This window comes from Halobaculum rubrum, from assembly GCF_019880225.1.
Taxonomy (GTDB): Archaea; Halobacteriota; Halobacteria; order Halobacteriales; family Haloferacaceae; genus Halobaculum; species Halobaculum rubrum.
Map to the genome: position 1 here is coordinate 1,335,199 of NZ_CP082284.1, position 56,021 is coordinate 1,391,219.

General features: G+C 68.9%; 53 protein-coding genes, 4 tRNA genes and 3 rRNA genes (2 of these 60 only partly in view). 30 read left to right on the forward strand and 30 right to left on the reverse strand.

Annotated features, from left to right (window positions below; genetic code table 11):
- Positions 1-199: the 3' end of a DUF4382 domain-containing protein gene (locus K6T25_RS07055; protein WP_225917834.1), read on the forward strand. The gene continues 380 nt to the left of window position 1, outside the view; only the last 199 of its 579 coding nucleotides appear in the window; its start codon lies beyond the left edge, outside the window; its stop codon occupies positions 197-199.
- A 19-nt stretch (positions 200-218) separates the two neighbouring features.
- Here K6T25_RS07055 and K6T25_RS07060 read toward each other — a convergent pair whose 3' ends face one another.
- Positions 219-401 carry a hypothetical protein gene (locus K6T25_RS07060; RefSeq protein ID WP_222917563.1) on the reverse strand — a complete coding sequence of 61 codons (183 nt, stop codon included), beginning with the start codon at positions 399-401 and terminating at the stop codon, positions 219-221.
- A 139-nt stretch (positions 402-540) separates the two neighbouring features.
- On the opposite strand from K6T25_RS07060, the gene K6T25_RS07065 reads away from it, so the two are divergent.
- The 4 genes from K6T25_RS07065 (at position 541) to K6T25_RS07080 (ending at position 4,735) form a co-directional block, all read left to right on the forward strand.
- Positions 541-1,938, forward strand: coding sequence for a signal recognition particle protein Srp54 (locus K6T25_RS07065; RefSeq protein ID WP_222917564.1), 1,398 nt, complete (start codon positions 541-543; stop codon positions 1,936-1,938).
- A gap of 152 nt (positions 1,939-2,090) precedes the next feature.
- A complete protein-coding gene (locus tag K6T25_RS07070) occupies positions 2,091-2,411 on the forward strand; it encodes a cupin domain-containing protein (RefSeq protein WP_222917566.1) in 321 nt (106 codons plus the stop codon).
- An 80-nt stretch (positions 2,412-2,491) separates the two neighbouring features.
- Entirely contained in the window at positions 2,492-3,835 is a 1,344-nt protein-coding gene (locus tag K6T25_RS07075) for an MFS transporter (protein WP_222917567.1), read from the forward strand.
- 66 nt (positions 3,836-3,901) lie between these two features.
- A complete protein-coding gene (locus tag K6T25_RS07080; protein WP_222917569.1) occupies positions 3,902-4,735 on the forward strand; it encodes an MBL fold metallo-hydrolase in 834 nt (277 codons plus the stop codon).
- 27 nt (positions 4,736-4,762) lie between these two features.
- Here the strand turns inward: K6T25_RS07080 and surE are convergent, their stop codons facing one another.
- Positions 4,763-5,710 carry a 5'/3'-nucleotidase SurE gene (surE, locus tag K6T25_RS07085; protein ID WP_222917571.1) on the reverse strand — a complete coding sequence of 316 codons (948 nt, stop codon included), beginning with the start codon at positions 5,708-5,710 and terminating at the stop codon, positions 4,763-4,765.
- 184 nt (positions 5,711-5,894) lie between these two features.
- On the opposite strand from surE, the gene K6T25_RS07090 reads away from it, so the two are divergent.
- Together K6T25_RS07090 and K6T25_RS07095 are read left to right on the forward strand one after the other, a co-directional pair.
- Positions 5,895-6,488, forward strand: coding sequence for a magnesium transporter (locus K6T25_RS07090; protein ID WP_222917920.1), 594 nt, complete (start codon positions 5,895-5,897; stop codon positions 6,486-6,488).
- On the forward strand, positions 6,489-7,046 hold the full coding sequence (locus K6T25_RS07095) for a magnesium transporter (protein WP_222917573.1): 558 nt from the start codon (positions 6,489-6,491) through the stop codon (positions 7,044-7,046).
- A 2-nt stretch (positions 7,047-7,048) separates the two neighbouring features.
- Here the strand turns inward: K6T25_RS07095 and K6T25_RS07100 are convergent, their stop codons facing one another.
- Both K6T25_RS07100 and K6T25_RS07105 read right to left on the reverse strand, forming a co-directional pair.
- Complete coding sequence (locus K6T25_RS07100) at positions 7,049-7,471, reverse strand: RNA-binding domain-containing protein (protein ID WP_222917575.1); 423 nt, start codon at positions 7,469-7,471, stop codon at positions 7,049-7,051.
- Positions 7,468-8,070 (reverse strand): AAA family ATPase, encoded by a 603-nt coding sequence (locus tag K6T25_RS07105; protein ID WP_222917577.1) that lies wholly within the window; start codon positions 8,068-8,070, stop codon positions 7,468-7,470. Before K6T25_RS07105 ends, K6T25_RS07100 begins: the two co-directional genes overlap by 4 nt.
- Before the next feature lie 130 nt (positions 8,071-8,200).
- On the opposite strand from K6T25_RS07105, the gene K6T25_RS07110 reads away from it, so the two are divergent.
- Positions 8,201-8,306, forward strand: a tRNA-Arg gene (locus tag K6T25_RS07110).
- A gap of 605 nt (positions 8,307-8,911) precedes the next feature.
- On the forward strand, positions 8,912-9,154 hold the full coding sequence (locus tag K6T25_RS07115; protein WP_425600879.1) for a hypothetical protein: 243 nt from the start codon (positions 8,912-8,914) through the stop codon (positions 9,152-9,154).
- A 140-nt stretch (positions 9,155-9,294) separates the two neighbouring features.
- Here the strand turns inward: K6T25_RS07115 and K6T25_RS07120 are convergent, their stop codons facing one another.
- From K6T25_RS07120 to K6T25_RS07150, 7 genes are all read right to left on the reverse strand, one after another.
- Positions 9,295-10,131, reverse strand: coding sequence for a hypothetical protein (locus K6T25_RS07120; protein WP_222917578.1), 837 nt, complete (start codon positions 10,129-10,131; stop codon positions 9,295-9,297).
- Between the two features lie 90 nt (positions 10,132-10,221).
- A tRNA-Cys gene (locus K6T25_RS07125) sits at positions 10,222-10,297 on the reverse strand.
- 161 nt (positions 10,298-10,458) lie between these two features.
- Positions 10,459-10,580 (reverse strand): 5S ribosomal RNA (gene rrf, locus K6T25_RS07130).
- A 109-nt stretch (positions 10,581-10,689) separates the two neighbouring features.
- Positions 10,690-13,621, reverse strand: a 23S ribosomal RNA gene (locus K6T25_RS07135).
- 211 nt (positions 13,622-13,832) lie between these two features.
- Positions 13,833-13,904, reverse strand: a tRNA-Ala gene (locus K6T25_RS07140).
- A 106-nt stretch (positions 13,905-14,010) separates the two neighbouring features.
- A 16S ribosomal RNA gene (locus K6T25_RS07145) occupies positions 14,011-15,482 on the reverse strand.
- The 16S, 23S and 5S rRNA genes sit together here with 2 tRNA genes alongside, the layout of an rRNA operon.
- A gap of 581 nt (positions 15,483-16,063) precedes the next feature.
- Entirely contained in the window at positions 16,064-16,372 is a 309-nt protein-coding gene (locus tag K6T25_RS07150) for a non-histone chromosomal MC1 family protein (RefSeq protein ID WP_222917579.1), read from the reverse strand.
- 325 nt (positions 16,373-16,697) lie between these two features.
- On the opposite strand from K6T25_RS07150, the gene K6T25_RS07155 reads away from it, so the two are divergent.
- On the forward strand, positions 16,698-16,895 hold the full coding sequence (locus K6T25_RS07155) for a hypothetical protein (protein ID WP_222917580.1): 198 nt from the start codon (positions 16,698-16,700) through the stop codon (positions 16,893-16,895).
- Between the two features lie 60 nt (positions 16,896-16,955).
- Positions 16,956-18,011 carry a quinone-dependent dihydroorotate dehydrogenase gene (locus K6T25_RS07160; RefSeq protein WP_222917581.1) on the forward strand — a complete coding sequence of 352 codons (1,056 nt, stop codon included), beginning with the start codon at positions 16,956-16,958 and terminating at the stop codon, positions 18,009-18,011.
- A 5-nt stretch (positions 18,012-18,016) separates the two neighbouring features.
- Here the strand turns inward: K6T25_RS07160 and K6T25_RS15665 are convergent, their stop codons facing one another.
- From K6T25_RS15665 to K6T25_RS07175, 4 genes are all read right to left on the reverse strand, one after another.
- Positions 18,017-18,148 carry a hypothetical protein gene (locus K6T25_RS15665; protein ID WP_275671160.1) on the reverse strand — a complete coding sequence of 44 codons (132 nt, stop codon included), beginning with the start codon at positions 18,146-18,148 and terminating at the stop codon, positions 18,017-18,019.
- Positions 18,127-18,288 (reverse strand): hypothetical protein, encoded by a 162-nt coding sequence (locus K6T25_RS07165; RefSeq protein WP_222917582.1) that lies wholly within the window; start codon positions 18,286-18,288, stop codon positions 18,127-18,129. Before K6T25_RS07165 ends, K6T25_RS15665 begins: the two co-directional genes overlap by 22 nt.
- Entirely contained in the window at positions 18,285-18,554 is a 270-nt protein-coding gene (locus tag K6T25_RS07170; RefSeq protein WP_222917583.1) for a hypothetical protein, read from the reverse strand. Before K6T25_RS07170 ends, K6T25_RS07165 begins: the two co-directional genes overlap by 4 nt.
- A gap of 84 nt (positions 18,555-18,638) precedes the next feature.
- Positions 18,639-21,338, reverse strand: coding sequence for a valine--tRNA ligase (locus K6T25_RS07175; protein ID WP_222917584.1), 2,700 nt, complete (start codon positions 21,336-21,338; stop codon positions 18,639-18,641).
- A gap of 165 nt (positions 21,339-21,503) precedes the next feature.
- Here K6T25_RS07175 and K6T25_RS07180 point away from each other — a divergent pair, with 165 nt between their 5' ends.
- Positions 21,504-22,208 (forward strand): SDR family NAD(P)-dependent oxidoreductase, encoded by a 705-nt coding sequence (locus tag K6T25_RS07180; protein WP_222917585.1) that lies wholly within the window; start codon positions 21,504-21,506, stop codon positions 22,206-22,208.
- A gap of 453 nt (positions 22,209-22,661) precedes the next feature.
- The gene (locus K6T25_RS07185; RefSeq protein ID WP_222917586.1) at positions 22,662-25,004 is read left to right on the forward strand and encodes a DEAD/DEAH box helicase; all 2,343 of its coding nucleotides are present in this window, start codon (positions 22,662-22,664) and stop codon (positions 25,002-25,004) included.
- On the opposite strand, the gene K6T25_RS07190 is transcribed toward K6T25_RS07185, so the two are convergent.
- Complete coding sequence (locus K6T25_RS07190; RefSeq protein ID WP_222917922.1) at positions 24,947-25,624, reverse strand: HAD family hydrolase; 678 nt, start codon at positions 25,622-25,624, stop codon at positions 24,947-24,949. The genes K6T25_RS07185 and K6T25_RS07190 overlap by 58 nt on opposite strands.
- 308 nt (positions 25,625-25,932) lie before the next feature.
- Here K6T25_RS07190 and K6T25_RS07195 point away from each other — a divergent pair, with 308 nt between their 5' ends.
- From K6T25_RS07195 to K6T25_RS07210, 4 genes are all read left to right on the forward strand, one after another.
- Positions 25,933-26,709: a topoisomerase DNA-binding C4 zinc finger domain-containing protein gene (locus K6T25_RS07195; RefSeq protein ID WP_222917587.1), complete on the forward strand. Its 777-nt coding sequence runs from the start codon at positions 25,933-25,935 to the stop codon at positions 26,707-26,709.
- A gap of 111 nt (positions 26,710-26,820) precedes the next feature.
- Positions 26,821-27,882 (forward strand): tRNA-intron lyase, encoded by a 1,062-nt coding sequence (gene endA / locus K6T25_RS07200; RefSeq protein ID WP_222917589.1) that lies wholly within the window; start codon positions 26,821-26,823, stop codon positions 27,880-27,882.
- Entirely contained in the window at positions 27,879-29,480 is a 1,602-nt protein-coding gene (locus K6T25_RS07205) for a tryptophan--tRNA ligase (protein ID WP_222917590.1), read from the forward strand. Before endA ends, K6T25_RS07205 begins: the two co-directional genes overlap by 4 nt.
- 254 nt (positions 29,481-29,734) lie before the next feature.
- Entirely contained in the window at positions 29,735-29,884 is a 150-nt protein-coding gene (locus K6T25_RS07210; protein ID WP_222917592.1) for a hypothetical protein, read from the forward strand.
- Between the two features lie 45 nt (positions 29,885-29,929).
- Here the strand turns inward: K6T25_RS07210 and K6T25_RS07215 are convergent, their stop codons facing one another.
- Positions 29,930-30,913 (reverse strand): ornithine cyclodeaminase family protein, encoded by a 984-nt coding sequence (locus tag K6T25_RS07215; protein WP_222917593.1) that lies wholly within the window; start codon positions 30,911-30,913, stop codon positions 29,930-29,932.
- A gap of 117 nt (positions 30,914-31,030) precedes the next feature.
- Between K6T25_RS07215 and K6T25_RS07220 the strand changes: the two genes are divergently transcribed.
- Positions 31,031-32,185 (forward strand): NAD(P)/FAD-dependent oxidoreductase, encoded by a 1,155-nt coding sequence (locus tag K6T25_RS07220; protein WP_222917594.1) that lies wholly within the window; start codon positions 31,031-31,033, stop codon positions 32,183-32,185.
- Positions 32,186-32,273: 88 nt separating this feature from the next.
- On the opposite strand, the gene K6T25_RS07225 is transcribed toward K6T25_RS07220, so the two are convergent.
- Positions 32,274-32,765 carry a DUF5518 domain-containing protein gene (locus K6T25_RS07225; RefSeq protein ID WP_222917596.1) on the reverse strand — a complete coding sequence of 164 codons (492 nt, stop codon included), beginning with the start codon at positions 32,763-32,765 and terminating at the stop codon, positions 32,274-32,276.
- Between the two features lie 348 nt (positions 32,766-33,113).
- Here K6T25_RS07225 and pheS point away from each other — a divergent pair, with 348 nt between their 5' ends.
- From pheS to K6T25_RS07240, 3 genes are all read left to right on the forward strand, one after another.
- Complete coding sequence (pheS, locus tag K6T25_RS07230; RefSeq protein WP_222917597.1) at positions 33,114-34,610, forward strand: phenylalanine--tRNA ligase subunit alpha; 1,497 nt, start codon at positions 33,114-33,116, stop codon at positions 34,608-34,610.
- The gene (gene pheT / locus K6T25_RS07235; RefSeq protein ID WP_222917598.1) at positions 34,610-36,451 is read left to right on the forward strand and encodes a phenylalanine--tRNA ligase subunit beta; all 1,842 of its coding nucleotides are present in this window, start codon (positions 34,610-34,612) and stop codon (positions 36,449-36,451) included. Before pheS ends, pheT begins: the two co-directional genes overlap by 1 nt.
- Before the next feature lie 173 nt (positions 36,452-36,624).
- Positions 36,625-37,071, forward strand: a complete 447-nt coding sequence (locus K6T25_RS07240; RefSeq protein WP_222917600.1) for a universal stress protein — start codon at positions 36,625-36,627, stop codon at positions 37,069-37,071.
- Between the two features lie 78 nt (positions 37,072-37,149).
- Here the strand turns inward: K6T25_RS07240 and K6T25_RS07245 are convergent, their stop codons facing one another.
- Complete coding sequence (locus K6T25_RS07245) at positions 37,150-37,710, reverse strand: GNAT family N-acetyltransferase (RefSeq protein ID WP_222917601.1); 561 nt, start codon at positions 37,708-37,710, stop codon at positions 37,150-37,152.
- Positions 37,707-38,075, reverse strand: a complete 369-nt coding sequence (locus K6T25_RS07250) for a universal stress protein (RefSeq protein WP_222917602.1) — start codon at positions 38,073-38,075, stop codon at positions 37,707-37,709. Before K6T25_RS07250 ends, K6T25_RS07245 begins: the two co-directional genes overlap by 4 nt.
- A 126-nt stretch (positions 38,076-38,201) precedes the next feature.
- Here K6T25_RS07250 and K6T25_RS07255 point away from each other — a divergent pair, with 126 nt between their 5' ends.
- From K6T25_RS07255 to cgi121, 3 genes are all read left to right on the forward strand, one after another.
- Positions 38,202-39,023, forward strand: coding sequence for a DUF5806 family protein (locus K6T25_RS07255; RefSeq protein WP_222917603.1), 822 nt, complete (start codon positions 38,202-38,204; stop codon positions 39,021-39,023).
- A 78-nt stretch (positions 39,024-39,101) separates the two neighbouring features.
- Positions 39,102-41,579 carry an ATP-dependent DNA helicase gene (locus tag K6T25_RS07260; RefSeq protein ID WP_222917604.1) on the forward strand — a complete coding sequence of 826 codons (2,478 nt, stop codon included), beginning with the start codon at positions 39,102-39,104 and terminating at the stop codon, positions 41,577-41,579.
- The gene (cgi121, locus tag K6T25_RS07265) at positions 41,576-42,085 is read left to right on the forward strand and encodes a KEOPS complex subunit Cgi121 (RefSeq protein ID WP_222917605.1); all 510 of its coding nucleotides are present in this window, start codon (positions 41,576-41,578) and stop codon (positions 42,083-42,085) included. The genes K6T25_RS07260 and cgi121 overlap by 4 nt, the downstream gene beginning before the upstream one ends.
- Before the next feature lie 35 nt (positions 42,086-42,120).
- On the opposite strand, the gene K6T25_RS07270 is transcribed toward cgi121, so the two are convergent.
- The 3 genes from K6T25_RS07270 to K6T25_RS07280 all read right to left on the reverse strand — a co-directional run bounded on the left by K6T25_RS07270 (position 42,121) and on the right by K6T25_RS07280 (position 44,692).
- The gene (locus K6T25_RS07270) at positions 42,121-43,074 is read right to left on the reverse strand and encodes a calcium/sodium antiporter (RefSeq protein ID WP_222917606.1); all 954 of its coding nucleotides are present in this window, start codon (positions 43,072-43,074) and stop codon (positions 42,121-42,123) included.
- Positions 43,075-43,104: 30 nt separating this feature from the next.
- Entirely contained in the window at positions 43,105-44,409 is a 1,305-nt protein-coding gene (locus K6T25_RS07275) for a hemolysin family protein (protein WP_222917607.1), read from the reverse strand.
- 209 nt (positions 44,410-44,618) lie between these two features.
- Positions 44,619-44,692: transfer RNA gene (locus K6T25_RS07280), tRNA-Gln, on the reverse strand.
- 170 nt (positions 44,693-44,862) lie between these two features.
- On the opposite strand from K6T25_RS07280, the gene K6T25_RS07285 reads away from it, so the two are divergent.
- From K6T25_RS07285 to K6T25_RS07295, 3 genes are read left to right on the forward strand one after another with little or no spacing between them, the layout of a single operon-like run.
- Positions 44,863-45,915, forward strand: coding sequence for an ABC transporter ATP-binding protein (locus tag K6T25_RS07285; RefSeq protein ID WP_222917608.1), 1,053 nt, complete (start codon positions 44,863-44,865; stop codon positions 45,913-45,915).
- Positions 45,908-46,693 (forward strand): ABC transporter permease subunit, encoded by a 786-nt coding sequence (locus tag K6T25_RS07290; protein ID WP_222917610.1) that lies wholly within the window; start codon positions 45,908-45,910, stop codon positions 46,691-46,693. The genes K6T25_RS07285 and K6T25_RS07290 overlap by 8 nt, the downstream gene beginning before the upstream one ends.
- Positions 46,690-47,559, forward strand: coding sequence for an ABC transporter permease subunit (locus K6T25_RS07295; protein ID WP_222917611.1), 870 nt, complete (start codon positions 46,690-46,692; stop codon positions 47,557-47,559). The genes K6T25_RS07290 and K6T25_RS07295 overlap by 4 nt, the downstream gene beginning before the upstream one ends.
- A gap of 37 nt (positions 47,560-47,596) precedes the next feature.
- On the opposite strand, the gene K6T25_RS07300 is transcribed toward K6T25_RS07295, so the two are convergent.
- From K6T25_RS07300 to K6T25_RS07325, 6 genes are all read right to left on the reverse strand, one after another.
- Complete coding sequence (locus K6T25_RS07300; protein WP_222917613.1) at positions 47,597-48,013, reverse strand: DUF8059 family membrane protein; 417 nt, start codon at positions 48,011-48,013, stop codon at positions 47,597-47,599.
- A gap of 114 nt (positions 48,014-48,127) precedes the next feature.
- Positions 48,128-48,535, reverse strand: a complete 408-nt coding sequence (locus K6T25_RS07305) for a DoxX family protein (protein ID WP_222917614.1) — start codon at positions 48,533-48,535, stop codon at positions 48,128-48,130.
- A 44-nt stretch (positions 48,536-48,579) separates the two neighbouring features.
- Positions 48,580-49,347 (reverse strand): TetR/AcrR family transcriptional regulator, encoded by a 768-nt coding sequence (locus K6T25_RS07310; protein ID WP_222917616.1) that lies wholly within the window; start codon positions 49,345-49,347, stop codon positions 48,580-48,582.
- A gap of 96 nt (positions 49,348-49,443) precedes the next feature.
- Positions 49,444-50,625, reverse strand: coding sequence for an ABC transporter permease (locus K6T25_RS07315; protein WP_222917617.1), 1,182 nt, complete (start codon positions 50,623-50,625; stop codon positions 49,444-49,446).
- Complete coding sequence (locus tag K6T25_RS07320) at positions 50,622-51,365, reverse strand: ABC transporter ATP-binding protein (protein ID WP_222917619.1); 744 nt, start codon at positions 51,363-51,365, stop codon at positions 50,622-50,624. The genes K6T25_RS07315 and K6T25_RS07320 overlap by 4 nt, the downstream gene beginning before the upstream one ends.
- Positions 51,365-52,558: a COG1361 family protein gene (locus K6T25_RS07325; protein WP_222917621.1), complete on the reverse strand. Its 1,194-nt coding sequence runs from the start codon at positions 52,556-52,558 to the stop codon at positions 51,365-51,367. Before K6T25_RS07325 ends, K6T25_RS07320 begins: the two co-directional genes overlap by 1 nt.
- Positions 52,559-52,700: 142 nt before the next feature.
- Here K6T25_RS07325 and K6T25_RS07330 point away from each other — a divergent pair, with 142 nt between their 5' ends.
- From K6T25_RS07330 to K6T25_RS07340, 3 genes are all read left to right on the forward strand, one after another.
- Positions 52,701-53,285 carry an IMP cyclohydrolase gene (locus K6T25_RS07330; RefSeq protein ID WP_222917623.1) on the forward strand — a complete coding sequence of 195 codons (585 nt, stop codon included), beginning with the start codon at positions 52,701-52,703 and terminating at the stop codon, positions 53,283-53,285.
- 136 nt (positions 53,286-53,421) lie between these two features.
- A complete protein-coding gene (locus K6T25_RS07335) occupies positions 53,422-54,114 on the forward strand; it encodes a metallophosphoesterase family protein (RefSeq protein ID WP_222917625.1) in 693 nt (230 codons plus the stop codon).
- 128 nt (positions 54,115-54,242) lie between these two features.
- Positions 54,243-55,856 (forward strand): zinc ribbon domain-containing protein, encoded by a 1,614-nt coding sequence (locus K6T25_RS07340; RefSeq protein WP_222917627.1) that lies wholly within the window; start codon positions 54,243-54,245, stop codon positions 55,854-55,856.
- A gap of 82 nt (positions 55,857-55,938) precedes the next feature.
- On the opposite strand, the gene K6T25_RS07345 is transcribed toward K6T25_RS07340, so the two are convergent.
- Positions 55,939-56,021, reverse strand: partial view of a DUF2391 domain-containing protein gene (locus K6T25_RS07345; protein WP_222917629.1) — the 3' portion only. The gene runs 358 nt beyond the window's last position; 83 of the gene's 441 nt are visible here — the last part of the coding sequence; its start codon lies beyond the right edge, outside the window — the gene reads right to left on this strand; it ends in the stop codon at positions 55,939-55,941.

Below are 56,021 nucleotides of genomic sequence, written 5' to 3' on the forward strand. Positions count from 1 at the left end.
GGCGGGCCTGAAGTTCCAGACGTTCGTCGTCGACGGCGAGGAGTCGGAGACGTTCGAGATCCGCAGCGAGGAGACCGCCTCCTTCACGGCGGACTTCACACCGGTCAAGCAGGGCGGCTCCGGGAGCTACGTGCTCAAGCCGGTCGCCGACGAGGTGATCGTCACCTACGAGGACGTCGAAGCGACGACCTCGGCGTAGACTGCGACTCGCGTCGTTTTCATATCACTCCCCCGACCAGCGTCGCCGCCAGCGCGACCAGCACGCCGGTGGACGCGACCCGAACCGTGCGGGCGGCGCGGCCCGAGCCCAGCGCGCCGATCCGCCCCGCGAGCGCGCGCGGGGGATGAGCGAGGCCGAGAGCGAAGCGAGTGAGCGCGCGCAGCGAGTCGCGGGAGCGCACAGCGGCGGGGGGTTTCAAGGCCGACGACGGTACCGCCGAATCCACGCCACTCACACTACCCGCGAACACCACCCGCGAACGAGCCACCGACGGACAAGGAAGCCTTTACCGCACGGACCGACTACCTCGATTAAGACCAATGGTACTCGACGACCTGGGGAGTTCTCTCCGGAGCACGATGGACTCGCTCCGCGGGAAGTCCCGTATCGACGAGGAGGACGTGCAGGCAGTCGTCAAGCAGATCCAGCGCTCGCTGCTTTCGGCCGACGTCGACGTCGACCTCGTGATGGAGCTGTCGGACAGCATCGAAACCCGCGCGCTGGAGGAGGAGCCCCCCGGCGGCACGACCGCACGCGACCACGTCCTCAAGATCGTCTACGAGGAGATGGTCGGCCTCATCGGCGAGTCGACCGAGATCCCGCTGGAGGAGCAGACGATCGTGCTCGCCGGCCTCCAGGGCTCGGGGAAGACCACCACCGCCGCCAAGATGGCGTGGTGGTTCTCGAAGAAGGGCCTCCGGCCGGCGGTCATCCAGACCGACACCTTCCGCCCCGGCGCCTACGACCAGGCCCAGCAGATGGCCGACAACGCCGAGGTGGAGTTCTACGGCGACCCCGACAACGACGACCCCGTCGACATCGCCCGGAAGGGACTGGAGGCGACCGAGGACGCCGACGTGCGGATCGTCGACACCGCAGGCCGCCACGCGCTGGAGGACGACCTCATCGACGAGATCGAGCGGATCGCCGACGCGGTCGACCCGGACCGATCGCTGCTCGTGCTCGACGCCGCGATCGGGCAGGGCGCCAAGGATCAGGCGCGGCAGTTCGAGGAGTCGATCGGCATCGACGGCGTCGTCATCACGAAGCTCGACGGGACCGCGAAGGGCGGCGGGGCGCTGACGGCCGTCAACGAGACCGGGTCGTCGATCGCGTTCCTCGGCGCCGGCGAGACGGTGCAGGACATCGAGCGCTTCGAGCCCGACGGCTTCATCTCGCGGCTGCTCGGGATGGGCGACCTCAAGCAGCTCTCCGAGCGCGTCGAGCGCGCGATGAGCGAGACCCAGGAGGAGGACGACTGGGACCCCGAGGACATGATGGAGGGGGAGTTCACCCTGAAGGACATGCGCAACCAGATGAAGGCGATGGACCGCATGGGCCCCCTCGATCAGGTGCTCGACATGATCCCCGGCATGGGCGGCGGCATCATGGACCAGCTCCCGGACGACGCGATGGACGTGACCCAAGACCGCATGCGGAGCTTCGAGATCGCGATGGACTCCATGACCGAGCGGGAGATGGAGAACCCCGAGATCATCAAAAGCGACCGGCTGGAGCGGATCTCCCGCGGCTCCGGCGTTCCCGAGGAACGTATCGAGGAGCTGCTCGAACAGCACAGCATGATGAAGCGGACGATGGACCAGTTCGGCAACATGGGCGACGGCGATATGCAGCGGATGATGAAAAAGATGCAACAGCAGGGCGGCGACGGAGGCGGCGGCATGGGCGGCATGGGCGGCATGGGTCCGTTCGGGTGAGGCCGAAGTAAGGTGAGGTGAGGTGAGGTGGGGGAGGCGCGGCGAAGCGGGGTTCGGTGCGGTCCCGAGCGAGCCCGACCGACGGCCCGCTCGATTCGTGCACGGCTGGAACCGCCGACAGTTACATGGGCGTTTCGCGGATTCGACCGACCGTGAGCTACACAACCGTCAACTATCACGACGTCGAACCGGCCGCGGGCGCGATGCACTTCCTGCGCGATCCGCTGGAGTGTGCCCACGTCGGCGTCACGGTCGTCGACTGCGACCCGGGCTGGACCGGAACGGAACACGACCACGCCGAGCGCGACCACGAGGAGGTGTACCTGCTCGTCGAGGGCGCCGCGACGGTCGCCGTCGACGGCGAGGAGATCGAGCTGGAGCCCGGCGACGCCGTCCGGATCCCGCCTGACGCGACCCGGCAGATCCGCAACGGCGACGCCGAGAGCACGCTGGTGCTCGCCGGCGCGCCGTAGCGCGGACGTCGTCTCCCGTGAACCGCCCGAACGACCGCTTTCGCTCGTCTTTTGACCCCGACAGCCGTCCCCCGAGGCGAATGGGAGCCGGAACCGCGACGAAGCGGAGCCTCCGCGCGCTCGCGGAGTACGACGTGCTCGCGCTCACGGCGCTCATCTGGTTCCTCGCGAAGTTCCTCCGGTACGCGTTTCCGCCGCTGTTTCCCGCCTTTCGGGACGCGCTCGGCGTCTCCAGTGCGGTCCTCGGCGTCGCGTTCACCGCGATGTTGACCGTCTACGCCGCGATGCAGTTCCCAAGCGGCGCCCTCGCCGACCGGATCGGGGCGCGGCGGGTGATCGTCGCCGGCGCGGTCGTCACCGGGGTCGGCGCGCTCGTGCTGGCGGTTCCCGTCCCCGAGCCGCTCGCGCTCGGCGTCATCGTCGTCGGGATGTTGCTCGTCGGGCTCGGCACGGGCGTCCACAAGACCGTCGCCGTCCGCCTGCTCTCGCGGCTGTACCCCGGCCGGACCGGCCGCGCGCTCGGGGTGCTCGACACGCTCGGCGCCTTCGGCGGCGTCGCCGCGCCCGCCGCCGTCGTCGCGGTCACCGGCGCGACGGTCGCCGGCGTCGCCGTCCCGTGGCTCGACTGGCACGCGCTGTTCCTCGCGGGGGCAGTCGCCGCCGGCGGCCTCGCGCTCCTGTTCGGTCGCAGCGCCCCCGACCCGGGAGCGGCCGACCGCGACGCCGCCGGCGACGGGGCGGACGACGGAAACACGGATGACACCGCTGACACCGACGACACCGCTGACGCAGCCGACACTGCGGACACCACAGACACCCACGGCGACGGCGTCGCCGCCGACGCCGGCGGGCTCCGCCGCTACGCGGCGCTGTTTCGCGAGCCGACCTTCGCCGTCTTCGTGCTCGCGACGGTCTGTTTCTCGTTCGCGTACAACGGCGCCGTCGCCTTCCTCCCGCTGTATCTCACCGACGCCGCCGGGCTCCCGGGAACGACGGCGTCGCTGTTGTACTCGGGGCTGTTCGTCGTCTCGCTCGTCCAGTTGGTCACGGGCGACCTCTCGGACCGCGTCGGGCAGCTCCCGGTGATCGCCGCGACGCTCGGGCTCGCGACCGCCGGGCTGCTCGCGCTGCTGTCGGTCTCGGGCGTCGTCGCCGTCGGCGCCGCGGTGGTGGCGTTCGGCCTCGGCTCCCACGGCTTTCGGCCCGTGCGGGGCGCGTACCTCGCGGCCGTCATCCCCGAGGCGTCCGCGGGCGGCGGGCTCGGCGTCGTCCGGACGCTGTTGATGGGCGCCGGCGCGTTCGCGCCCGCCGTCGTCGGCGGCGTCGCCGACGCGACCGGCTTCGGCGCGGCGTTCGGCGTGCTCGCGGCCGCGCTGGTGGCGTCGCTGGGGCTCACCGGGGTCGTCGCGGTCGTGGACCGGTGAGTGACGGTGTGGTAGTTCTCGACACACTGCCGAAACATCGGAGTGTCGCCCCCGCGTCGACCCCTCGTGCGCTGTACCCTGCTCGGCACGGGCGACGCGCTGGGCGTCCCCGTTCCCCTGTGCGACTGTGAGTTCTGCGCGGCGAGCGACCCGCGGCGACGGCCCGGCCTCCTGATCGAGGCGGCGGGGACGACCGTCCTCCTCGACGCCCCGCCCGACGTGACCCCCGCGCTGCACGGGGCGAACGTGACCGGCCTCGACGCCGTGTTCCTCACACACGGCCACTACGACCACGCGAGCGGGCTCTCGGAACTGAATCACACCCGCTACGAGCGCCACCTCCTGAACGGCGACGACCTCGGCCACGACCACCCGGTCGCCGACCCCTTCGAGGCGCACGTGCCCCGCAGCGTCCTCCAGAAGTACGCCACGGAGCGACCAGGTCTCGTCGAGCGCCTCGGGATGGAGGTCGTCCAGTCCGGAGATCGGGTGTCGGTCGGTCCCCTCTCGGTGACGCCGTTCGGGGTCGATCACGGGGATCCGCTGTTCCCGACGCTCGGCTACGTCGTCCGCGGCCCTCGGTCGGACCCCGGTCGGGGCGACGACGGGTCGGAAGGGGCGGTCGTCGGCTACGCGCCGGACCTGAACGCCGCACCCGACCCCGAGACCGTACCCGGCGACGGTCTCGATCTCCTGTTCGCCGAGGGGTCGGTCCTCGGTGCGGAACTTCACGCCGACGCCGCCGAGCTACGGGCCGGCCTCGATCGCCTCGACGCCGACCGGCGCGTCGCCACGAACGTCTCCGAGCACATGCTCCGGATGCACACCGAGGCGGTCGAGGAACGTGCTCGTGAGTACGGCTACGAGGTGTGGGCCGACGGCGACGCCACAACGTTGTGAGGCGAACCCGGCGCGTCCGGTGTCGACTCAGTCGTCGTCCGCGACCGCGGCCTCGCGCTCGTCGCGCCAGTCGCGGTTCACCGCGGCGACGAGGTCGTCCAGTCGCTCGGAGTGAACCGGCGTCTGCGGCACCCGGAGCGGGGAGACGCTCGCGTCGCCGTCGACGACGGCCGCGCGGTCGGACCACGCGGGGTAGGAGTCGGCCACCTGCTCCAGCGTCGGGTGCCGCCCCGGCTGGTCGAGTCGCGCCCAGAAATCGGACTCGAGCCGCCAGTCGCCGTCGTGGGTCTCGCGCTCCTCGGCGGACGCCTCGCGCACGTCGACGCCGTAGTCGGCCAGCGGTTCGGTGAGTCGGAAGTCACAGGCGGGCGCGTCGACGGGGGCGTTCACCGAGAACAGGTCGGCGTCGGCGAGGTCCGCGCGGGAGTCGCCGGCGGCGGAGCCGCCGCTGGTCGTGACGTCTGCGCCGTCGTCGCGGGCGTCAGCACCGACGCGATTCCCGCCGCGTTCGAGCACGTGCTCGACGAGCAGCCGGGTGAGCCGCGCGGGCGTCTCGAAGGTGAACTCCGCGGGCGGGAAGAACTCCTCGCGGTGGTACGCGGAGACGGCGACCGCGGGCACGCCGAGATACGCCGCCTCGACGGCCGCGCCGACGGTGCCCGAGTGGCCCATGATGTACTCGCCGCAGTTCGGCCCGTGGTTGCAGCCGGAGACGACCAGATCGAACTCGGTCTCCAGCGCCCGGAGCGCGTAGGCGACGCAGTCGGCCGGCGTCCCGTGGACCGTGTGGCCCCACTCGTGGCCGTCCACGTCGACGGCGCGCGAGCGCGACCGTCCCACCCCCGACTGGTTCTCCGCCGGCGCGACGACGGTCACGTCGGCGACGGCGCGCAGTTCCTCGTACAGCGCCGCGAGACCGGCGGCGTCGACGCCGTCGTCGTTCGTCAGCAACACCCGTGCCTGCGAGTCGGTCATGTACGGTGTCTGGTCGCTCGCCGCCAAGTGCCCGTCGGTCGATCCGCTCACGATCGGTTCGTGATTGCGACACGACGGCGACGCGACAGCGACGCGGCGAAGACGCGGACGTGAACGTGACACCGTCACGGCGGAGGCGGCGATGGCACCCGACTTTTGGTCTCCGGGGTCGTCGGTAGGCGCGATGGGGATCCGCGAGACGGCCGAGGAGGCGTATCGCGAGGCGCTGCCGGCGCTCGCAACGAGCGCGGTCGGCGGGCTGTTCGCCGGCGTCGTCCTCGGCGGGATGCGCGCCGAGCTTCGGGCGGTCGAGGGGCTGCTCGTGCTCGTGCCGGCGCTGCTCGCGACCCGCGGAAGCGTGTTCGGGAGCTTCGGAGCCCGGATCGCGACCGGACTCCACCAGGGGGTCGTCGAGCCGCGGGTCGATTTCGGCGACGAGCGACTCCGCGCGGCGGCGACGGCCGCGCTCGCCAACGGCGTGCTCGTGTCGCTCGTCGCCGCCGTGCTCACCGTCACGGCGCTCACCCTGCTCGGGAGTCCGGTCGCGTCGCTGCCGGTCATGCTCGGCGTCGCGCTGATCGCGAGCGTGCTCTCGGGAATGGCGCTGACGGCCGTCGTCCTGCTGGTCGTGTTCGCGGGGTACCGTCGGGGGTACGACCCCGACACGTTCGTCGGCCCGGTGGTGACGACCACCGGCGACGTGGCCGGCGTATTCTTCCTGCTGGTCGCGGCGCGGACCGTTCTCGCGCTAGTTGGTTCGTTCGGGGGTGGCCCGTAGATGCCGACCGAGTGGTCCGTTCGCGCCATCACCCGCGCGATGTTGCCGGTGTTGCTCGTGCTCGCCCTCGTCGAGTTGGGCTCGGGGCTGGTGCTCGGAATCTTGGAGGACCGGCTGCTCCGGTCGCCGTCGCTGCTCGTGCTCGTCCCCGTCACGATCGGCACCGCGGGCAACCTCGGCTCGATCCTCGCGGCGCGGCTCTCGACGGCGTTTCATCTCGGGACGCTGTCGTTCGACCCGAGTGACGACACCCTCGCCGGAAACGCCGTCGCCACCGTCGCGCTCGCGGTCACGCTGTTTCCGGTCATCGGCCTCGCCGCGTGGGCGCTGGCGGCGCTCCTCGGGGACACGACGCTCGCACCCGGAACGGTGTTTCTGGTCGCGCTGTCGGCCGGGGTCGCGCTGGCCGTCCTCGCGGTCGCGGTGACGCTCGCGACGACGTACGCGGCGTATCGCCTCTCGCTCGACCCCGACGACGTGGTCATCCCCGTGGTCACGAACGTCTGCGACGTGCTCGGCGTCGTCGTCCTGTTCGCCGCGGTCGTGGCGTTCACGTAGCGTCAGCGACGGTCCGGGTCGACTGGCGCGCCGCCCTCGGTCGGCGGCGCGAGGTGGTCGATGTACTCCTCGGCAGACGGCGAGCGGACGGTCACCTCGACCGATATCTCGCCCAGTTCGTCGGGGTCGCCGACGGCGAAGTTGACGACGCCCCGGAAGGCTGCCTGCTTCTTCAGGCTGAAGGTGAAGCCGCCGTCGGTCCGGTTGCGCTCGAACTCGCGACGGGCGGTGTCGAGGATCTCCTGTTCGTGGAGGCTGTCGGAGAAGTCGTCGAGCGTGTGGGTCTCGGCGACGAGCAGCCCCGGCTCGGAGACGAACTCGGCGTTGGGGAACAGCGCCTCGACGGCGTCGCGGACGCGGTCGGTTACCTCGGTGTCGTGCACCGGTGCCTCGATCCGCGCGTCGACGCTGTAGACGGTCGTCACTTCTCCACCTCCGGAGCGTCGTCGGAAGCGGCGTCGGCAACGTCGGAGGCTACGTCCCCACGAAGCACCGCGCGGATGCGGTCCCGAAACGACGCGAGCGTGTCGGTGTTGTCGACGGTCAGGTCGGCGGCCTCGATGACCTCGCCCATACCGAACTCGAGTTCGCGCTCCTCGCGGTCGCGCAGCGCCTCGACGTCGACGTCGGAGTCGTCGCGGCCGCGCTCGCCCAGACGGTCGACGCGGAGATCGAACGGCGCGGTGATGGCGACGAGCGTGAAGTCGTCGCCGAAGCGCTCGCGGAAGCGCTCCAGTTCGACGGGCGCTCGGAGGCCGTCGACGAGGACGGCGCCCGCGTCGGCACGGGCCGCCGCGTCCTCGATCAGCGGGACCGAGCGCTCGGCGATGGCCGCGGGGCCGTTCTCCTCGCGCAGGGCGCGGGCGATCTCGCCGTGGTGTTCGGCGGGATCGAGTCCGCGGTCGCGACACTCCGCGCGGATGACGTCCCCCATCGTGACCACGGGAACGCCCTCCTCCTCGGCGACCGCGGCGGCCTCGCCTTTCCCGCTGCCGGGCAGGCCGACCGTTCCGATAACTCGCATCACCGTCCGTTCGGCGCTGGCCGGATTAAAGCCTGCGAGACGATCGGCCTCGTCCGCCCGCTCGCGTCTGACCGTACGGGTCACCCGGGACCGCGCCGCTTTTGACTGCCCCGCGTGTGCCCCTATCCGTGGGCGCGTAGCTCAGTCCGGATTCAGAGCGTCGGACTTCTAACCGCGCCGGGACTCCGGTGTGGGGAGCCATCCGACGGTCGCGGGTTCAAATCCCGTCGCGCCCGTGTCTCCGTGTCGCGAGCGACGGCGAGCGACCGAAACCGCTCGAAAGGCGGGATTTGAAGCAGGGAGTGAAGCGAACGGAGTGAGCGGAACGACCGGGGTTCAAATCCCGTCGCGCCCGTGTCTCCGTGTCGCGAGCGACGGCGAGCGACCGAAACCGCTCGAAAGGCGGGATTTGAAGCAGGGAGTGAAGCGAACGGAGTGAGCGGAACGACCGGGGTTCAAATCCCGTCGCGCCCGTGCACCGAGGAACGTAGTGACGAGTGAACCGGTACGGCGGGATTTGAGGTAGACGAGACGTGCGCAGCGTAGCGAGCACGTCTCGCCATGGTTCAGATCTCGTCGCGTCCGCTGTGAGACCGAACGAAGTGAGGTCTCGATAACAAAGAGAAGCGAGCGCGGTCGAACAGCGTGAGACCGCGACAACGAACGGTGAACGGAGTGAGCCGTGAGCGAAGCGGCCCGTGAGCACCGTGTCGCGGCCGACCGGAACCGTTCGAGAGACGGGGTTTGAGGCGGGAAGCGAGCGGTCGACACAAGGAATTCATCGGCCGTCGCGTCGCTCGGGACACGGCACAACGCGCGCTGTGGTTCGTCGCATCGACCGGTGAGCCACCCCGCGGTCGTCAACGTCGCGTGGGTTCCCGGCGCCACGATCGTCGGCCTCCCGGTCAGACTCACACTGATCGACCTCGTGCCGACGGTGTTGTCGCTCAAGGAACCCCGGTCACCGTCTGCACCCGACCGATCGAGCGGACAGCGGTCGCCGGCCGTCCGCGGGCTCTACTTCGTCCTCGTCGCCTGGCGGCTCACTCCCCTGTGGGCGGTGTCGCCGTGTCCATCGCGGTGACGGTGGTCGGCCTGCCGGCCGCATACTGGCTGTTCAGCCGGGTCCAGTTCGTCACATCGCCGTGTCGGGTCGACGGCTTGCCTGCTCGTTGTGAGGGAGACGGGAACAGAGATCCGAGTTCGAGAGTGTCGATCGGCCGGTCAGTACCGCGAGGGCATGTACGCCATCCCCAGAAGAAGGAACGCGGAGAGCCCGCTGAGGATCGTAACGCCCCACAGTCCGTTCGTCATCGTCGTTTGGGTCTCTATTCCCTGCTGGTACTGCTCGTAGGTGTCGAACTCCTGCGTGAGCAGCATCGTCGAGTTGTCCGGGAAGTATGCGAAGTACGTCGTCGAACCGACCGTCACGTTCGCCTCGTCGGCAACCGAGATCTCGGTGGTCCGCGACGCGAAGTACTCCAGCGTCGCGGCGTCCGAACTCACGGACGCGACCGTCGCGGTGTTGTCCTCGATGTTCTCGAGTTCGTCGCCGACGGTGTACTCACGTGTCTCGGGCTCCGGGAAGTACTCGTCGGCGGGGATCAGCGTCCGGTTCCCGTCGTCACGTTCGACCACGTACTCCTGGCCGTCGACGGTCGTCGTCTCGTTCTCGACGCCGGAGTCGTTCTGGAGGATCGCCGCGCGATCGACGACTTCGGTCAAGGCGAACGAGTCGGACGCGTTGTCGGTGGTAACGGTCCAGTCTTGCCCGTCGTAGGTGACGGTCGAATCGTTCGCCCAGTCGACGGTGTACCGCGCCGATTCGTTCGTCGACTCGAGGGTTCCCGAGCGGGTTACCTCACCCTCCTCGGCCTCCGCGGAGATACCGGAGACGGTGAACTCCTGCCCGTCGATAGTGATGGGGTCTCCCTGGCTCAGTTCGTGATCCGGGTTCTCGAAGGAGAGCTGCGGCGCGCTCGCTGTCGCGATGAGCGAGAACGAAGCCGTCCCCACGACGAGGAAGAACGCGACGTAGATGGCCGCGGCGCGTCGTTGCATACGTGAGCCACGGACCGCCCGGAGTTTAACCGTTTTCTTTCAGGGGAACACGTCACTCGCCGGGACACGATCGCGTGTGCGCTGTAGGAAAGCCAAGGGCCGGATTTGAACCGGCGTGGTTCTCCTCTGCAGGGAGATGCGTATGGCCGGACTCTGCCACCTTGGCGCACGTGTTGAGAGTCGTGTGAGGCGGTTAAGTGTAGCGGATCCAAGCCTCGTGGAGACGCTCGGCCGTCGGCGGTCGGCGTCGCCACTGGTCGGACGGTGTTGATATGAAAATGAAAAAGCCCACCAGCGCGGTGCTGGTGGGCGTGAAACTGTATGAGTGGTGGGCGGCGAACCGGTGTTTCCAGAGGCTCTCGCACTCCAGGACTTACCGGAACGCTGGCGGGCTTAACTTCCGTGTTCGGGATGGGTACGGGTGGTGCCCCGCCGCTGTGGCCGCCCGAAGGCCGACCATCGGGAACGATCCGATGTGTGCCTGCGTCGGTCTCCGACCAATATGTACGTGCAATCCAGGTAACGCCTGGACCCGTTCACAACGGGTCCCAGTGCATATGAGTGTGGCTTGACCTGTTAGTGCTCGCGGACTGAACGCCTCGTTGCCTCGGCGCGTACATCCCGAGTCTATCGAACTCGTCTTCTACGAGTGGTCTCGGTGGTACTTCTTTTTCAGGTGGGTTTCGAGCTTAGATGCGTTCAGCTCTTACCCCGTGTTGCGTAGCTTCTCGGCAGCTGCCCTCTCGGACAACCGATACACCAGTGGCAACCATTCGTAGTTCCTCTCGTACTATACGAACGTTCCCGTCAAGTACCGTAACACCCCCAATAGATAGCAGCCGACCTGTCTCACGACGGTCTAAACCCAGCTCACGACCTCCTTTAATAGGCGAACAACCTCACCCTTGCCCGCTTCTGCACGGGCAGGATGGAGGGAACCGACATCGAGGTAGCAAGCCACGCGGTCGATATGTGCTCTTGCGCGTGACGACTCTGTTATCCCTAAGGTAGCTTTTCTGTCGTAAATCCGGGCCATTGAGGCCCGTGATCCGTTCGCTAGACCACGCTTTCGCGTCAGCGTCACTCGCTTGGAATGACACTGTCAGACTTCCTTGTGCTCTTGCGCTCTTCCGCGGGTTCCTGTCCCGCGTGAGGAAATCTTGGGGCGCGCTCGATATCTTTTCGAGCGCGTACCGCCCCAGTCAAACTGCCCGGCTACCGGTGTTCTCCTCCCGGAGTGAGAGTCGCAGCCACTGACGGGTAGTATTTCAGTGATGTCTCGGTGGCCCGCTGGCGCGGGTACCTGTGTGATGACTCCTACCTATCCTGCACGTCAGCGGCCACGTCTCAGCGACAGCCTGCAGTAAAGCTCTATAGGGTCTTCGCTTCCCCTTGGGGGTCTCCAGACTCCGCACTGGAACGTACAGTTCACCGGGCCCAACGTTGGGACAGTGTGGCTCTCGTTGATCCATTCATGCGAGTCGCTACTGAAGCGACAAGGTACTACGCTACCTTAAGAGGGTCATAGTTACCCCCGCCGTTGACAGGTCCTTCGTCCTCTTGTACGAGGTGTTCAGATACCTGCACTGGGCAGGATTCAGTGACCGTACGAGTCCTTGCGGATTTGCGGTCACCTGTGTTGTTACTAGACAGTCGGAGCCACCGAGTCACTGCGACCTGCCCCGTCGAGGGCAGGCATCCCTTATTGCGAACGTACGGGACTAACTTGCCGAATTCCCTAACGTCGGTTGCTCCCGTTGGTCTTGGCTTGCTCTGCCAGGGTACCTGTGTCGGATCTCGATACGAACATCACGCTCGTCTTTTCACGGGCTCCGGATAGGACCGACTTGCGCTGTCTCAGGCTTCTCACGCTTCGTGCCGTTACGGCTTCCACGCGGTTCCCTGATTGGACCGGGCGAGTGCCCGGCTCGATCGTCTCCAAAGCGTCGACTTTCAGTGCGTGATGGCACTGGAATATTAACCAGTTCCCCGTTTGTCCGGTTCGAATTGCGGCCGGACTTAGGATCGGCTAACCCTCGGCTGATTGGCAGTGCCGAGGAACTCTTACCCTTCAGACCTTCGGGGTTCGCACCCGAATATCGCTGCTACTGTGACCAGGATTGTCGTTACTGAGCGGTCCACACGAGCTCTAGCCCGTGCTTCCATCCGCACAGTACGCCGACCTACACGGTCCCCCTGTGATGGGGGCGGTTAGGTATCAGAAGTGGATTTGAGTCCCGTTCATTTTGGGCGCCTTGAACCTCGGCCGGTAAGCTGTTACGCTTTTCTTAGCGGGTAGCTGCTTCTAAGCTCACCTCCCGGCTGTTTAGGGCTCAAGACTACCTTCAGAGGATTACACTTAATCCACATTTTGGGTCATTAACCTAACTCTGGGTTGTTCCCCTCACGGTGCCCAAGCTTACCCCGGGACACCGGACTCCCTCCGTCGACAGCGTCCGCACGTTCGGAGTTCGACAGAGAGGCCGACTCCTCTCGGAGGCGGGTCTCTCAATCGGTGGCTCTACCGCGCGGACTACCTTAGGAGAGGTCATGCTTCGACATGTTTCGGTCGGAACCAGCTGTTGCCGAGTTCGATGGGCCTTTCACCCCTACTCCAAGATCACGCGAGGGTATTGTAGGACACCAACGCTAACGGACCTCCACGTGCCTTTCGGCACGCTTCATCCTGCCTCGGAGTAGATCACTCGGTTTCGGGTCGTACTTCGTCGACTCCCCGCGCTTGAACACGGTGGCCCTCGTCGTAAGACTGCGGCCATATCGGTTTCCCTGCGCCTCCCTCGATGATCGAGTTAGACTCGCCGGAGAAGTACACTCCCTGGTTCGTTTTTCAAAACGCACGACGCGACTTCGGCTCCCCGCACGTCTTACTGGAGACTCGCGTCTCGGTCATTCTGTGCGGGGCCTTGTAAGCCCCGTCGCTCTATCGCCAGTTGATTTCAGGCCCTATTGCACCGCCCTTCTCGGGGTGCTTTTCAGCGTTCGCTCACGCTACTTGTTCGCTATCGGTCTCGAGGAGTGTTTAGTCTTCTCAGTCGATGCCTGAGATATTCACGAGGGATATCCAACCCCCGCTACTCTGGGAACTGATCCGCAGATCGTGTTCGTGATACGGGACTGTCGCCCTGTATCGTGCTCCGTTCCAGGAGACTTCTCACGAATCCGAGCTGCTTGGTATCAGCCCGAACACCACATTGCCTGCGAGGTTTGAACCTCGAGGCTTCGGTTTGGACTGTGTCGCGTTCACTCGCCGTTAGTAACGACATCTCGGTTTGATTTCTCTTCCTGCTCCTACTGAGATGTTTCAATTCGGAGCGTTCCCCATTGCGCTAGGCAATTGTAGAGGGATTCCCATTCGGAGATCCGTAGTTCTTCGCCTCCATGCGGCTCCCTACGGCTTATCGCAGCTTGGCACGTCCGTCGTCGGCTCTCGAGCCGAGCCATTCACCAACTGGCACAGTAGCCAATTGACTGATGGTACACTGCGACCCGGTGAACGGGTCCAGTGGACGTCTGGATTGCACGTACATACGGTCGTCATCGCACGTCACGTGGGTGTCACGCGAGCGTGCTCAACCCTTCCCATCCCCGCTCTCGCGGGATGGTGCATCGGTCTTGCGTCGGGAATCATCGTAACGCCGTCCGCCATATAAGGCACACGGATTACGACGACCCCGAAGACATGGACCCACTGGGATTCGAACCCAGGGCATCCTCCTTGCAAAGGAGGCACTCTACCACTGAGCTATGGGCCCACCCCCGTCAGGGGGTGTGAGCGAGCCTCGATAGTTCGAAGGTGCCCGATCGGCGTCGGGAACGGACCGAAAGGTGAGCCAGGCGCGTCGGCCTGGTCTCGATCTGTGGAGGTGATCCAGCCGCAGATTCCCCTACGGCTACCTTGTTACGACTTAAGCCCCCTTGCGAAGCCCAGATTCGACCTGGCAACCCAGGCCTCATCCGGACCTCACTCGGGTGCTTTGACGGGCGGTGTGTGCAAGGAGCAGGGACGTATTCACCGCGCGCTTGTGACACGCGATTACTACCGAATCCAGCTTCATGTGGGCGAGTTTCAGCCCACAATCCGAACTACGACCAGGTTTCTGAGATTACCGTCTCCTTTCGGAGTAGGAACCCATTGTCCTGACCATTGTAGCCCGCGTGTAGCCCAGCCCATTCGGGGCATACTGACCTACCGTTGCCCGTTCCTTCCTCCGCCTTGGCGGCGGCAGTCTCCGTAATGTACCCAACGACCTCGTGGGTCTTGCTGGCAATTAGGGATGCGGGTCTCGCTCGTTGCCTGACTTAACAGGACGCCTCACGGTACGAGCTGACGGCGGCCATGCACCTCCTCTCTGATCGTCTGCTAAGCTCATCACACTGAGCGTCATTCGAACAGTCGGGGCTGGTGAGATGTCCGGCGTTGAGTCCAATTAAACCGCAGGCTCCTCCGGTTGTAGTGCTCCCCCGCCAATTCCTTTAAGTTTCATCCTTGCGGACGTACTTCCCAGGCGGTTCGCTTCTCGGCTTCCCTACGGCACAACACAGACTCGTAGTCTGCGTCGCACCTAGCGAACATCGTTTACAGCTGGGACTACCCGGGTATCTAATCCGGTTCGAGACCCCAGCTTTCGTTCCTGACCGTCGGATCAGTTCTCTCAAGGTGCTTTCGCCATCGGTGGTCCGTCCAGGATTACAGGATTTCACTCCTACCCCGGACGTACCCCTTGAGTCTCCCTGTCCCAAGCCGGGCAGTTTTCGCCGGACGCCTACCAGTTGAGCTGGTAGATTTCCCGACGAACTTGCTCGGCCGGCTACGAACGCTTTAGGCCCAATAAGATCGGTCATCACTCGAGCTGCCGGTATTACCGCGGCGGCTGGCACCGGTCTTGCCCAGCTCTTATTCGTACACCGCCTTAGGGTGTACAAAAGCGAAGGCACTATGCCTCCGCACTCGGAGTCCCCCTATCGCACTGTCGTGCAGTGTAAAGGTTTCGCGCCTGCTGCGCCCCGTAGGGCCCGGAATCTTGTCTCAGATTCCGTCTCCGGGTTCTTGCTCTCACAACCCGTACCGATTATTGGCACGGTGGGCCGTTACCCCACCGTCTACCTAATCGGCCGCAGCCTCATCCTACAGCGTCGGAACGTTTCTCACTCCCGGCGTTCCAGCGTGGGAGTGGTATCAGGAATTAGCCTCAGTTTCCCGAGGTTATGCCTGTCTGTAGGGTAGATTGGCCACGTGTTACGGAGCTATTCGCCACGGGGCTGAACCCGTGCGACTAGCATGGCTAAATCGGACTCCGATAGCAATGACCTCCGGCAGGATCAACCGGAATGTTCCTCCCCGCGAAGGGAGGGGGTGGCGGGAAGTCACGCGCAAAGCGCGACTTCACCATTGCGTGGTCCATGTTCGGCGACACCGATCGGGTGGCACCGAACTATCGAGGCTCACATCAGATACCGTCTTGCGGCGGACCGCAGGGGCGGAATCCTCATCTCTTGCGGATATCGACATACCTCGTGTGGGGACTTAACCCCTTCGAAGCACGTCGACGATGCGAACCGCGGCGGGGTTGAACCGCCTCGACTCGCGTCGTATCTTCGCATTCCATCCGATGCCTTTGTCGTTCATAAGGGCATCGGAACGAACTTCGACACACCCCGGAAGGGTGTGCCGTGTCACCCGGGCCGTCCCGTGCGACCTTCGCATTCTTTCGGATGGCAGGGGAACATAAAAGGTCGTCGTCTCGGCCCCGCCACGTCATGCGGTTTCATGGGACGACGTCGTGGACGACCGTGTACGACGCCCGTCGGACTTCGTTGCGGCGGGAAGGTGGCACGAAGCCGTCGAACGAGTCCGGCGGTCGCCGCCGTCGCAACTGGTGAACCGAGGCGCAAAGAACAGACAGTACGCAGATCAGCTCTCGAGGTGTTCGATGCCGTTCTTGGACACGTTGGCTTCGGTGATCTCGTCGGGCATCCAGTCGGGCTTGTTGTCCGGCGCGGACTCTCGCCAAGACCATCCCTCGTATATGTGGACCTTGTCGGTCCCCTTCTCTCGGAGCCGGAGCTCGACACGTTCGGCCGCGTCCTCGGAGCTCGCCGGTTCGAGCCGCCGGGCGGCTTTCAGCGCCGCCTGTCGCGGCGTGTTGCCGGAGAAGACGCTCTCCTCGGTGCCGTCACCCTCGCGCAGCGCGAAGTTCCGCTTACCGTCCTCACGTACCATGGTTTTTCGCCTCCGTGTGAAGCGAACACACACTGAATCATAAACGTATCGGGGAAATTACTGCATCTTCGGCGAACGGTGCATGTGTTCGGTGCGACGAACGCCGGTTCGTCCGGGGCTCGCCGCCGGTGTCTGACCGCGGCGATGGACTCCCTGTACCGGCACCCTTCAACTGCGTCCCGCTGGCAACGCGTGCCCGCCCGTCGGACGCGGACGGCCGTCATTGCCGGATTCATCCCCGCGCTAAAGCACGGGGCGTTCTCCTTGCACTTCCGTAAACAACACTTATGTACCTTGTCGGGAGACTCACGGAGTACCGAAGGCGATGGTCCGGAAGAAGACGCTCAGTCCGAGTGGCGCCAAAGACGAGAACGGCGAGTACCACAACGTCCACGTGAACCTGCACGAGGACGAGCTCGCCGTCGCCGGCATGGAGATCGGCGACGAGGTGTTCGTTCGCGTCCGCGACGGCAAGATCATCATTCAGAAAGCGGACTCCGACGAGGTAGAACACGACTTCTGACGCCGGGTAACCCCCGCAGTTCAAGAGCGTGCCCGGTCTGAGACACGGCCAAGCACCGCAATGAGGGCATACGATATCGCGAAGCCGGCGCTGTACGCATTTCCCGCCGAAACCGCCCACGAGACTATCCAGCGACTGTTGCGCGCCGTCCAAGGGACGTCGATCCAGTCGTTCCTCCGCGACCGATACGCCGTCGGCGACGAGCGACTGGAGACGGACGCGTTCGGCGTCGAGTTTCCGACGCCGGTGGGCGTCGCCGCCGGCTTCGACAAGAACGCCCGCGTCCCCCGCGCGCTGGCCGCGCTCGGCTTCGGTCACGTCGAGGTCGGCGGCGTCACTGCGGAACGCCAGCCCGGAAACCCGCGTCCGCGGATGTTCCGCCTGCGCGAGGACGAGGCCATCGTCAACCGCATGGGGTTCAACAACGAGGGCGCCGACGTCGTGGGCGACCGTCTCGACCGCGAGCCCGCACCCGACGTCCCCCTCGGCGTCAACGTCGGCAAGTCGAAATCCACCCCCCTGGAGGACGCCGCCGACGACTACCTGTACACGTACGAGCGTGTGGGCGCACACGCGGACTACGTCGCGGTCAACGTCTCGTCGCCGAACACGCCCGGCCTGCGCTCGCTCCAGAACCGCGAGTCGTTGGAGCGGATCCTCGGGACCCTCTCGGACGCCGGCGCCGACCCGCTCCTCGTGAAGTTCTCTCCGGACCTCCCCGAACCCGCCGTCGAGGAGGCGCTCGCCGTCGTCGACGACCTCGGTCTCGACGGCGTCATCGCGACGAACACCACGACCGAACGGCCCGAGAGCCTCCGGAGCCCCCAACGGGCCGAACGCGGCGGGCTTTCGGGCAAGCCGATCGAAGCACGCGCGACGAGCATGGTCAGATTCATCGCGGAGCGGACGGACGTACCGGTGGTCGGGGTCGGCGGCGTCTCGGACGCCGCGGGCGCGTACGCGAAGATCCGGAACGGCGCGAGCCTCGTCCAGTTGTACACCGGCCTCGTCTACGAGGGGCCGAGCGTCGCCCGCGACATCAACGAGGGACTGCTGGAACTGCTCGAACGGGACGGCTTCGACTCCGTCGCCGACGCGGTCGGCGCGGACCTGTAGCCGCATCAGGCGCCGAGCGAGACGAACGGAACCGCCGCCGAGACCACCCCGCTGCAGACGCCGACGGCCGCGAACGCCGGCCGAGAGGCGACCCCCTTCAGGTCGTCTCCCCGGATCAGCGGTCGTCCGAATGCCACAGAACGCCGAGTCCGACGAGGATCGACAGGCCGGCGTCGGGGAGGGCGCCGTTCGCGTACTCGATCACGCCGACCGCGATCTGACACGCGCCCGAGAACGCGAAGCCGCCCAGCGAGCGGACGCGCACGTCCGGCCTCACGCGATCAACACGCCGAACGTGAGGGTCGCCGAGATGACGCCGGCGGCGACGCCGACGGCGACGAACAGGGGTCGAGTCGCGAGGCCGTTCAGGTCGTCCCCGCGCAAGAGCGCGCGGACAAACACGCCGGCGACCAGGAGTCCCCCGAGCACTGAGAACAGCGGGTTCGCCGGCGTGTCGGGGGTCGCGTACATGGCAGCGCCGAGGAGGACCTGCGAGACGCCGGCGACGACGAAGCCGCCCAGCGAGAGGGCACGTCGGTTCACGGGTGAAGGTGCGACCACGCAGAGAAGACGGTTGGGGTCGACGGGGAACGGGGTGGTCGGTCGCCGGACCGGTGACGGGAACGCCTACTCCCCGTCGTGAACGATGACGACCGCGTCCTCCGGCTGGAGCAGTTCCCCGGTGCCGGAGTAGCGCCGCTCGCGCTCGACCGCGAACAGGTCCGCGCCGAGCGTCTCGCCGGCGACGTGCAACTCGCCGTCGGCGATCTCGTAGTCTTCCCGCGCGAGCGCGGCCTCGATGTCGCCGACCCGCTCGCCGTACTGGGGTCCGACCTGCGCGTAGTCGAGGTCGATGCCGACGGTCACCGACTCGATCTCGGGCTCCTCGTCGAGGACGGCGAGTTCGTCGACGTTCATCACGCCGCGGACGTCGCCGGCGAACGCCGCGAGATCGCCCTCGCCGTACACCTCGACGCGATCCAATTCGGCGTTGAGCGGGAGCCCGCGCTCGCTCTTGTACCGACGCAGCGCCCCGACGACGGACATCGCCGCGACGCCGGCCTCGTGGTCGGCCTCGACGCCCAGCGGTTCAGGCCAGTCGCGCAGGTGGATCGAGTCGAAGTCGTCGCCCGCGCGCTCCTCGGCGTACATGTCCTGCCACAGTTCCTCGGTGACGTGCGCGAGCATCGGGGCGAACAGCTTCAGGAAGCGCTCGTGGGCGACGGACAGCGTGTACCGGGCGGCCGGGTCGTCGTCCTCGGCCTCCCGGACGCGCGTCTTGGCGACCTCGAGGTAGTCGTCACAGAACGTGTGCCAGAAGAACCCTCGAAGGTCGTCGCGGGCCTTCGAGAACGCCCGGTTCTCGAGGTGCTCGGTGAGCGTCTCGGTGAGGTCGTCCAGTTCCGCGAGCAGCCAGCGATCCAGTTCCCGGAGGTCCTCGTGGGCGAGGTCGGGACGGGTCTCGCGGGAGGTTCCGCCGGACTCCGTCCGGCTCTCCGCGGGGCTGGGCCCCGCGCCGACCAGGGACTCCACGAGCTTCGATGCGTTCCACAACTTCTGGAGGAGCTTCTCGCCCGCGCGCAGCCCTTTCTCGTTGTACGGGAGGTCGTCGCCGATGGCCGATCCGGCGGCCCAGAAGCGAGCGGCGTCGACGGGGTACTCCGCGAGCACCTCCCGCGGAAGGACGACGTTCCCCTTCGATTTGGACATCGCCTCGCGGTTCTCGTCGAGGACCATCCCGTTGATCAGCGTCTGCTCGAACGGCACCTCGCCGGTGTGCTCGTAACACTTGACGACGGTGTGGAACAGCCAGAAGCTGATGATGTCGTGGCCCTGCGGGCGCATGTCGAAGCGGTACAGCTCCGGGTGCTCCATCGTGTACTCCTCCGCCTCCCCGTCCCAGTCCCAGCCGGCGTTGATGAGCGGTGTCAGGCTGGAGGTGGCCCACGTGTCCAGCACGTCGTCCTCGGGGTCGAACTCGTCGTGGCCGCACGCCGGACAGGCGTCGACCGGCGGGTCGTCGGATAGCGGGTCGACCGGGAGGTCGGCCTTCTCGGCGATGATCTCCTCGTCGCAGTCGCCGCAGTACCACACCGGGAACGGGATGCCCGAGGAGCGCTGTCGGGAGATGAGCCAGTCCCACTGCAGCCCCTCGACCCAGTGTTTGTACCGGGTGAACATCTTCTCCGGGAACCACTCCATCTCCCGACCCGCCTCGAGGTACTCGTCGGCCTTGTCGAGCATCCGGATGTACCACTGCTCGGTGACGAGGAACTCGACGCTCGTGCCACAGCGCTCGTGGACGTTGACGGTGTGGGTGATGGCGCGGCGGTCAAGCAGCGCGCCCGCGTCGTCGAGATCCTCGACGATGGCCTCCCCGGCCTCCGTCGAGTGCATCCCCTCGTACCCCTCGGCGACCTCGGTCATGTGGCCGGACTCGTCGATGGCGACGCGCAGGTCGAGATCGTGTATCTGGTACCACTCGATGTCGTTTTGGTCGCCGAACGTACAGCACATGACGATCCCCGAGCCGGTCTCCATATCGACGCTCTCGTCGGCGAGGATCGGGACCTCGTGGCCGAACAGCGGGATCTCGGCGGACTCGCCGACGAGGTGTTGGTTGTCGTCGTCGTCCGGGTGGACGAAGACGGCGACACACGCGGGGAGGAGTTCGGGGCGAGTGGTGGAGATGGTGAACGTCTCGTCGCTCCCGGACACGTCGAAGGCGATGTCGTGGAAGTGGCTGTCCTGCTCGTCGTCCTCGGTCTCGACCTGCGAGATGGCGGTCTCGCACTCGGGACACCAGATCGCGGGCGCCTTCTCGCGGTACTCGCGGCCCTGCTCGTACAGGTCGATGAAGGAGAGCTGCGAGATGCGCTGGGTGCGCGGCTCGATGGTCTGGTAGGTGTGGTTCCAGTCGACCGAGACGCCCAGCCCCTGGATGTTCTCGGTGAACTGTGCCTCGTAGTCGGCGCACACCTCGCGGCACTTGCGCTGGAACTCGCGACGCTCGAAGTCCTGATGCCGGATGTCGAGTTCGTCCTCGGTGAGTCGCTCGGAGGCGATGCCGTTGTCGTCGTAGCCGAACGGGAAGAACGTCGTCTCTCCGTTCATGCGCTCGAAGCGAGCGACGAAGTCCTGCAGGGTGAACCCGTACAGGTGGCCCATGTGGAGGTCCCCCGATACCGTCGGCGGCGGGGAGTCGATGGAGAAGACGGTGTTCGGGTCGGTCGCGGCCTCCTCGTCGTACGCGTACGTCTCCTGGTCGACCCAGCGCCGCTGCCACTCGGGCTCTGTGGTCTCCGGGTCGTAGTCCCCACTGGGCATTACACCCGTACTTCCCCGGAACGCCTGTTAAGCGCCTCGGTTGTCAGGGAGCGCGTGCCACGACCGGCGAGCGGTCGCGGTGTCGCGGCGGCGACATCCGAGACCGCGGCGGCGACGAGGACCGACCGGCCAAGGGTTATGCGCCGGCCGCCCGACGCCACTCCCATGACCACGGCAGTCATCGCGGGCGTCGGACCGGGACTGGGCGAGTCGATCGCGCGGCGCTTCGCCGCCGAAGGGTGCGATATCGGGCTGCTCGCGCGCAGCGGCGGGTATCTCGAGGAGTTGGCCGGGGACCTCCCGACGGACGCGGTCGGCGCCGAAACCAACCTGTGTGACTCGGCCGAGGTCGCGGCCGCCTTCGACCGCGTCCGCGACGAACTCGGTCCCGTCGACGTGCTCGTGAACCACGCCAGCGCCGCCTCCTGGACGGGACTACGGGACACCTCGCTGGACGCGTTCGACCGCGCCTACGAGGTCGGCCCGCGCGCGGACTTCCTGTGTTCGCAGGCGGCCGTCCGCGACATGCTCGACGAGGACCGCCCTGCCGACGAGCGCGGCGGAACGATCGTCTTCACGGGCGCGACCACGTCCGTGCGCGGGCGCGAGGGCGCGGTCGGGTTCTCGATGGCGAAGTTCGGCTCCCGCGGCCTCGCGGAGTCGATGGCCAGAGAGCTCGGCCCCGAGGGCGTCCACGTCGCCCACGTCGTGATCGACGGCGGCATCCTCGGCCCCGAGGTGGAGACGGACACGCCCGAGGAGCATCTCGACCCGGACGCGATCGCCGACAGCTACTGGCACCTCGTACAGCAGGACCGTAGCGCGTGGACGCTGGAGCTGGATCTCCGGCCGCACGTCGAGGAGTTCTAAGGCGGTCGGCGCACGCCGGCTGGCCTCCGTGCCAGCCGGACGCGTGCGAGGGATGAGCGACCGAGCGGAGCGCGGTCGAGCACAGCGAGACCGCGAGAGCGAACGGGGAGTGAAGCGGCCCGTGAGCAAGCGAGGGAGCGAATCGGCTGGGGAGGACGTGGGCGGTGCGGTCGGATAGGACTGAAAAGGGCCGCCGTCCCCGAGAGCGCCGGGGGCTTTCGCGGTCCACCGTTTCGAGTCGACCATCACGGTCTCGACAGAAACACGAGCGGAAACGAACCCGACAACCGATGATCGACGCAGAGGGAAAGGTTCATCCGCCGAAGCGCCCCGACCTACTCGTAGTTGCCGGCGCGGTCCGCCGACGCGACCCGCGCGACCCGATCTCTCACCCCCGACCGACCGCGGACCGCGCCACCCCGAGTTCCAACCGCCCATGACGACACCCAACGAATGAAAGTCGCAGACGCCGTCCCAGAGTTCGCCGACGCGTTCGGCTTCGAGGAGTTCAACCGCATGCAGCGGGAGGCGCTGCCGGCCATCCTCGAGCGCGACGACAACGTCGTCGCCGCCGCGCCGACCGCCTCCGGCAAGACCGCGCTCGCGGAACTCGCGATCTGCGAGACGCTGAAGCAGGGCGGCACCGCGCTGTTCATCGCCCCGCTTCGCGCGCTCACCAACGAGAAGGAGGCCGAGTGGGAGCGCTTCGAGGATCTGGGCTACTCCGTGTACGTCGTCACCGGCGAGCGCGACCTCAACCCCCGCCGCGCCGAGCGCGCCGACATCCTCGTGATGACGCCCGAGAAGACCGACTCGGCGACGCGCAAACACGAATCGGCCCGCTACGACTTCATCAACGACGTGGACTGCTGTGTCATCGACGAGGTCCACCTGCTCGACTCCGACAAGCGCGGCGCCGTCCTCGAAGTCACGGTCTCCCGCCTGCGCCGCATCTGTGACCCCCGCGTCGTCGCGCTGTCGGCGACGATGCCCAACGTCGGCGACGTGGCCGAATGGCTCGATGCCCCGCCCGAGACCACCTTCCAGTTCGGCGACGACTACCGCCCGGTCGATCTGGAGACCGGCGTGAAGACGTACACCCACGGCGACAACTCCTTCGCGGACAAGTACCGCCGGCTGTACCGCGCGCTCGATCTCGCGGAGCCGCACATCCGCGAGGAGGGGCAGGCGCTGGTGTTCGTCTCCTCCCGACAGGACACCGTCATGGCCGCCAAGAAGGCCCGCGACGAGATCGGCGAGCGCGACCTCGAGATGGGCGCGCGCGGCGACTACGACTTCCACACCGCGGCCGAGGAACTGGACAACGACACCCTCCGACACTCGGTGGTCGACGGCGTCGCGTTCCACCACGCGGGGCTCTCGAAGAACGATAAGGACCGCGTCGAACGGTGGTTCAAGGAGGGGAAGATCCAGCTGCTCTTCTCCACCTCGACGCTCGCGTGGGGCGTCAACCTCCCCGCCCGCTGCGTCGTCATCCGGGACACGAAGTACCACGACCCCCTGGAGGGAGAAGTCGACATCAGCGAGTTGGACGTGCTCCAGATGCTCGGCCGCGCCGGGCGGCCGGGGTACGATGACGTGGGGTACGGCTGGGTCGTCTGCGACCGCTCCGACGCCGACAAGTACCGGAGCCTGTTGCGGGAGGGCAAAGAGATCGAGTCCCGGCTCGCGGAGGACCTCGACTCGCATCTGAACGCCGAGATCGCGCTGGGCACCATCTCCGGGCTCGACGACGTGATGTCGTGGCTGGAGACGACGTTCTACTACGTGCGCGCGGAGACGAAGCCGGACGCGTACGACTTCGAGGGCGTCCGCGACCGCGTGCGCGACACCCTCGACTCGCTGGTCGATCGGGGGTTCGTCGAGACCGACGACCAGCTCGGGGTGGCGGCGACCACGCTCGGTCGACTGGCCTCGAAGTACTACCTCCGGATGGAGACGGCCGAGCGGTTCGCCGAGCTCGGCGAGCGGGAGGCGATCGACGAGGGGGCCGTTCTGAACACCGTCGCCTCGGCGGACGAATTCGACTCCGCCTCCTCGCGCTCCTCGGAGGCCGACGCCGTCGCCCGCGTGCTCTCGGACGTGGACACCGACCTGGAGGGCGGCAACCGGAAGGTGCTCGCGATCCTCCACGCGGCGGTCCGCGGGTCGATGCCGTCCGATCTCCGATCCGACGCGTGGATCATCCGGCAGAACGCGCTGCGCCTGCTCGCGGCGCTGCGGGAGTTCGCCGACGCCGTCGCCGGCCCGCGCGCGGCGAACCTCGTGCGTCGCGTTGAGGCGCGGGTCGAACACGGCGTCACGCGCGAGGCGGTCGGCCTCACCGCCATCGAGGGCGTCGGCGAGGGACGCGCGGAGTCGCTGTCGGCGGGCGGGCTCACCACCCCCGCGGACGTGATCGCCGCCGGGACCGAGCGGCTCACCCGCGCGGGCCTCTCGGAGGGAGTCGCCGAGCGCGTGGTACGGCAGGCGGAGGACCTCCCGAACGCGGTCGTCGAGTGGGGCGCGTTCCCCGACTCGATCGGCGTCGGCGACAACGAGATGGTGGAGGTCACGGTGCGGAACGTCGGCGGCAGCGCCCGCGCCGGGATCCGCGTCACCGCCAACGGCGTCGAGATGACCGAGAAGACGCTCTACCTCAGCGACGAGACGACCGTCCCCGTCGGGGTGTTCGGCGCGCCCGGCGAGGCGGAGATGCGCTACGAGGTGGAGGTCGTCTACCCCGAGTTGCCGTTGCTCCCGGAGGCGGACTCGCGGATCGTCCGCGTCGACTGACGGACCGACGCGAACAGCGCCTCCGGGTCGTCACGGTCGACCACCTGATCCGCCGCCGAGAGGTCGGTGTCTGCGTTATGATCGTCGCGGACGGCGATCGTGTACGCGCCGGATCGAGCGGCCGCGAGCACCCCGTTCTCCGAGTCCTCGATCGCGACCGCGCGGTCGACCGACCCGCCCAGATCGCGGATCGCCTCCTCGTACAGTCCCGGCTCGGGCTTGCCCGGGCCGTCGAACTCCTCGGCGGGCGCGATCAGATCGAAGGCGAGACCGAACCGATCGAGGACCGCCTCGATCCAGTCGCGGGGCGACGACGAGACGAGCGCGACGGGGACCCCGCCGTCGCGGAGGTCGTCGACGAACTCCCGGGCGCCGTCGAGGAGTTCGACGCGCTCGCCGTAGATCGACGTCGCCGTCTCCTCGTACAGCGCCATGAACTCGTCCTTGTCCACGGCCACCTCGTAGTGCTCGACGAGGTAGTCGTAGATCTCGCCGTAGTACATCCCCGTCACCTCGTCGAGTTCGGGGGTGGGAGAGTCATCAGCGATCACGCGAGGCAGGATCTCCTCGCGTTCGGCGACGTGCCAGTAGTCCTCGGAGTCGACGAGGACGCCGTCCATGTCGAAGCAGACGACGACTGCGTCGCCCTCGGGCGGCGACGCGGCGGCCGATCCGGGCGCGGAGTCCGGGGCGTCCGACGCCGAGTCGGTCGTGTCCGCGGCGTCCGTGGCGTCGGGGGAGTCGGTTCCGCTGCGCGAGTCGGCGGCGTCGCCGCCGGATGACTCGGACATACCGGACCGTCCGCGCCCGACGGGATGTGCGTTCCGGCCCGCGGGAGCGACGCCGGGGGCTCTCGAGCCGAGTCGATCTCTCTCGAACCCGGCCCCCTCTCCGAGAATCCAAATAGGGAAACGGCACCAGCCACCCTATGCCAGCGACCTCCACCGTCCTCGCGGGCGACTGCACGACGCGGTTCGAGACGACGACCGGCGACACGCGCACGCAACGGGGGCGCGTCGTCGTCCTCGCGAAACCCGACCGCACGCTCTTAGTCCACGACCGCTCGGGCTACCAGCCGGTCGCGTGGCTCACGCGCCCCGACTCGCTCACCGTCGAGGCCGACGACGACGGCTTCGCCGTCACCGCCCACGACGCCGGCCGCACCCTCTCGGTCCGATCGCACGACGCCGGCGAGGTGGTGGAGCTGCCGGTCGGCGACGCCGGCGTCCCCGTCGGCGAGTGTCCCGACCTCGACTGCGGCGCCGCGCTGGTCCGCGCCGGCGGCGACGTGGTCTGTCTCGGCTGCGACGAGGGGTACGGACTCCCGTCCGGCGCGACGGTCCACGACGACGACACCTGCGACGACTGCGGGCTCCCGCTGATGACCGTCGAGCGCGGCGAGTCGCTCCGACTGTGTATCGACTACGCGTGCGACTCGATGACCGACGCCGTCCGCGAGACGCTGGATCGTCGGTTCGACTGCCCGGACTGTGACCGGGACCTCCGCGTCCGGGAGCATCGCGGCCGGGCGTTCCTCGGGTGCGACGGCTATCCCGACTGCGAGACGGCGTTCTCGGTGCCCGCGGGCGTGTTCGCCGGCGAGTGTACCTGCGGGCTCCCGCGCTTCGAGACCGCGACGGGGGTGCGTTGTCTCGACGGCACCTGCGAACTGGACCGGCCTGCCGACCCGGACCACAACCCCTGACTGACCGTCGACGACGCGGCGAATCCGCGGCAGCGACAGCTTCGGCACGACGTACCACGACGAGACACACGATCACAGCCCCTATACGCCGACCACCCACCGATACACACAATGAACGCGACACTCGATGGCGACGTCGTCCGCGCGCGCGGCGACGCCCGCCAGCGCTTCCACGACGCCCGGGGGTACGGACGGGCCGACGGCCCGGACGTGACCCTCGCGCGCGTGGAGGCGGCGCACCTGCTGTACCGCGGCGACCTCGAGTCGGTGTCGGGGATGGACTTCCGGGCGTTCTTCCGCGACAGCGTCGCGAGCGAACCCGGGTTCGCCGCCCGGTTCCTCGTGTACGCCGACCTCCGCGAGCGGGGGTTCTACCTCGCGCCCGCCCGCGAGGGATGGCCGGGGACCGCGGACGGATCCGACGGGGAGGCGGACCGCGACGGCGATGCCGACGAGGACATCCTCGTGTTCGAGCGCGGCGAGAAGCCCGGCGGCCCGGTGGCTCACCGTGTCCGCGTCGTCGGCGAGCGCGAGGAACTGGTGACCGCCGACCTGGTCGATCGGACGCTCGCCGTCGTCGACGAGGAGAGCGAGGTGTCGTACTTCGCGTGCGCGGCCGGCGGGGGCTTCGACGGCCGAACCGAGTGCGACCTCCCCAGCGATCTGGACGCGGATCTGTTCGACGACCGCGTCGTCTGCTGGTCGCCGCCGACCGCGCTGTACGAGTCGGCGTTCTACGGCCAGCCCGTCTCCGGCCGCGACGACGCCGACGTGGACGCGCTGCAGCTGTCGCTTCTGGAGGCCGCGGACCTCGCGGCCCGCGGCGCCGTCGACCTCGACGCCGACGCGGTGATCGACTGCGGGCGTGAGGTCGAGGGCGAGCGGTTCGACCGTCGCCTCGCAGTGTACCGAGAGCTTCGCGATCGCGGGGTCGTCCCGAAGACGGGCTACAAGTTCGGCGCCGACTTCCGCACCTACGACGCGGTGGAGTCCGTGGCGGAGCTTCCTCACTCGGAGTGTCTCGTGCGGGTGGTGACGCCCGATCACCGCTTTCACCCGCGGGAGCTCGCGCTGGACGTGCGCCTCGCCGGCGGCGTGCGGAAGCGAATGGTTTTTGCGCTCGCCGGCGACGACTCGAACGACTACCTGACGGTCGAGCGACTCACCCCATGAGCGACGACAACACCGGCCCCGAACGGGGTCACGACGGAGCCGACAGCGAAACGCAGCGAGCGCGAACCGACGGTGGCGTCGCGCTCGACCCGTGGGGTTCGGCGACCGTCGCGGACTACCGCGAGCTGTTCGAGGAGTTCGGCATCGAGGAGTTCGAGACGCTCATCGACGAGGTGCCCGAGCCGCACTACCTCATGCGCCGTGGCGTCATCTTCGGCCACCGCGACTACGGCGCCGTCGCCCGGGCGCTCGCCAACGACGAGCCCGCCGCGGCCCTCTCGGGGTTCATGCCCACCGGCGACCCGCACATCGGCCACAAGCTCGTGTTCGACGAGTTGATCTACCACCAGGAGCAGGGTGCCGACACGTACGGCCTCATCGCGGACCTCGAAGCTCACTCCGCCCGCGGGCTGACGTGGGAGGCCATCGACGAACACGCCCGCGACTACCTCCTCTCGCTGCTCGCGCTCGGGTTCGATCCCGAGGAGGGAGAGCTGTACCGCCAGTCGACGAACCGTCGCCTGCAGGATCTCGCGTTCGAGCTGGGATCGAACGCGCGCTTCGCGGAGTTCGAGTCCATCTACGGCTTCGGCGGGGAGACGTCCGTCTCGCACATGCAGTCGGTCGTCACCCAGATGGCGGACATCCTCTACCCGCAGTTGGACGAGCCGAAGCCGACCGTCATTCCCGTCGGTCCCGACCAGGACCCACACGTCCGCTTCTCGCGGGACATCGCGCGCAAGACGCGCTACTTCAGGGTGACCGAGGCGTTCGCCAGCCCAGAGTTCGACGCCGCCGAACGCGTGCTGGTCCGCCGAGTCCACGACGAGCGCGAGGCGTGGGCCGACGACCCCGAGACGCCGCGGTGTGAGAACGCCGCCGCGTGGCTCGCCGACGCGGACGTGGACGCGGAGTTCGAGTCCGCCCGCGCGAGCGCCGTCGAGAAGCTGGAGAACGCCGGGATGGAGCCGCTTCGTCCCCGAACGCGCTTCCTCGACCGCAACGCCGACGAGGACGCCTTCGAGGCGCTCATCGAGGCGGTGCCCGGCGAGAAGCGCGTCTTCGACGCCCACATCGACTCCTTCGAGTTGGATCGGGAGGACGCCGAGGAGTTGGCTCGCGAGGTCGAGGTCGACAACGGCGGGTTCGGCTTCTACACGCCCTCCTCGATCTACCACCGCTTCATGACCGGCCTGACGGGCGGGAAGATGTCCTCCTCCATCGAAGCGAGCCACATCTCGCTGCTCGACGACCCCGAGGAAGGGTACGACAAGGTGAAGTCCGCGACGACCGGCGGCCGCGAGACGGCCGACAAGCAGCGCGAACTCGGCGGGAAGGCCGACGAGTGCCCGGTGTACGAGCTGTACGCGTACCTGCTCGCGAACGACGACGACGGCTTCGCCGAGGAGGTGTACGAGGAGTGCGTCGGGGGCGAGCGGCTCTGTGGCGGCTGCAAGGAGCAGGCGGCGACGTTGATGAAGGAGTTCCTCGCCGACCACCAGGAGAAACGTGAGGAGGCAGAGGAGTTGCTCGCGGACCTTGACATCGATCTCGACGTGGACGGGTCGCGGCGGGGGATCCCCGGCGACGAGGAGTAGCGAGGTCGAACGAGCGGAGCGAGTGAGGCCTCGGATACGCGAACGGCGAGCGGAGCGAGCCGTGAGCGAAGCGAGCGCCTCGGCGGGACGGCGTTCACAAATCGCGCCGCGATCTGTCAGCTCACGAGACCCCAGGTCTCGTGAACGGCGAGGTCTCCGTGCCGAGCCACCCCGGGAGGATAGCGCGGCCGGGAAATCAGATCCGGAACCTCGACCGAAAGACGTTTTGACACGTCTTGCATGGACCACATACGATGGAGTATTCGTTCGAGTGTGAGTGCGGCGAGGAGGTGTCGGACTTCACGCGCGGCGGCGACGTGGAAGTCAGCACCGTCGCGGTCTGCGAGGAGTGCGGCACGACCTACGGACTCACGATCACGGCGATCCAGAGCGGCGGCGAGTAGCCGACGGCCTCTCGCTCAGTAACCCTCCGCCGTTCGCACCCGCGTTCAGAACGCGATCTCTTCCCCGTCTTTCTCACTCGCTTCCCCCCACAGGTAGTTCGCGGTCGCCGTGTCCAACACCGCCGAGCCGACGCTCTCGACGACGATCACCTCGTCGGCCGATTCCCGCCCGGCCGCACCCGCGAGTACGTCCGACAGCGGTCGCAGTCGATCCGGATCGACGCCGTTGTCGACGATGTCGCCGATAGCGGCGACCTCCTCGGGCACGTCCGCGAACACCCGGTCGGCCCGCTCGAACGTCGTCACGTCGAGTTCGCACATCCCGGCCTCGTAGGCGCCGACAGCGACGACGAGCGCGCCCTCGGCGAGCGCGTCGCCCGGGAACACCGGCGTCTCGCTCGTCGTCGCGGTGACGACCACGTCGGCGTCGCGGACGGCCGCCGCCGCCGAGTCGACCGCCTCGGCGGCGATCCCCTCGTGGCGGAGGTCCGCCGCACAGCCCTCGCGCGAATCGGGGGTCGGGGAGTAGATCCGCGCCCCGTCGACGCCGCGGGCCGCGTCGATCGCGCGGGTCTGCCAGCGCGCCTGCTGGCCGGCCCCGATCACCGCGAGGTCAACCGGGCCGGCTCCGGATGTAAGCTCCCGCGCCGCCAGTCCGCCGATACAGCCCGTCCGAGCGTTCGTGATCCGCTCGCCGGCGAACAGCGCGAGCGGTTCGCCGTTCGCCGCGTCCGTGAGCAGCACCTGCGCCTGTACCGTCGGCCGGTCGATTTCGGGATCGGCGTTGCCGGGGAACACGGACGCGAGCTTCGTCGCGTACGCCGGGTCGCCGTGGACGTACGCGGGCATCGCGAGCCCGGTTCCCGCCGGCTCGTCGCGGCCGTCGAGCCCCTCGCCGACCGGGAAGTGCGGCCGGTCGGGACGCTCGACCTCGTCGCGGCCCTGCTTCAGGAACGCCCGCTCGACGACCCCGAGGAGGTCGTCGAGCGCGAGCAACGAGGCGACCGCGTCGTCGTCGAACACGTGCATGGGGAACAGGTCGCGGCCGGCGGACTTCGATGTTTCCTCGCCCTCCGAACCGTCGGTGGACCGCCCGTGGGCCGATCGGCGGCAACGTTCATGTGACGGGATGTCATGAGTCCGGCCATGCACGTCGCGGTCGTCGGCGGCGGGATCGTCGGGGTGGCGAGCGCGTACGAGCTCGCCGCCCGCGGCGTCGACGTGACGCTGTTCGAGCGCGGGAGCCTCGGCGCCGGCAGCACCGACCGCGCGCTCGGCGGGATCCGCGCGCAGTTCTCCACCCGCGTCAACGTCGAGCTCTCGGTCGCGTCGATCAACGTGTGGGACGCCTTCGAGGAGCGCTTCGGCGTCGACATCGACCGCCGACACACGGGTTATCTGTTTTGTACCCGCGACCCCGAGACCGCCGACGCCTTCGCCGAGCAGGTGGCGATGCAAAACGAGTGCGGCGTCGCGAGCCGGACCGTCTCCCCCGAGGAAGCCGCCGAGTTGTGTCCTGGACTCCGCGCCGAGGAGTTCGTCGCGGGGACGTACTGCCCGGACGACAGCTTCGCCGACCCGCACCTCGCGCTCCAGGGGTACGCACGCGCGGCGCGCGGGGAGGGCGCCGAGATCCGAACGAACACGCCCGTCGCAGGGCTGCGCCCCCGGGAGTCGGGTGTGCGGGTCGAACTGACAGACGACCCGGACGGGACCGTCACGGTCGACGCCGCCGTCAACGCCGCCGGCGCGTGGGCGCCGCGACTCGCCGAGACCGCGGGCTACGACCTCCCGATCGTGCCCCATCGCAGGCAGACCGCCGTCGTCGAGCCGGAACGCCCGGTTCCCGAGTCCGACCCGCTCGTTATCGACGCGGACACGACCGCGCACTTCCGGCCCGAACGCGACGGACGCGCGCTCGTCGGCGGCCACTTCGGGGGGCGGGACCCGGTCGTCGATGCCGACCGCTTCTCGGAGACGCCCGACACCGACTGGGCCGTCGAGGCGGTCGAGCGCGCCGGGGACGCCGCCGACTACTTCGGCCCTGAGACACGCCTCGCGGGCGGGTGGGCCGGCCTGTACGCCGTGACGCCCGACCACCACGCCATCGTAGAGGAGTCGGTTCCGGGCGTCGTCACCGCCGCGGGGTTCTCGGGGCACGGGTTCCAGCACGCGCCCGCAACGGCGACGATCGTCGCGGAGCTGGTGCTCGACGGCGAGTCGTCGACCGTGGACGCGTCGGGGCTCGGCAGGGAGCGCTTCGAGCACGGCGACGGTCCGGTCGAGCGGAACGTCGCGTGAGCGGGGTATCGGATCGGGTGAGATGGCTATGGGTGAGACGGCTATCGGGTCAAGCGGGCGGCAGAGAATCGGGCGCCGAGCGGGTCGATCAGACGCCCGCCGACTCGTCGATCGGTTCGTCGAACTCGGTCAGCTCCGGGTCGGGGTCCGGGCCGAGACCCGATTCGGCGTCCCGAGCGTCGCCGCGGAGCCGGGCAGGATCCGTCTCGACGGGGCCGTCGAACTCCTCGTTGAGCAGCGCGCCGAGGAAGCCGCCGACGGCACCGAGGACGCCGCCGTAGACGACGGTGAACAGCAGCGCCACGAGAAACACGCCGAACGCGACGAGGAACGCCGAGCGTTGGCCGGGACCGACGATGACGAAGATCGACGCGACGAGCGTGACGAGCACCGCGCCGGGCACCGCCGCGAGCAGCCCGGAGAGTCCGCCGACCTTCGCTCCCTCCGTCCGGTCTGGGCCGTGGAGGTAGCCGGCGACGCCGCCGCCGATCGCCGGCGAGAACGGCAGGAAGAACGTCACGAGCGAGACGGCCGCGCCGATGGCCGCGTGCTTGAGGGAGCCGGTGTTGGAGGAGTCCATGGCGATCGGACGCCGGCTGAGAGCATAAGGAGCGCTGCAACGTGCGCTACCACTCGGCAGCGTCCGTTCCATCGGCCGAACGCTTTTGTCGGCCCGGAGCCGGATCTCCGGTATGGCGACCGGACCCGCCGCGACGACGCAGGCATCGCACCCGACCACCGACTGGGACGGGTCCGGCTTCTTCTTCCCGCGTCGCTGACCCCGGCGGAGCGCGGGGGCGGTCGAGGGGTCGCCGCCGCGCGAAACCGAACCGGGTCGCCGCCGCGGGTATCGACCGGTTCCCGGCCGAACGGCGCGCACGGGAACGACACGACTAACCACCGACCACACCGACACGCATACAACCGAATGCGACTCCCACAGGCGCAGGTCGCGTTGCTGGAGGCCGCCAGCGCGACCGACGCGAAGCCGATCGAACAGCTCGCAGACGAGACGGACCTGAAGCCCGAGGCGGTGACACGGGCGGCCTTCGACCTCCGCGACGAGGGGCTCGTCGCCGTCGAGGAGCGCGTCGAGGAGTCGGCGACGCTCACCGACGAGGGCGAGACGTACCGCGGCGAGGGGCTGCCCGAGGTCCGCCTGTTCCGCGCCGCCCGCGACGCCGGCGGCGACGTGGGGATGGGCGAGGCCATCGGCGCCGCCGGGCTGGAGGGGCCGGAGGTCGACATCGCGCTCGCCAACTACGCCCGGAAGGGGTACGGCGTCGTCGACTCCGGGGAGGTCTCCGCGGACGCGGACGCCGACCCCGACGCCGACCCCGAGGCCGCCGCGCTCTCGGCGCTCGCCGAGGGCGAACCCGTCGACGACGACGACGTGCTCGACCGACTGGAGAGCCGGGGACTCGTCGACCTCGACGAGCGGACCGTCCGCTCGGTGACGCTCACCGACGAGGGCGTCACCGCGCTGATGGAGGGTGTCGAGGCAGCCGAGACGGTCGACCGACTCACGCCCGAACTCCTGACGAGCGGCGAGTGGAAGGACGTGGAGTTCGCGGAGTACAACGTCGAGGCCGACGCGCCGGCCGTCGAGGGCGGTCGCGAGCACGTCCTCCGCGGCATGTCCGAGCGCGTGAAGGACGTGCTCGTCGGCATGGGATTTCGGGAGATGGACGGCCCCCACGCCGACGCCGACTTCTGGATCAACGACTGTCTGTTCATGCCGCAGGACCACCCGGCGCGAACCCACTGGGACCGCTTCGCGCTGGACGTGCCGCCGGTGGCCGACCTCCCCGAGGGACTGGTCGACCGCGTCGAGGGCGCCCACCGCGACGGCGTCGGCGAGGACGGCGACGGCTACCACTCGCCGTGGTCGGAGGACTTCGCGCGGGCGATCGCCTTGCGCGGCCACACCACGTCGCTGTCGATGCGCTACCTCTCGGGGTACGCGAACGCCGACATCGACCCCCCCAAGCGGTACTTCTCGGTCCAGAAGGCGTACCGCAACGACACGCTCGACGCCACCCACCTGCTGGAGTTCTACCAGATCGAGGGGTGGGTGATGGCCGAGGACCTCTCGGTGCGCGACCTCATGGGCACCTTCGAGGAGTTCTACCGGCAGTTCGGCATCGAGGAGATCCGGTTCAAGCCGCACTACAACCCCTACACTGAGCCGAGCTTCGAGCTGTTCGGCGAGCATCCCGAGACGGGCGAGGAGATCGAGATCGGCAACTCGGGCATGTTCCGCGACGAGGTGCTCGAGCCGCTGGGGATCGACTGCGACGTGATGGCGTGGGGGCTCGCCTTGGAGCGCCTCGCCATGCTCACGACCGGTGCCGAGGACATCCGCGACCTGCACGGCACGCTCGCGGATCTGGAGTTCCTGCGGAACGCGGAGGTGACCTACTGATGCCAGTCGTCGACATCGACACGGACGAGCTTCGAGGATTGACCGGCGAGGACAAAAGCGACGAGGAGTTCAAGCAGGACCTGTTCGCGCTCGGACTGGAGTACGAGGGCGACACCGACGACGGCCTGCTTCAGTTCGAGTTCGGCCCCGATCGCCTCGATCGACTCTCGGTCGAGGGCGTGGCGCGCTCGCTGCGCTATCAGTACGGCGCCGACCGCGGCGTGTACGTCCCGGACACGAACGACGCCGGCTGGACCATCGAGGTCGACCCGTCGGTGCCGGACGAGCGTCCGTACGTCACCGGCGCGGTCGTCCGCGGCGTCGAACTCGGCGAGTCCGGCCTGGAGTCGCTGATCCAACTGCAGGAGAAGCTCCACGCGACGATGGGGCGCGGCCGGGCGAAGGGCGCGATCGGCGTCCACGACCTGACGATGCTGAAGGGACAGGCGCTCACCGAGGAGAACGAGCCGTCGGGCACCATCGACGCCGCCACCGCAGATCTCGGTGCGACCGAGAAGACGATCACCTACCGCGGGGTCGAGCCCGATGGCGACCGGTTCGTTCCGCTGGACGCGAACGCCGAGATGACGCCCGGAGACGTGCTGGCGGACCACGACACGGGCGAGACGTACGCCGACCTCGTCGGGGACCTCGATCGATACCCCGCGATCTACGACGAGCTCGGGCTGTTCTCGTTCCCGCCGGTGATCAACGGGAAGCGCACGGAGGTCGACACCGACTCCCGGGACCTGTTCATCGAGCTGACCGGGACCGACCAGTGGACCATCGACAAGATGTGCGTGGTCCTCTGTTATGCCCTCTCCGCGCGCGGCGGCACCGTCGAGGAGGTGCAGGTCGACTACACGGACGGGGCGACGTACCCCGACGAGTACGGCCCGGAACTGATCCGGCCGGATCTCGAGGTCGACGAGAAGTCCGTCACGCACGACCGCATCGAGACGATGCTCGGGGTCGAGTTGGAGCGCGACGAGGTCGTCGATCTGTTCGAGCGGTCGGGGCTCGACGCCGCCTACTCGCTGCGTCGCGACGAGGCGGAGACGGACTCCGCCGAGGTGGACGAGGAGGAGACCGTCTACGACGTGGATGTCCCGCCGTACCGCGTCGACGTGCTCCACCCGCTGGACCTGGTCGACGACGTGGGGCGCGCGTACGGCTTCAACGAGCTGGAGCCGACGTACCCCGACATCGGCACCATCGGCGGGCGCCACGAGCGCTCGCGGCTGGAGCGGGCGGTGCGCACGAGCCTCGTCGGCCTCGGCTTCGAGGACATGCTGAACTTCCACATGACATCGGGCGCGGAGAACTACGACCGGATGCGCCTCGACGAGCGCGAGCCGGGCGCGGACCTGTCGGACGCCCCGTTGGGCGCCGAGCCGCGTGCGGAGATCACCAGCCCGTACAGCGAGGATTACACCCAGCTTCGGACGTGGGCGCTCCCCTCGCTGGTGCAGGTGCTGGAGAACAACACCCACCGGAGCTACCCGCAGGACCTCGCGGAGGTCGGCTTCGTCGCCCGCCGCGACGACGGCGTGAACACCCGCGTCGCCGAGGACCACCGCGTCGCCGGCGTGCTCGCGCGCACCGACGCCACCTACGAGGACGCGAAGGCGCGGCTTCAGGCCGTCTGCGACGACTTCGACGCCGAACTGGAGACGCCCGCGACAGAGCACCCCAGCTTCCTCGACGGCCGCGTCGGCGCGGTCGTCGTCGACGGCGACTCGGTCGGCGTCGTCGGCGAACTCCACCCCGAGGTGCTGGTCGACCGGGACGTGGAGGTCCCCGTCGCCGCCTTCGAGCTCTCGCTGTCGGCGCTGGAGTGACCTGTCGACGCTGAAGTAGTCTTCCGCGGTGGGGTACCCTGCCGGCGCCGAGTACTCCGGACGACCGATCGCCGCGAGGGCGGGGGTGACTCACGTCCCGAACCCACGGACTGCGGGGGATCGCGGCGTACCCGAGGGGAACACCTTTCACGCCATCCGCCGCAGGCATCCGTATGAGCCTGACCGTCGAACGCGTGCTGGTCCCAGTGGACGGGAGCGACGAGTCACTGACGGCGGTCGAGTACGCCGTCGCCGTCGCCGAGCGGTACGACGCGCAGGTCCACGCCGTGTACGTGCTCGGCGAGGAGGTCGTCCGCGCCATCGAGGAGTCGGTCGTCGATCAGTCTGAGATCGCCGAGGACACCGAGGCGTTCACCGACACGGTCCGGGATCTCGCCCACGGGGAGGACGTCGAGGTCTCCTCGTCGATCGCGTACGGCTTCTCGACGAAACGCAAGACCACCCACCCCGGGTCGGTCATTCTCGACACCGCCGAGGACATCGACGCCGACTTCATCGTCATCCCGCGCGAGCCGCTCACCGGCGAACCCGGGGAGGTGCTGGAGAAGGCCGCCGAGTACGTGCTGCTGTACGCGAGCCAGCCCGTGCTGTCGGTGTGACCGACACAGAGGCGGACGAGAAACCGGAATCACACCGACCGACACCGCAGTCGGAAGCCGAAACCGACGCGTGAACCGCTACGCCGGATCCGCCAGCGCCGCCGTCATCTCCAGCTCGAACGACTCGGCGTCGCTCGTCTCGAAGCCGACCTTCTTGTAGAGGCCGACCGCCGCGCGGTTCCACCGCTCGACGGTGAGCCACACCCTGTCGACGCCGTTGGCGGTGCCGTACCCCAGCAACGCCTCCATGAGGTGCGTGCCGATGCCGGCGCCCTGGTACGCCTGAAGCACGAAGATCGCCAGCTCGTAGGCGTCGCCGTCGGGGACGAGCGTCGCGTGGCCCGCGACGGTGTCGCCGTCCCACGCGACGACGTTGTAGCCGTCGTTGCCGAGGATCGTCTCCAGCCACGAGCGCACGTCCGACTCCCGGCCCGGGGGGATCCCCTGCGCGCGGTCGGCCGGATCGAACGCGGTGTACATCTCCACGAGCGACTCGAACTCGTCCTCGCCGGACTCGCCGTCGGCGTCGTCGGGGTACGGTCGGATCTCGATGTCGCGGTCCTCGCCGTCGACGAACTCCAGCGGCGGCGCCTCGAACGGGCCGGCGGGCTCGTCGGGGTAAACGCGATCGCCGCTCATCGGACCAGTTTCACCGAGACGTGGGAGTTCAGCAGGACGAACTGCGCGATGCTACCGAGGTTGATCTTCCCCATCGGGCTGGTCTCGCCGCCCCCGATGGCGATCATGTCGAAGCCCTCGTCCTCGGCGATCGCGACGAGTCGGCTGCCCGCATTGCCTTCGACGTGGCGGACGGCGGCGTCGATGTCCGCGTCCGCGAGCACCGTTCGAACGCGGTCGTCGACCTCCTCGGGCGAGCGCTCCGAGCGGGGGTTCTCGACGACCGCGACGGTGAGGTCGTCGCCGGCGGCCGTCGCGCGCTCGACGGTGTCCTCGAGCGCCCGGAGAGAGTCGTCGCTTCCGCCGATGCCCAGCAGTACCTTCATGCGCCGACGGTCGGGAGGCCCGGACAAAAGCGTGCCGCCGACTCGGCCGTCGGGCCGCCGAGTCGTCCGCCGACCGTCGGACGCGCGGGGGACGGGTTTTTCACGGTCGCTCGGTTACGGAGCGCCATGACCGACGACGCGGGAAGCGAGGCCGGCGACGCCGACGCGACCGCCGCCGGCGGTGCCGACGGTTCCGACGGACGGACCACCGACGGCGGCGAGGGCGCCGGCGAAGAGGTCGTCGGCGCTCCCCCCGACAACGGGGCGGATCCGGCCGACGACAGCTCGGGCGGCGACCGATCGACGGAGGACGCGTCGGGGTCGGTTCCCGGACCGGACGTCGGCGCCGACGAGGCCGACGGCGACGCCACCGGGGACGCGGCCGACGACGGTCCCGAGTCGTCGGACTCGGGGGCGCCTCGGGACGTCCCTGACGACGTGGCGAAGTACGACCGCTTCCAGAAGATGGAGCGCGCGGAGTACGACCGCGTCAACGAGTTCCTTCGCGACCGGACGTACGTGACGGCGCGGGAGTGGGCGATCGCGCGGCTGTGTGCGGACTTCCGGACGGAGACGGGCGTCGAGATGACGAAGATCGGCGAGAACCTCCCGCAGCTGGTGCCGTTCATGACGGACACGTACACCCCGCAGGCGGTGAACCAAGCGCGCGCCTCCTTCGAGGAGAAGGTACGTAAGGCGGGCGCGACGTTCCTCTACGGCGCGATGTCCGGCTTCTTCACCGCCGAGGACCTGGACGACGTGATGTACGAGTCGACGGAGGTCGCGAAGTTCCTCCTGGAGGTCGAGGGCGCGGACCTGACCGTCGAGGAGGAGCTGGCCGCGGAGGACAAGATCTCGTCGGTGATGCGCGACGTTCGCGAGGCGAGCGCGGAGGTGCGCGGGGAGGAAGTGAAGTGCCCCGAGTGCGGGCACGTCCACGAGCCGTAGCGTCCCGGCCCCGTCACGGCCCACGCCCCAGACGACTTCTCCGACAAGTTAAACCCGAGAACCCCGCTACCTCGGGTAATGAGACCCTCCGATCTCTCGACCCTGCCCGACGGCGTCCCCGAGGCGCTGGAGGCGGAGGGGATCGAGGAGTTCTATCCGCCCCAGACGGCGGCGGTGGAGGCCGGCGTCGCCGACGGCGCGAGCGTCGTCGCCTCCGTGCCCACCGCCTCCGGCAAGACGCTCATCGCCGAGTTAGCGATTCTGTCGGCGGTCCAGCGGGGCGGGAAGGCGCTGTACATCGTCCCGCTGCGGGCCCTCGCCAGCGAGAAGAAAACGGAGTTCGAGCGCTGGGAGGAGTTCGGCGTCGACGTGGGCGTCTCCACCGGCAACTACCAGTCCGACGGCGAGTGGCTCGCGAGCCGGGACGTCATCGTCGCCACGAGCGAGAAGGTCGACTCCCTCGTACGCAACGGCGCGCCGTGGGTGAGCGACCTCACCTGCGTCGTCGCCGACGAGGTCCACCTCGTCGACGACGGCGGCCGCGGGCCGACGCTGGAGGTGACGCTCGCGAAGCTCCGGAAGATCAACCGCGACCTGCAGGTCGTCGCGCTCTCGGCGACGGTCGGCAACGCCGACGAGGTCGCCGACTGGCTCGACGCCGAGTTGGTCGAGTCCGACTGGCGCCCGATCGACCTGCGGATGGGCGTCCACTACGGCAACGCGATCAATTTCGACGACGGGAGCCAGCGCGAGGTTCCGGTGGGAAAGGGGCAGAAACAGACGGCCGCGCTCGTCGCCGACGCCCTCGACGAGGAAATCGACGGCCAGCGCGGCTCCTCGCTCGTGTTCGTCAACTCCCGCCGCAACGCCGAGGGCGCGGCCAAGCGCCTCGCGGACGTGACCGCCGACCGGCTCGACCCCGGCGAGCGAGCGGAGTTAGAGGGGCTGGCGGCCGACATCCGCGACGTGTCCGACACCGACACCTCCGACGATCTGGCCGACTGCGTCCGGAAGGGTGCGGCCTTCCACCACGCCGGACTCGCCAGCGAGCACCGAAGCCTGATCGAGGACGCCTTCCGCGACCGCCTCGTGAAGTGCATCTGTGCGACGCCCACACTCGCCGCGGGGGTGAACACGCCCGCCCGCCGCGTCGTCGTCCGCGACTGGAAGCGCTACGACGGCGAGTTCGGCGGCATGAAACCGCTGGACACGCTGGAGGTCCACCAGATGATGGGCCGTGCCGGGCGACCGGGACTCGACCCGTACGGGGAGGCGGTCCTGCTGGCGAAGGACCGCGACACCATGGACGAGCTGTTCGAGCGCTACATCTGGGCCGAGCCGGAGGACGTTCGCTCGAAACTGGCCGCCGAGCCCGCCCTCCGCACGCACGTCCTCGCGACCGTCGCCTCCGGGTTCGCGACGACTCGCGAGGGCCTGCTGGAGTTCCTCGATCGCACCCTGTACGCGAGCCAGACGGGCGACGACGCGCGCCTCGCGGAGGTCACCGACCGCGTGCTGGAGTACCTCGCGGTCAACGACTTCCTCGAGCGCGAGGACGGGACGCTCACCGCGACGGGGATCGGGCACACCGTCTCCCGGCTCTACCTCGACCCGATGTCGGCCGCCGAGATCGTCGACGGCCTCCGCGAGGGCGTCGACTCCGGCGGCGCCGACGCGGTGACAGCGAACCGGCGGAGCCGCCCGGCGGGAGACGGCGAGGTGGCCGACGACACCGCCGAAGTACCCGAGGACGCCGCCGACGCCGGCTTCGTCACCGGGAACGACCTCGTCGCCGACGGCCCCACGGACGGCACGGACGGCGACGCCGGCGGAGCGGACGGCTCCACGTCGGCCGACAGCGACGATCCCACGATCACTCCGCTCGGCCTGTACCACCTCGTCGCGCGAACGCCCGACATGTACCAGCTGTACCTGAAGTCGGGCGACCGCGAGACGTACGGGGAGGAGTTCTACGAGCGCGAGGAGGAGTTCCTCGGGCACGCGCCCTCGGAGTTCGAGGACGTGGCGTGGGAGGACTGGCTAGCGGCGCTCAAGACCGCGCGGCTGTTGGAGGACTGGGCCAGCGAGTTGGACGAGGACGCCATCACCGAGCGCTACGGCGTCGGCCCGGGCGACATCCGCGGAAAGGTCGACACCGCCGAGTGGCTCCTCGGCGCCGCAGAGCAACTGGCGAACGAACTCGATCTCGACGTGGTGCTCGACGTCCGCGCGGCGAGAAAGCGCGTGGAGTACGGCGTGAGCGAGGAACTGCTCGATCTGGCAGGCGTGCGCGGCGTCGGCCGCAAGCGCGCCCGCCGGCTGTTCGAGGCCGGCATCGAGACCCGCGCGGAGCTGCGCGAGGCCGACAAGTCGGTCGTGCTCGGCGCGCTGCGCGGGCGCGAGAAGACCGCCGAGAACGTCCTGCAGGCCGTCGGCCGACAGGATCCCTCGATGGACGGCGTCGAGAAGGACGCGACCGCGTCGGCGGCTGCGACCGCCGGAAGCGACGCGGACGACGACGGGAGCGGGCAGGCGACCTTCGGTGATTTCTCGTGAGACTCGTCGAAGGCGAGGCGGGGATCGACGACCTCGACGCGTTTCTGGACGAGCTGACCGCGATCGGCGAGGAGACCGGCTGCACCGTCCAGGCGTTCGACGCCCGCTACGTCGTCGACCGTACACAGCTGGAACGCGCACTGGAGTTGGCCGACCGCGCCTTCGACCGCGGCGAGAACGTCGCCCGCGACCGCGGCGTCGAGGTCATGCTGTACGCCGCCGGCAGGCGGCAGATCGACCGCGCGCTCACGCTCGGCGTTGCCGAGGGCGAGTGCGCCGTCGTCGTGCTCGTCGCCGCCGAGGAGGGAGCTGACCGCCCCGGCGACGAGGCCGCGGCCGCGTCGGCCGTCCGCGATCTGTTGGAACCGGCGGAGACGCTCGGCGACTACGACGAAACGCTCGTTCGGGCGTACTTCGACATCAGCGACACGGAGTTGGCGGCAACGACGGGATCCCTCGCGGACGTGATCCACGAGCGCGTCGCGCTGCTGGACGTCAGGAAGTAGCGGGCCCCCGTATGAGGCGACCGACCGGGGGAGGCTTACCGAAGGAAGTCGAGGGCCCAGTTGACGGCGTTCACCGCGATCAGCAGCGCCCCCTCGGGTTTCGAGAGCACGCGACGCGTGCCGAAGAGCACGGCGACGAGCACGACCGTCCCGAGGAGCCACGTCGTCCCCGAGACCGCCGCAGGGCTCACGGGAAGCGGGGCGACGACGGCGGCGACGCCGAGGACGCCCAGGAAGTTGAACACGCAGCTCCCGACGAGGTTCCCGGCCGACAGTCCCGCGCGTCCCCGGCGTGCGGCCGCGACGGAGGTGACGAACTCCGGGGCCGACGTGCCCAGCGCGACGACCGTCGCGCCGACAACCCAGTCGGAGACCCCCGCCGCGCCGGCGAGGTCGGCCGCCGAACCGACCAGGAGGTGAGCGGCCCCGACGACGATCCCGAGCCCGACGACGAGCCGGGCGGCGTCCGTCCGCTCGAACGAACTCACTGTGGCCGTGTCCACGGCCCCGCCGACGGATCCCGACCGGACGAGCACGGCGAGGTACCCGACGAGGAGACCGAGCAGGAGGACCCCCTCGAGCCGTTCGAGTCGGAGGTCCCACAGCAGTCCGAGGACGAGCGCGGTGACGCCGACGAGGACGAGCGAGTCGCGCCACACGAGATCCCGGGAGGTGGGCAGCGCCCGGACGAGCGCCGCGCCGCCGAGAACGAACCCGAGGTTGACGACGTTCGACCCGACGACGTTCGCGACGGAGATGTCCGGGTTGCCCGCGACCGCCGCGTCGACCGTGACCGCGAACTCGGGCGCGGACGTCCCGAACGCCACGACCGTGAGCCCGATCACCAGCCCCGAGAGGCCGAGGCGACGGGCCAGCCTCGTGGCCCCGGCGACGAACCAGTTCGCCCCGACCCACAGGCCGCCGACGGCCGCCGCCACGAACCCGAGGTCGACGGCGATCGCTACCGCCGTCCCCTGGAGAAGCGGCATGTGCCCGTGCGTCCGCCGCCGGGAGTAAGACTATTCCGGAGACCCCTCCCCGACCGACGACGGTCCCGTCGACCCGGTCCGTTCAACGAACATCCGTCGGACGCGCTCGCCGTCGATCTGTTCGATCGTCACGGCGATCCCGTCGAGGTCAACCCGCTCGCCAGAGCGAGGGACGCGCCCGAGCCGGTGGTACACGTAGCCGGCGAGCGTCCCGGCGTCCGCGGGCGCGTCCGCCGAGAGCGTCGTCCCGAAGACGGCGTCGAGGCGGTCGAGGAACACGTCGCCGCGGACCATCACCCCGTCGGCGACCGCCCGGATGCTCGCCTCGGTCCCTACGTCGAACAGGTCGCCGACGACCTCCTCCAGCACGTCCTGCGTGGTCACGAGCCCGACGACCCTGTCGGCGTCGTCGACGACCAGCGCCATCCGGACGCGCGCGTCCTGCATCCGAGTCAGCAGGGTGTCGATCGGCTCGGAGGCCGGAACCGACGGCGTCGCCGTCGCGAGCCGCTCGATCGGCACCGACTCGTCGAGCGCGAGCGTCCGCTCTAAGTCGCGGAGGTCGACGACCCCGCGGGGCTCGTCGAGCGACCCGTCGTACACCGGAAGGCGGGTCACCCGCTCGTCGGCCGCCAGCGTCGCCGCGTCGCGGATCGAGGTGCTCGCGTCGACGGCGACGACGTTCTCGCGGGGAACCATCACGTCGCCGGCGGTGATCTCGTGGAGCCCGAGCACCGACTCCACCATCTCGCGCTCGTCGGCGTCGATCTCGCCGCCGCGCTCGGCCGAGCGGACCAGCGCCGCCAGCTCGTCGCGGGTGACGTACGGCGCCTCGATCGCCGCCTCGCCGCCGACGGCCGCGCTCAGCCGTCGCGTCACGAGGTCGAACCCCGTTACGACCGGGCCGGCGAGCCGCTGGAAGCGCCGGACGGTCGGCGCCGTCCGCAGCGCCCACGACTCCGCGTTCGCCACGCCGTAGGACTTGGGAACGATCTCCCCGAACACCAGCACGACGACCGTGAGGAGGACCGTCGACACCGTCACGGCGACGCCGGCGGGGAACGCGGCCACGAGGATCGCCGTCGCAACCGACGACATGGCGATGTTGACGACGTTGTTTCCGACGAGGATCGTCACGAGCAGCCGATGGGGGTCCGAGCGCAGCGCCTCCAGCACGGCGCCGTTCCCGCCACCCTCGGCGAGCACGCCGACGCGGTAGCGCTCGACGCTGAATATCGCGATCTCGCTGCTGGAGAAGAACGCCGAACACGCGAGCAACACGAGGATGACGCCCGCCCCGACGACCGGGAGCGAGAGCGGATCGAGAGCGACCATGCGCGGACGTGACGTCGGGAACGTAAATCGGTCGGGGACCCCGTAACAACGGGAGTGTCGGTGGGACCGGCGACAACCAGTGTGGCGAGGACGGTCGCACCCCACGGAGAGCAAGCGACGGACCGTGGACCGGGTAGACCCCCTTGTTTCGTGTGGAAACCCCGTTGCTACGGTACGAACGGGTTCGACATGAAGCGCGCGAAGAGAAGTAGTCCATCCTGGATTCGAACCAGGGTCGTTGCCCCCAGAAGGCAACAGGATTGGCCAGCTACCCCAATGGACTGAGACGTTGCCGATCCGCGTTCGTCTTTCGGCATCGACTGTAGGTCGGTGGGAGTTATGAGTGTTGCGAAGTCGAGATCGGCCGACGACGGACGAATACGGCGGTGTTCCGGTCGGATTCGGGTAGCGACGGTATACTGATGTCCCGTCGCGGTCCACGTATACGGAGAGATGCCCCCGCTCGAACTCGACGGACTCACGAAGTACTACGGAGACGTCCGCGGCGTCGAGGACCTCTCCTTTGCCGTTGACTCCGGCGAGGTGTTCGGCTTCCTCGGTCCCAACGGCGCGGGAAAGACGACCGCCATCAGGACGCTCATGGGCTTTCAGTCGCCGAGCGCGGGCACCGCGCGGGTACTCGGCGCCGACATCACCGACGTCCGCGCGCTCCGGCGGGCCCGTGCGAACGTCGGCTTCCTCCCGAGCGAGCCGTCGTTCGACGACCGCGTCACCGGCCGGCGCATCCTCGAGTATCACGCGGGGCTCCGGGGCGACGTCCGAAGCGACGAACTGCTGGATCTGTTCGATCCGCCGCTCGACCGCAATGTCGGCGAGTACTCGCGCGGCAACCGGCAGATGCTCGCGATCGTGATCGCGTTCATGCACGACCCCGATCTCGTGATCATGGACGAGCCGACGACCGGCTTGGACCCGCTGAAACAGGAGCAGTTCCATCAGTTCGTCCGCGACGAGCGCGACCGCGGGACGACGTTCTTCTTCTCCTCGCACGTGCTGAGCGAGGTCCGGAAGGTGTGCGATCGCGTGGGGATCATCCGAGACGGCAGGCTGGCGGCCCTGGAGGACGTCGAGGCGCTGCTCGAACGCAGCGGGAAGACCGTCCGCGTTCACGCTACAAATGCGCTCGCGCCCGAGGACGTCACGCTCGCGGACGCCCACGACGTCGAGGTGACCGAGACCGCCGCCGAGGCCGACGACGGCGCCTCGACCGTCTCGTTCACCTACACCGGCGCGTACGAGCCGCTGCTCGAGTGGCTCGGCGGGTTCGATCTGCTCGATCTCACCATCGAGGAGGCGCCGCTGGAGGCGGTGTTCATGCGGTTTTACGACGAGGGGCAACGCGAGGGCGCGGCGACCCGTCGACCGACCGAGGCGGGCGCCGACGACCGCGGCGCCGAGCACGCAGCCGACGCCCGCGAGCGCGAGCCCGAACGCGACCGTGACGGCGACCGGGGAGAGCGTCCCACGGAGTCCACCGATGGTTGAGGTCGCCCGCTACGAGGGCGAGCGCCGGATCGTGGGCGCCGTGGTCGCCTCGGCGTCGCTGGCGGCCTTCGGCGGAACGATGCTGCTCGTCGCCCCCGGCCTGCTCGAACAGGTCGACCTGACGGCGTACGCCGAACAGCTGCCGCCGTCGCTCGTCGAGTCGTTCGGCCTGGAGCAGATCGGAACGCTCGCGGGGTTCATGGCGGCGGAGCTGTACGTGTTCGGCTGGGTGTTCGGGCTGGGAACGTACGTCGCGTACCTGGCGGCCGGGAGCCTCTCGGGCCGGATCGACGACGGCACGATCGAACTGGTGCTCGCGGCGCCGATCTCGCGGACACAGTTGCTCGCGGAGACGTACGTCGCGCACCTCCTCCCGGTGGCGCTCGCGAACGTCGTCGTCGCCGCCGTCGTGTACGGCGGGTCGGTGCTGATCGACGACCCGCTCCGGATCGCTGACGTGGTCGCCGTCCACGCGCTGTCGGTGCCGTACCTCCTGTGTTGTGTCGCCGTCGGGACGCTGTGTTCGGTGCTCGCGCCGAGCCGACGGATCGCTGAGGCAACCGGAGCAGGTGCGATCGCCGCCACGTACGTCGTCAGCGTCGCCGTGACCGGCACCGACCTCGACTGGCTGGCGATGGTCGCACCGGCACACTACTACGACCCGGTCGCGGTGCTCACCGCGAGCGAGTACGACCTCGCCGGAGCCGGGATACTGCTTGGCGCGGCCGCCGTCCTGCTCGCGGCGGCGACCGTCCGGTTTCGGGAGGTGGACGTGTGACGAACGACGTGGCGGACGCGGACGCCGCGCGGCGGCGACGCGGCGGCGACGCCACCGACCCTCGAGCGCCGTCGAGCGCGACGCTGACGATCGCTCGCTACGAGGCGGAGCGACTGGTCGGTCCGTCGGTCGCCGCCGCCGTGGTGCTGTCGCTGTTCGGGTCGCTGTACGTCTGGATCGGTCCGCAGGTCACCGCCGGCGTCGACATCGAGGCGATGACCGAGGCGCTGCCGCCGGCGCTGCGTGCGCTGTTCGGCCTGGAGTCGCTCGGAAGCGTCGCCGGCCTGCTCGCGTCCGAGTTCTACACGCTGGGGTGGATCGTCGGACTCGCGGCGTACGTCGCCTACGTCGCCGCCGGTCGTGTCGCCGGCGGCGTCGCCTCCGATCGGCTGGACGCGACGCTGTCGGCACCGACGCCGCGTGCGAGCGTCCTCGTCGGGACGTTTCTCGCGCTGCTGGTGCCGATCGCCGTCGTGAACCTCGTCGTCCCACTGGCGTTGTACGGCGTCTCCGTCGCCGTCGGCGATGGGCTTTCCGTGACCCGGCTGTTGGCACTGCACGCGCTGTCGATACCGTACCTCCTCGCGTGGGGCGCCGTCGGCCTGTTCCTCGGCGTCGTCGTCGACGGCGGGCGCACCGCCGGACGGGTCGCCCTCGGCGCCGTGTTCGCCACGTGGATCGTCGAGGCGGTCGTCACCGGCAGCGACTACGAGTGGGTCGGCGCGCTCTCGCCGGCGCGGTATCTGGACCCCACGGCCGTCCTCGTTCGCGGCGAGTACGCCCTCGACTCGGTCGCGGTGCTGGTGGGCGTGACGGCGCTGTTCCTGCTCGCGGCGATCGCGCTGTTCGCCCGCCGCGACGTGTAGTCACCGAGCGCGCGGCCGAAGGAGACGAGACCGTCGCTCAGTCGTCCGCCGGCGCGACGCCCGACCGTTCGCTTCCCGCGGAATCGGGGCCGGTCACCGTCTTGTACAGCATGATGAGCATGGACGCGATGAGCGCGCCGCCCCAGAGGAACCCGGTCGGCATGAGGAACGTGAGGCCGAAGCCTTCGCCGAGCCAGACGATCCCCGGAATTCCCCACTGCCCGGCGATAAACAGCCCGGTGACCGCGGTCCGGAGCCGGTCGACCACGCCCACCGCGGGCACCGCGAACCCCATCACGATCGCGAGGATCGACAGCACGCCCAGATGGGCGTGACCGCCGATCATCCACGGCGGGACTGCCGACCCCCCCGACAGTATGACGAACTGATGTAGCCCTACCGCCATCATCACCGCCAATCCGAGAAATCCGGACGCCTTGAGTGCCTTCGTCATCGTCACTGACGCGTGACTGAGAAACAGCTTAGTAATTATTGATTTTTATTCGATATATGTTCTGAAAGCAACTGACGGCGGGGAACGCGGCCGTCAGTGTGGCCCTGTCGAGCGTTACGATCGGTACGCTTCCCGGAGGAACGCCAGCGCCGCGCCGAACATCGCGAGGTTGCCGAAGAACGCGAGCCGTTCGCCGCTCGCGTCGCCCTCCTCGTTCCAGAAGTCGTGCATCGTCGGCGTCACCGCCGCGAGGAACGTGACGACCGCGCCCGTCGCGATCCGCGGGAGCCGCCAGAGGGCGATCCCGACCCCGCCGACGAGCATCATCCCCGAGGCGAACGGCGCCGCGAGTTCGGGAACGGGCACGCCCGCGGACTCGGCGTACTCGATCGAGTCCTCCATGTCGCGGAAGTCCTCCGAGGCCTGCACCGCGAGACCGAGGCCGAACAGTACGCGGCCGAGGCGCGAGAGGCTCCGGGTGGTCGTCGACGCTGACGAGTCTGCAGTCGAGTCGTCTGCCATATGATATGACAGTTCGGCCGGCGTGAAAAGCCTGTGCTCGGCGATCACTCCCGCGACGTGTCGGGGTCGCCGTGATCGGTGTCGGGGTCGCCGTGATCGGCGTCGGGGTCGCCGTCGGCCCCGTCGCCGTGGACAGGGTCGGGCGACGCGCGAGCGAACTCGTCGACGTAGCCGTGGAGCATCGCCCGGACCGGAGTGACCACGTCGTAGTCGGCGGTGTGGCGCTGGAGCATCGCGCCGGAAAGCGTCGACAGGAGCCACGTCGCCGCCTCGTCGGGGTCGATCGTCCCGTCGATCGCACCCGACTCGACACCGTCGGCGATCGCGCTCGCGAGTCGCTCGCGCAGGTGCTCGTCGATGCGCGTGAACTCCTCGCGAAAGCGGGGCTCCGAGACCGCCTGCGCCCGGAGGTCGATCATCGCGCGCTGGGCCTCGGCCATCAGGTCCTCGACCTCCGCCCCGAGGTAGATGTCGACGAACGCGTGGATCCGTTGCACCGGGGAGTCGGCCTCACGCTCGGCCTCGTCGAGCATCGTCAGGAAGTGATCGCCCGCGAACCGGAGGAACCCCGCGATCAGGTCGTCCTTGGAGTCGTAGTGGTAGTACAGCAGCGACTTGCTCTTCTCGAACTCCGCGGCGATGTGGGAGACGCTCAACTCGGCGTAGCCGTGCTCGCACAGCGCGCGGTAGGTTGCCTCCATGATGAGCGTGTCAACGTCCGGCTCATCGTTCACGTCGTCCGCGTCGCCCGCAGTGGACCCGTCGTTGGTTCCGTTGCCCGCGTCGGATCCGCCGTTGGTGCCGTCGCTCATCCCTCGACACCTCTCGAAGACGAGCGGTAATGAACTCCCCGAAGCCGGCGGAACCGTCGCCGCCGACGGGGAGGACGCCTCGGGGTCGCAGCGATGTCAGCCACGCAGCGCCTCCACGGGCCGCTCACGGGCGGCCGTCCACGCGGGATAGATTCCCGCGAGCAGGCTCGCGATCACGCCGAACACCATTCCCACGGCGACGTACTGGAGCGATCCCGGCGGGAACGCGAACGGGTCCCCGAGCAGGGCGTCGTTGATCACCGCGACGATCCCGAGCGTGACCGCGCCGCCGAGCAGCGACCCGACGACGCCGAGCAGCGTCGCCTCCGCGAGCATGATCCGAACGATATCGAGCTTCTGGTAGCCGACCGCGCGCAACACGCCGATCTCCTCGCGGCGCTCGATCGCCGACATGAGCATCACGTTGGCGATGGAAACGCCCGCGACGACCAGCGAGATGGCGCCGATGCCGACGAGGAAGAGGTTGATCAGCCGGAACGCCTCGTCGATCTGCTCGGCGATGTCGCCGCGCTCGAACACGGCGACCAGCTGCCGGCGGCCGTTGAACGTTCGCTTGATCTCCATCGCGGTCTCGTTGGCCGCCGTCGCGTCCTCTGAGCGGACGATCACCTGCGCGAAGGCGTCGTCGTCGAACTCCTGTGGCGGGAGCACGAACGCCTCGTTGGGATTGGCGATGTCGGCTCGTCCGCCCTGCGCCAGCACGGCCGTCACGCGGTACTCCTCGGTCCGCCGGACGGTCTCCCCGTCCTCGGTGACCGTGCGGCGGAGCGTCACCTTCGAGCCGGGGCGCAGGTCGTACCGCTCGGCGAGCGTCGACCCGACGAGCACGCCCTTGCGCCAGTTCGCCGGGATCGAGCCCTCGCGTACCTCGTACAGCGTCGACGGCTCCCCGACGCCGTACAGGGTCGCCCGCCCGGCGGTCGAGCCACCTCGGATCACGTCGGCGCTCTCCTGTTTCAGCGGGACGATCTCCGCTTGCCCGCTGACGCGGTCGATCCGACCGACGTCGGCCGCGGTGAGGTAGCCGTTCTCGTTGTCCTCGCCGGCGAACACCTGTATGTCCGCGCCGATGGAGCCGAGCGTCTCGAACTGCGACTCCTGGAAGGCGACGCCGCCGGCCCCGATGGCGCCGATGGCGACGACGCCGATGAGGATGACCGCGACCGCCAGCGCCGAGCGCGTCTTCGCCCGCGCCACGTTCCGGCGCGCCATGAGGAACGCCGGGAACGCCCCCCACAGGCGGTCGAGGGGGTTCATCCGGTGACCGCCTCCTCGTCCTCGCGGACGGTGCCGTCGATGAGGTTGACGACGCGGTCGGCGGACTGTGCGACGTAGTCGTCGTGGGTGACGGTGACGACCGCGACGCCCTCGTCGGTGATCGCGTCGAACTCCGCGAGGATCTGATCGCCGGTATCCCGGTCGAGGTTGCCCGTCGGCTCGTCCGCCAGCAGGAGCCGGGGCTCGTTCACGAGCGCGCGGGCGATGGCGACGCGCTGTTTCTGCCCGCCCGACAGCTCGTCGGGATAGTGTGTGAGCCGGTCGCCCAAGCCCACCCGTTCGAGGAGGTCGGCCGCGGCGTCGCGGGTCTTCCGGGGTGTGCGGTCGAGCAGGCGGGGCACCTCGACGTTCTCTACGGCCGTCAGCGTCGGGATGAGGTGGAAGCTCTGAAACACGAAGCCGATGGTCTCCTTGCGCTTGCGGGTGCGCTCGGCGTCGCCGAACGTCTCCACGTCGACCCCGTCCAACTCGACGAGCCCGCTCGTCGGCACGTCGAGCAGGCCGAGCATGTTCAGGAGTGTGGACTTGCCCGACCCCGAGGGACCGACGATCGCGACGAACTCGCCGGGGTCGACCCGGAAGTCGATGCCGCGCAGCGCACGCACCGTCTCGCCGCCGGTGACGTACTCTTTCACCACGTCGTGGCCGGCGATGACCGGGCGGGTCGTCCCCTCATTAGGATCCGCGTCGTCGGTGTCGGCACCGTCGCGTCCCGCCATCACCGGCGGAGCACGAGCGCGCCCCCGAGCACGACGACGAGCACGGCGAGCGCGGTCGGGAGCAGCGGAAGCGCTCCGAGCGGGCCGCCCTGCGGTTCGGGCGTCGGGGTCGCGAGCGCGGCCTGGCTCACGCGCACGTCGGTCGTGTACGAGCGCCGGACGTCGTCGACGACGTACTCGACGCGGACGGGCACGGTGGTTCGATCGCCGGTCAGCTCGGCGTTGAGATCGAACGAGGCGAAGTCGCTCCCTTCCACGCCGCCGACGAAGTAGTCGGGCTGCGGGTCGGCGGCCCGGACCCCGTCGCCGTCGACGACGCTGACGAGGACGCTCTCCACGTCGCTGCTGCCGACGTTGGCAGCGCTGCCGGCGATCCGGAGCACGCCGCCGGGGCCCCGCGTCACGCTCACCCCGGTGAGTCGGATCTCGCCGGGGTTTTGCGGCTCGGAGAAGTCGGCGTCGAACGTCCGGGTGACGGTTCGACGGTCGCCCTCGAGGGAGTACGCGAGCGTCACCTCGACGGGGAACTGGCCCGACTCGGTCGCCCTCGCCGGGAACGTGAACGCGGCGGTGTCGCCGGCGGCGAGCGTCGCGCGAACGCGGCCCTTCGTTCGGAACGCCAGCGCGCCCGAGGAGGAGGCGACCCGCACGTCGATCTGGCTGACCGTCGTGTCGAGCCCGTTGGCGACGGTGACGTTCACCGTCCGCTCGGCGCCGACGACGGCGTCGCTCACGTCGAGTTCGAGCTGCGGGTCGGGTCGGTCGACGTCGACGGTCACCGGCTGGACGACGTACTTGCGCTCGCCGCGGGAGCTGAGCAGCGTCGCGTGGACGTAGACTGTCTGCTGGCCAGCGTCCTCGAGCGTGACCGAGAAGTCGTAGGTCCGCTCGGATCCCGGTTCCAGCGGGTCGGAAACGTCGAGAACCGCTAACTCCTCGTCATCCTCGTCGTAGTTGCGGTTCGATACCTCCGCGACCGAGAGGTCGGTGACGCGGTACGTGTCGTCGCTGTCGTCGTCGTTCGCCAGCGTCGTCGTGACCGTGAACGCCTCGTCGGGGACGGGATCCTCCGTGGAAACGTCGGTGGTCATCGTGACGAACGCGTCGGCGGCGGCGGGCGCGGCGACGCCCGCGACGCCGCCGACGACGAGCAGCAGACAGACGGCAACGACGGAAGCTGAAGGGGTTCGCACGGGTTTCGATCGATTCACGTCGTCCGCCCCGATAAGGGTTCTGAACGTTCGTTCAGCGTCGGGTGTCGTGTGAGTCCGCGAGCGAAACCGCACACGTGCATATATCATCACCTACTTGTCGGCTCGTGGTACACGGTCGTGTATGTATATCGGACGATTCGTCGTCGTCGGGCCGAAGGTCGGCGCGTACCGCGTCTCCTCACGGTCGTTCCCGAATCGAAAGGTGACGCGGCGGGACGACGACACGCTCACCGTGGTCCCGACCGCCGACGCCGAGGAGACGGACAACCCGTACGTCTCGTACAACTGCGCGCGGGCGGCGGGCGAGGGGGCCGTCGTCGGCAACGGCTCACACGTCGACCCCGTCGCCGAGAAGTACGACCGCGGCTACCCCGCCCGCGACGCGCTCGTCGAGGCCCTGCACGCGATGGACTACGAGAAGGACGACTACGACACCCCGCGCGTCGCGGGCGTGATCGAGCAGGACGCCGGGTACGTCGGGATCGTCCGTCGCGACGCCCTGCTGGTCCGTGAGGTCGACGAACCCCACCTCGTGGCGACGTACGAGGAGAACGAGCCCCGGGCGTTCGAGTTCGAGCCTCGAACTGCGGTGGCGGCCGCCCGGACGGCGTACGGACTCGACTACGAGCACGCGGTCTGTGCGGCGGGAGTCCACGTCGGCGACGGGGGGAGTTCCTTCGCCGTGCAGAACACGAGCGAGGAGTGAGCCGAACGGAGTGAGGCGAACTCCTCGGGACGGCGGCGGCGAGGTTGCGGGCGAGCCGCCCACAAAGAGCGAGGACGAGTGAAGCGAGGCGCGAGACGCCGCCGGAACTACTACCGCGGAGTTCCTGTGCAAGGACGTGCGACTGGGCCTGCTCTCAGATATCCACGGCAATCGGATCGCGTTGGAGGCGGTACTCGACGACATACCGCCCGTCGACGGACTCGTCTGTGCGGGCGACGTGGTCGGATACAACCCCTGGCCCGCCGAGTGCGTCACGGCGGTCCGGGATCGCTCGATCCCGACCGTACAGGGGAACCACGACCGCGCGGTCGCCGCCGGCTCGGCGCCGGGGTTCAACGCGATGGCCCGCGCGGGCGTCGACCACGCGCGGGAGGCGCTCGACGACGACGCGATCGCGTGGCTCGACGGACTCCCCGAACGCCGAACGGTCGCCGAGGGGCGCGTCGCCGTCGTCCACGGTCACCCCGACAACCCCGACCACTACACCCAGCCGCGGGAGTTCGCCGGCGGCCTGATCGGCAGCGCCGCCGACCGGCTCGGCGTCGACGACGGCGATCTCGACGCGCTCGTGCTCGGCCACACCCACGTCCAGCACCACGGCGTGTACCCCGAGGGAGTGGTCGTCAATCCCGGGAGCGTCGGCCAGCCGCGCGACGGCGATCCTCGCGCCGCCTACGCGGTCCTCGACGTCGACGAGCGAACGGTCGAGGAACGGCGCGTCGAGTACGACACCGACGCGGTCGCGGCGGGGGTTGTAGACGCCGGGCTTCCGGAACGGATCGGGAGTCGGCTCGCGGAGGGACGGTGAGCGGCTGAGGCCGGAACCCGACCGGATCGGGTTCCGGATCGTGATCACGGAACTCTCGGCCGCTGTGCCGGCCTTGTCTCCCGGTCATGTCGGGGAATTAAGAGCGTCCAACCGGATCGCCCCCAGTAATGGATTGGATAGATCGGAACCTCCCCGACGACCTCGAGATCTCCGTCGTCAACGAGACGGGATCGCGGACGAGGGCGAACGTCGGCTGTCGGGCGGACGGGGACGTCCTGTTCGTCGACCGGGTGACGCTCGCCCCCGGCGAGCGGCGCGAGTGGTCGAAGTCGGTCACCGGAACTGTCGATGTCGGCGTGCAGGTCCGGGACGGACCGGAGGCGACCGAGCGATTCGACCCGACCGACGGATCCGGCCGCGTGTCGGCGACGATCGCCGCGAGGTCCATCTCGTTCTCGACCGCCGGGGGCCGAGGTGACGCCGGCGGCGTCGGGAGCGGTGGTGGCGTCGACTCGTTCGCCGCGGCCGAGACGAGTGACGACGCCGGCTTCGGGGCAGCCGCACACGACGGCGACGACGGCTGGGGGTTCGACGGGAACTCGACCGACGACGACGCGTGGGGCTTCGACGACGGAACGGCCGGAGCCGACGCGGACCACGCCGCGGACACCGTCGATACCGGCTCGTCAGAGTCGACGTCGGCGTCGTCCGACGACAGCGGGTGGGGGTTCGGTGACGAGAACGACACCGGCGATGGCGACGCCACCGACGGGAGGAGCGACAACGACGACCGCGGGTCGTCGGATCGGAACCGGACGGGCGGATCCGACTCGACGGAGCGGTCGAGCGCGTCGACCGACGCCGGCGGGTCGACCGATCGGTCGTCGTCGCGAGGGCGGACCGGTTCCGCCGGCGACAGCGACGAGAGCACGGCTCCGGACCGGACCGCCCGCGGAGGATCGCGACGGAGCGGTCGCGGCGGCGACGCCGACCGCAGCGACGGCGTACACGAGACGGAAGCGACCGACGCGACCGATGCCGGCGTCGACGGGGTCGACCGCGACGGTGGCGTCGACGACCGGGGCGGCGGTTCCGGCGACGAGTCCGACGGGAACGCCGAACCCGGCAAGGCCGGGGAGGATGCGGGCGGACCCGACGGAACCGAAGTCGACGAATCCGGCGAGGAGGAGAACCGACAGGCGGGCGCCGGCGAGAAGTACTGCCGCAGTTGCGGCGCGGTGATCAAACAGGAGGCCGCGATCTGTCCCGAGTGCGGCGTCTCTAACGAGGGGAGCGTGGGCGGCGGCGCCGGGGCCGCCGGGGCCGCCGGGGCCGGACCCGAGCCCGAGCCGTCCGACTGGGGAACCGGCGTGCTGTTCGGCGGTGCGCTGTGGGGGATCAACCTCGTCGTCGTCCTCCTGCTCGTCGTGACGTTCCGCAGCAGTATGGCGGGTGGCCTCGACGCCGGCGGCGCACTGCGGTCGCTGGGTCTGGCCACGGTGTTGCCCCTGACGCAGTTCCTCGCGTGGCTTGTGTTCGCTGTCGCGATCTACTACGACATGAAGTACGTCCGCTACCACGTTCCCGACTGGCCGCTCAGCGGGACGCTGTACATCGCCGCGGCGATCGTTCTCCCCGTCTTTACGCAGGTGTTCGGGGCCGCAGCGTTGTTCGTCGGCGGGCCCGTCGGTCTCGCCGTCGCGGCGCTCGTACCCGCGGTACTGTTGGGGCTCGCCGTGCGGCACACCCGTACCCGGAAGCGGCTGATATCGTCCGCCTGAGCCCCCACCGACTCGCTGGCTCCTGAGCTCCGGGGATCCGGCTTGAATTGCGCCGAAACACAACTCGGACAGTCGACAAAGATCAGAACACGGAGTCGGCCGTCGCCGCGCCGATCACCGAGAAGACGGAGCCGACGCTCATCGCCTTCAGGGTGATATAGATCT

Coding starts and splice junctions, on each gene's coding strand:
- K6T25_RS07065 (WP_222917564.1), top strand. CDS start 541: ATGGTACTCGACGACCTGGGGAGTTCTCTCCGGAGCACGATGGACTCG.
- K6T25_RS07075 (WP_222917567.1), top strand. CDS start 2,492: ATGGGAGCCGGAACCGCGACGAAGCGGAGCCTCCGCGCGCTCGCGGAG.
- surE (WP_222917571.1), bottom strand. CDS start 5,710: ATGACCGACTCGCAGGCACGGGTGTTGCTGACGAACGACGACGGCGTC.
- K6T25_RS07090 (WP_222917920.1), top strand. CDS start 5,895: ATGGGGATCCGCGAGACGGCCGAGGAGGCGTATCGCGAGGCGCTGCCG.
- K6T25_RS07095 (WP_222917573.1), top strand. CDS start 6,489: ATGCCGACCGAGTGGTCCGTTCGCGCCATCACCCGCGCGATGTTGCCG.
- K6T25_RS07105 (WP_222917577.1), bottom strand. CDS start 8,070: ATGCGAGTTATCGGAACGGTCGGCCTGCCCGGCAGCGGGAAAGGCGAG.
- K6T25_RS07120 (WP_222917578.1), bottom strand. CDS start 10,131: ATGCAACGACGCGCCGCGGCCATCTACGTCGCGTTCTTCCTCGTCGTG.
- K6T25_RS07150 (WP_222917579.1), bottom strand. CDS start 16,372: ATGGTACGTGAGGACGGTAAGCGGAACTTCGCGCTGCGCGAGGGTGAC.
- K6T25_RS07155 (WP_222917580.1), top strand. CDS start 16,698: ATGGTCCGGAAGAAGACGCTCAGTCCGAGTGGCGCCAAAGACGAGAAC.
- K6T25_RS07160 (WP_222917581.1), top strand. CDS start 16,956: ATGAGGGCATACGATATCGCGAAGCCGGCGCTGTACGCATTTCCCGCC.
- K6T25_RS07175 (WP_222917584.1), bottom strand. CDS start 21,338: ATGCCCAGTGGGGACTACGACCCGGAGACCACAGAGCCCGAGTGGCAG.
- K6T25_RS07180 (WP_222917585.1), top strand. CDS start 21,504: ATGACCACGGCAGTCATCGCGGGCGTCGGACCGGGACTGGGCGAGTCG.
- K6T25_RS07185 (WP_222917586.1), top strand. CDS start 22,662: ATGAAAGTCGCAGACGCCGTCCCAGAGTTCGCCGACGCGTTCGGCTTC.
- K6T25_RS07190 (WP_222917922.1), bottom strand. CDS start 25,624: ATGGACGGCGTCCTCGTCGACTCCGAGGACTACTGGCACGTCGCCGAA.
- K6T25_RS07195 (WP_222917587.1), top strand. CDS start 25,933: ATGCCAGCGACCTCCACCGTCCTCGCGGGCGACTGCACGACGCGGTTC.
- endA (WP_222917589.1), top strand. CDS start 26,821: ATGAACGCGACACTCGATGGCGACGTCGTCCGCGCGCGCGGCGACGCC.
- K6T25_RS07205 (WP_222917590.1), top strand. CDS start 27,879: ATGAGCGACGACAACACCGGCCCCGAACGGGGTCACGACGGAGCCGAC.
- K6T25_RS07210 (WP_222917592.1), top strand. CDS start 29,735: ATGGAGTATTCGTTCGAGTGTGAGTGCGGCGAGGAGGTGTCGGACTTC.
- K6T25_RS07215 (WP_222917593.1), bottom strand. CDS start 30,913: ATGCACGTGTTCGACGACGACGCGGTCGCCTCGTTGCTCGCGCTCGAC.
- K6T25_RS07220 (WP_222917594.1), top strand. CDS start 31,031: ATGCACGTCGCGGTCGTCGGCGGCGGGATCGTCGGGGTGGCGAGCGCG.
- K6T25_RS07225 (WP_222917596.1), bottom strand. CDS start 32,765: ATGGACTCCTCCAACACCGGCTCCCTCAAGCACGCGGCCATCGGCGCG.
- pheS (WP_222917597.1), top strand. CDS start 33,114: ATGCGACTCCCACAGGCGCAGGTCGCGTTGCTGGAGGCCGCCAGCGCG.
- pheT (WP_222917598.1), top strand. CDS start 34,610: ATGCCAGTCGTCGACATCGACACGGACGAGCTTCGAGGATTGACCGGC.
- K6T25_RS07240 (WP_222917600.1), top strand. CDS start 36,625: ATGAGCCTGACCGTCGAACGCGTGCTGGTCCCAGTGGACGGGAGCGAC.
- K6T25_RS07245 (WP_222917601.1), bottom strand. CDS start 37,710: ATGAGCGGCGATCGCGTTTACCCCGACGAGCCCGCCGGCCCGTTCGAG.
- K6T25_RS07250 (WP_222917602.1), bottom strand. CDS start 38,075: ATGAAGGTACTGCTGGGCATCGGCGGAAGCGACGACTCTCTCCGGGCG.
- K6T25_RS07255 (WP_222917603.1), top strand. CDS start 38,202: ATGACCGACGACGCGGGAAGCGAGGCCGGCGACGCCGACGCGACCGCC.
- K6T25_RS07260 (WP_222917604.1), top strand. CDS start 39,102: ATGAGACCCTCCGATCTCTCGACCCTGCCCGACGGCGTCCCCGAGGCG.
- K6T25_RS07270 (WP_222917606.1), bottom strand. CDS start 43,074: ATGCCGCTTCTCCAGGGGACGGCGGTAGCGATCGCCGTCGACCTCGGG.
- K6T25_RS07275 (WP_222917607.1), bottom strand. CDS start 44,409: ATGGTCGCTCTCGATCCGCTCTCGCTCCCGGTCGTCGGGGCGGGCGTC.
- K6T25_RS07285 (WP_222917608.1), top strand. CDS start 44,863: ATGCCCCCGCTCGAACTCGACGGACTCACGAAGTACTACGGAGACGTC.
- K6T25_RS07290 (WP_222917610.1), top strand. CDS start 45,908: ATGGTTGAGGTCGCCCGCTACGAGGGCGAGCGCCGGATCGTGGGCGCC.
- K6T25_RS07300 (WP_222917613.1), bottom strand. CDS start 48,013: ATGACGAAGGCACTCAAGGCGTCCGGATTTCTCGGATTGGCGGTGATG.
- K6T25_RS07305 (WP_222917614.1), bottom strand. CDS start 48,535: ATGGCAGACGACTCGACTGCAGACTCGTCAGCGTCGACGACCACCCGG.
- K6T25_RS07310 (WP_222917616.1), bottom strand. CDS start 49,347: ATGAGCGACGGCACCAACGGCGGATCCGACGCGGGCAACGGAACCAAC.
- K6T25_RS07315 (WP_222917617.1), bottom strand. CDS start 50,625: ATGAACCCCCTCGACCGCCTGTGGGGGGCGTTCCCGGCGTTCCTCATG.
- K6T25_RS07320 (WP_222917619.1), bottom strand. CDS start 51,365: ATGGCGGGACGCGACGGTGCCGACACCGACGACGCGGATCCTAATGAG.
- K6T25_RS07330 (WP_222917623.1), top strand. CDS start 52,701: ATGTATATCGGACGATTCGTCGTCGTCGGGCCGAAGGTCGGCGCGTAC.
- K6T25_RS07340 (WP_222917627.1), top strand. CDS start 54,243: ATGGATTGGATAGATCGGAACCTCCCCGACGACCTCGAGATCTCCGTC.